General features: G+C 46.9%; 46 protein-coding genes, 1 other RNA gene and 1 riboswitch (1 of these 48 running past the window's edge). Of the genes, 22 read left to right on the top strand and 25 right to left on the bottom strand.

Going from position 1 to position 57,671, the window contains the following annotated elements:
• The 5 genes from QUB68_RS04730 to QUB68_RS04710 form a co-directional block, all read left to right on the top strand.
• Window positions 1-3,536 carry the 3' portion of a PAS domain S-box protein gene (locus tag QUB68_RS04730; RefSeq protein ID WP_332989849.1) on the top strand. It extends 697 nt beyond the left edge of the window, so 3,536 of the gene's 4,233 nt are visible here — the last part of the coding sequence; the start codon falls outside the window, past its left edge; the stop codon is at window positions 3,534-3,536.
• A gap of 125 nt (window positions 3,537-3,661) precedes the next feature.
• Window positions 3,662-4,831, top strand: a complete 1,170-nt coding sequence (corA, locus tag QUB68_RS04725; protein ID WP_332989847.1) for a magnesium/cobalt transporter CorA — start codon at window positions 3,662-3,664, stop codon at window positions 4,829-4,831.
• Between the two features lie 333 nt (window positions 4,832-5,164).
• Window positions 5,165-5,595, top strand: an RNA gene (gene rnpB / locus QUB68_RS04720) — RNase P RNA component class A.
• A 238-nt stretch (window positions 5,596-5,833) separates the two neighbouring features.
• Window positions 5,834-6,541 carry a ribonuclease III gene (gene rnc / locus QUB68_RS04715; RefSeq protein WP_332989845.1) on the top strand — a complete coding sequence of 236 codons (708 nt, stop codon included), beginning with the start codon at window positions 5,834-5,836 and terminating at the stop codon, window positions 6,539-6,541.
• Window positions 6,542-6,751: 210 nt separating this feature from the next.
• Window positions 6,752-7,855, top strand: coding sequence for a Gfo/Idh/MocA family protein (locus tag QUB68_RS04710; RefSeq protein WP_332989842.1), 1,104 nt, complete (start codon window positions 6,752-6,754; stop codon window positions 7,853-7,855).
• 31 nt (window positions 7,856-7,886) lie between these two features.
• Here the strand turns inward: QUB68_RS04710 and QUB68_RS04705 are convergent, their stop codons facing one another.
• Both QUB68_RS04705 and QUB68_RS04700 read right to left on the bottom strand, forming a co-directional pair.
• Window positions 7,887-9,941, bottom strand: a complete 2,055-nt coding sequence (locus QUB68_RS04705) for an ATP-binding protein (protein ID WP_332989840.1) — start codon at window positions 9,939-9,941, stop codon at window positions 7,887-7,889.
• A 208-nt stretch (window positions 9,942-10,149) separates the two neighbouring features.
• A complete protein-coding gene (locus tag QUB68_RS04700; RefSeq protein ID WP_332989838.1) occupies window positions 10,150-11,316 on the bottom strand; it encodes an RNA-guided endonuclease InsQ/TnpB family protein in 1,167 nt (388 codons plus the stop codon).
• A 102-nt stretch (window positions 11,317-11,418) separates the two neighbouring features.
• Between QUB68_RS04700 and QUB68_RS04695 the strand changes: the two genes are divergently transcribed.
• The 5 genes from QUB68_RS04695 to hemG all read left to right on the top strand — a co-directional run bounded on the left by QUB68_RS04695 (window position 11,419) and on the right by hemG (window position 16,648).
• Window positions 11,419-11,610, top strand: coding sequence for a hypothetical protein (locus tag QUB68_RS04695; RefSeq protein WP_332989836.1), 192 nt, complete (start codon window positions 11,419-11,421; stop codon window positions 11,608-11,610).
• A gap of 148 nt (window positions 11,611-11,758) precedes the next feature.
• Window positions 11,759-12,418: a class I SAM-dependent methyltransferase gene (locus QUB68_RS04690; protein WP_332989834.1), complete on the top strand. Its 660-nt coding sequence runs from the start codon at window positions 11,759-11,761 to the stop codon at window positions 12,416-12,418.
• Window positions 12,419-12,513: 95 nt separating this feature from the next.
• On the top strand, window positions 12,514-14,010 hold the full coding sequence (locus tag QUB68_RS04685; protein WP_332989832.1) for a cryptochrome/photolyase family protein: 1,497 nt from the start codon (window positions 12,514-12,516) through the stop codon (window positions 14,008-14,010).
• Window positions 14,011-14,664: 654 nt separating this feature from the next.
• A complete protein-coding gene (locus tag QUB68_RS04680; RefSeq protein WP_332990161.1) occupies window positions 14,665-14,922 on the top strand; it encodes a DUF2811 domain-containing protein in 258 nt (85 codons plus the stop codon).
• Window positions 14,923-15,178: 256 nt separating this feature from the next.
• On the top strand, window positions 15,179-16,648 hold the full coding sequence (gene hemG, locus QUB68_RS04675) for a protoporphyrinogen oxidase (protein ID WP_332989831.1): 1,470 nt from the start codon (window positions 15,179-15,181) through the stop codon (window positions 16,646-16,648).
• A gap of 143 nt (window positions 16,649-16,791) precedes the next feature.
• On the opposite strand, the gene QUB68_RS04670 is transcribed toward hemG, so the two are convergent.
• From QUB68_RS04670 to QUB68_RS04650, 5 genes are all read right to left on the bottom strand, one after another.
• Window positions 16,792-17,484, bottom strand: coding sequence for a response regulator transcription factor (locus QUB68_RS04670; protein WP_332989830.1), 693 nt, complete (start codon window positions 17,482-17,484; stop codon window positions 16,792-16,794).
• A 106-nt stretch (window positions 17,485-17,590) separates the two neighbouring features.
• A complete protein-coding gene (locus QUB68_RS04665) occupies window positions 17,591-19,795 on the bottom strand; it encodes a hypothetical protein (protein ID WP_332989829.1) in 2,205 nt (734 codons plus the stop codon).
• Between the two features lie 423 nt (window positions 19,796-20,218).
• On the bottom strand, window positions 20,219-20,386 hold the full coding sequence (gene psb34, locus QUB68_RS04660; RefSeq protein WP_332989827.1) for a photosystem II assembly protein Psb34: 168 nt from the start codon (window positions 20,384-20,386) through the stop codon (window positions 20,219-20,221).
• A gap of 79 nt (window positions 20,387-20,465) precedes the next feature.
• Window positions 20,466-21,497, bottom strand: a complete 1,032-nt coding sequence (locus tag QUB68_RS04655; RefSeq protein ID WP_332989825.1) for a thiazole synthase — start codon at window positions 21,495-21,497, stop codon at window positions 20,466-20,468.
• Window positions 21,481-21,990, bottom strand: coding sequence for a hypothetical protein (locus QUB68_RS04650; protein ID WP_332989823.1), 510 nt, complete (start codon window positions 21,988-21,990; stop codon window positions 21,481-21,483). Before QUB68_RS04650 ends, QUB68_RS04655 begins: the two co-directional genes overlap by 17 nt.
• 45 nt (window positions 21,991-22,035) lie before the next feature.
• On the opposite strand from QUB68_RS04650, the gene QUB68_RS04645 reads away from it, so the two are divergent.
• A complete protein-coding gene (locus tag QUB68_RS04645; protein ID WP_332989821.1) occupies window positions 22,036-22,737 on the top strand; it encodes a Crp/Fnr family transcriptional regulator in 702 nt (233 codons plus the stop codon).
• A gap of 257 nt (window positions 22,738-22,994) precedes the next feature.
• Here QUB68_RS04645 and QUB68_RS04640 read toward each other — a convergent pair whose 3' ends face one another.
• The 7 genes from QUB68_RS04640 to QUB68_RS04610 form a co-directional block, all read right to left on the bottom strand.
• Complete coding sequence (locus QUB68_RS04640) at window positions 22,995-23,324, bottom strand: cupin domain-containing protein (RefSeq protein ID WP_332989819.1); 330 nt, start codon at window positions 23,322-23,324, stop codon at window positions 22,995-22,997.
• A 14-nt stretch (window positions 23,325-23,338) separates the two neighbouring features.
• Complete coding sequence (locus tag QUB68_RS04635; RefSeq protein WP_332989817.1) at window positions 23,339-24,118, bottom strand: SAM-dependent methyltransferase; 780 nt, start codon at window positions 24,116-24,118, stop codon at window positions 23,339-23,341.
• A 283-nt stretch (window positions 24,119-24,401) separates the two neighbouring features.
• Window positions 24,402-25,394 carry a methyltransferase domain-containing protein gene (locus tag QUB68_RS04630; protein ID WP_332989816.1) on the bottom strand — a complete coding sequence of 331 codons (993 nt, stop codon included), beginning with the start codon at window positions 25,392-25,394 and terminating at the stop codon, window positions 24,402-24,404.
• A gap of 180 nt (window positions 25,395-25,574) precedes the next feature.
• On the bottom strand, window positions 25,575-26,726 hold the full coding sequence (locus QUB68_RS04625; RefSeq protein WP_332989814.1) for a fatty acid desaturase: 1,152 nt from the start codon (window positions 26,724-26,726) through the stop codon (window positions 25,575-25,577).
• A gap of 130 nt (window positions 26,727-26,856) precedes the next feature.
• On the bottom strand, window positions 26,857-27,312 hold the full coding sequence (locus tag QUB68_RS04620; protein WP_332989812.1) for a hypothetical protein: 456 nt from the start codon (window positions 27,310-27,312) through the stop codon (window positions 26,857-26,859).
• Window positions 27,302-27,484 carry a hypothetical protein gene (locus tag QUB68_RS04615; RefSeq protein WP_332989810.1) on the bottom strand — a complete coding sequence of 61 codons (183 nt, stop codon included), beginning with the start codon at window positions 27,482-27,484 and terminating at the stop codon, window positions 27,302-27,304. Before QUB68_RS04615 ends, QUB68_RS04620 begins: the two co-directional genes overlap by 11 nt.
• Before the next feature lie 302 nt (window positions 27,485-27,786).
• Window positions 27,787-27,930, bottom strand: a riboswitch (cobalamin riboswitch).
• 73 nt (window positions 27,931-28,003) lie between these two features.
• Window positions 28,004-28,144, bottom strand: coding sequence for a hypothetical protein (locus QUB68_RS04610; protein ID WP_332989808.1), 141 nt, complete (start codon window positions 28,142-28,144; stop codon window positions 28,004-28,006).
• A 105-nt stretch (window positions 28,145-28,249) separates the two neighbouring features.
• On the opposite strand from QUB68_RS04610, the gene QUB68_RS04605 reads away from it, so the two are divergent.
• A complete protein-coding gene (locus QUB68_RS04605) occupies window positions 28,250-28,717 on the top strand; it encodes a hypothetical protein (protein WP_332989806.1) in 468 nt (155 codons plus the stop codon).
• Window positions 28,718-28,867: 150 nt separating this feature from the next.
• Here the strand turns inward: QUB68_RS04605 and thiO are convergent, their stop codons facing one another.
• Complete coding sequence (gene thiO / locus QUB68_RS04600; RefSeq protein WP_332989804.1) at window positions 28,868-29,956, bottom strand: glycine oxidase ThiO; 1,089 nt, start codon at window positions 29,954-29,956, stop codon at window positions 28,868-28,870.
• Between the two features lie 191 nt (window positions 29,957-30,147).
• Window positions 30,148-30,486: a 2Fe-2S iron-sulfur cluster-binding protein gene (locus tag QUB68_RS04595; RefSeq protein WP_332989802.1), complete on the bottom strand. Its 339-nt coding sequence runs from the start codon at window positions 30,484-30,486 to the stop codon at window positions 30,148-30,150.
• A 116-nt stretch (window positions 30,487-30,602) separates the two neighbouring features.
• On the opposite strand from QUB68_RS04595, the gene cimA reads away from it, so the two are divergent.
• Window positions 30,603-32,213: a citramalate synthase gene (gene cimA, locus QUB68_RS04590; RefSeq protein ID WP_332989800.1), complete on the top strand. Its 1,611-nt coding sequence runs from the start codon at window positions 30,603-30,605 to the stop codon at window positions 32,211-32,213.
• A gap of 194 nt (window positions 32,214-32,407) precedes the next feature.
• On the opposite strand, the gene QUB68_RS04585 is transcribed toward cimA, so the two are convergent.
• From QUB68_RS04585 to QUB68_RS04575, 3 genes are all read right to left on the bottom strand, one after another.
• Window positions 32,408-34,618, bottom strand: a complete 2,211-nt coding sequence (locus QUB68_RS04585; protein WP_332989798.1) for a peptidase domain-containing ABC transporter — start codon at window positions 34,616-34,618, stop codon at window positions 32,408-32,410.
• Between the two features lie 134 nt (window positions 34,619-34,752).
• Window positions 34,753-34,926, bottom strand: a complete 174-nt coding sequence (locus QUB68_RS04580; protein WP_332989796.1) for a hypothetical protein — start codon at window positions 34,924-34,926, stop codon at window positions 34,753-34,755.
• A gap of 171 nt (window positions 34,927-35,097) precedes the next feature.
• Entirely contained in the window at window positions 35,098-35,325 is a 228-nt protein-coding gene (locus QUB68_RS04575; RefSeq protein WP_332989794.1) for a secretion protein HlyD, read from the bottom strand.
• A 470-nt stretch (window positions 35,326-35,795) separates the two neighbouring features.
• Between QUB68_RS04575 and QUB68_RS04570 the strand changes: the two genes are divergently transcribed.
• The 6 genes from QUB68_RS04570 (at window position 35,796) to QUB68_RS04545 (ending at window position 42,186) form a co-directional block, all read left to right on the top strand.
• Complete coding sequence (locus QUB68_RS04570) at window positions 35,796-36,911, top strand: HlyD family secretion protein (protein ID WP_332989792.1); 1,116 nt, start codon at window positions 35,796-35,798, stop codon at window positions 36,909-36,911.
• 255 nt (window positions 36,912-37,166) lie between these two features.
• Window positions 37,167-38,177, top strand: coding sequence for a tryptophan--tRNA ligase (gene trpS, locus QUB68_RS04565; protein WP_332989791.1), 1,011 nt, complete (start codon window positions 37,167-37,169; stop codon window positions 38,175-38,177).
• Window positions 38,178-38,329: 152 nt separating this feature from the next.
• Window positions 38,330-39,220 carry a methylenetetrahydrofolate reductase gene (locus tag QUB68_RS04560; protein WP_332989789.1) on the top strand — a complete coding sequence of 297 codons (891 nt, stop codon included), beginning with the start codon at window positions 38,330-38,332 and terminating at the stop codon, window positions 39,218-39,220.
• A 41-nt stretch (window positions 39,221-39,261) separates the two neighbouring features.
• Window positions 39,262-39,861 carry a Uma2 family endonuclease gene (locus QUB68_RS04555; protein ID WP_332989788.1) on the top strand — a complete coding sequence of 200 codons (600 nt, stop codon included), beginning with the start codon at window positions 39,262-39,264 and terminating at the stop codon, window positions 39,859-39,861.
• An 80-nt stretch (window positions 39,862-39,941) separates the two neighbouring features.
• Entirely contained in the window at window positions 39,942-40,538 is a 597-nt protein-coding gene (locus tag QUB68_RS04550) for a Uma2 family endonuclease (protein ID WP_332989786.1), read from the top strand.
• Window positions 40,531-42,186 carry a mucoidy inhibitor MuiA family protein gene (locus QUB68_RS04545; RefSeq protein ID WP_332989784.1) on the top strand — a complete coding sequence of 552 codons (1,656 nt, stop codon included), beginning with the start codon at window positions 40,531-40,533 and terminating at the stop codon, window positions 42,184-42,186. The genes QUB68_RS04550 and QUB68_RS04545 overlap by 8 nt, the downstream gene beginning before the upstream one ends.
• Before the next feature lie 205 nt (window positions 42,187-42,391).
• On the opposite strand, the gene QUB68_RS04540 is transcribed toward QUB68_RS04545, so the two are convergent.
• The 6 genes from QUB68_RS04540 to ebsA form a co-directional block, all read right to left on the bottom strand.
• A complete protein-coding gene (locus QUB68_RS04540) occupies window positions 42,392-42,883 on the bottom strand; it encodes a YajQ family cyclic di-GMP-binding protein (RefSeq protein ID WP_332989782.1) in 492 nt (163 codons plus the stop codon).
• A 150-nt stretch (window positions 42,884-43,033) separates the two neighbouring features.
• Window positions 43,034-43,450 carry an MAPEG family protein gene (locus tag QUB68_RS04535; RefSeq protein WP_332990159.1) on the bottom strand — a complete coding sequence of 139 codons (417 nt, stop codon included), beginning with the start codon at window positions 43,448-43,450 and terminating at the stop codon, window positions 43,034-43,036.
• Between the two features lie 15 nt (window positions 43,451-43,465).
• Entirely contained in the window at window positions 43,466-43,969 is a 504-nt protein-coding gene (locus QUB68_RS04530; protein WP_332944888.1) for a DNA recombination-mediator protein A, read from the bottom strand.
• Window positions 43,970-44,236: 267 nt separating this feature from the next.
• Window positions 44,237-45,334 carry a phosphotransacetylase family protein gene (locus QUB68_RS04525; RefSeq protein WP_332989780.1) on the bottom strand — a complete coding sequence of 366 codons (1,098 nt, stop codon included), beginning with the start codon at window positions 45,332-45,334 and terminating at the stop codon, window positions 44,237-44,239.
• A 458-nt stretch (window positions 45,335-45,792) separates the two neighbouring features.
• Window positions 45,793-51,759, bottom strand: a complete 5,967-nt coding sequence (locus QUB68_RS04520; RefSeq protein WP_332989778.1) for a DUF4347 domain-containing protein — start codon at window positions 51,757-51,759, stop codon at window positions 45,793-45,795.
• Window positions 51,760-52,791: 1,032 nt separating this feature from the next.
• Window positions 52,792-53,166 carry a type IV pilus biogenesis protein EbsA gene (ebsA, locus tag QUB68_RS04515; protein ID WP_332989776.1) on the bottom strand — a complete coding sequence of 125 codons (375 nt, stop codon included), beginning with the start codon at window positions 53,164-53,166 and terminating at the stop codon, window positions 52,792-52,794.
• Window positions 53,167-53,416: 250 nt separating this feature from the next.
• Here ebsA and QUB68_RS04510 point away from each other — a divergent pair, with 250 nt between their 5' ends.
• The 3 genes from QUB68_RS04510 (at window position 53,417) to QUB68_RS04500 (ending at window position 57,634) form a co-directional block, all read left to right on the top strand.
• The gene (locus tag QUB68_RS04510) at window positions 53,417-54,940 is read left to right on the top strand and encodes a glycosyltransferase (RefSeq protein WP_332989774.1); all 1,524 of its coding nucleotides are present in this window, start codon (window positions 53,417-53,419) and stop codon (window positions 54,938-54,940) included.
• A gap of 483 nt (window positions 54,941-55,423) precedes the next feature.
• Window positions 55,424-56,653, top strand: coding sequence for a succinate--CoA ligase subunit beta (locus tag QUB68_RS04505; protein WP_332989772.1), 1,230 nt, complete (start codon window positions 55,424-55,426; stop codon window positions 56,651-56,653).
• An 84-nt stretch (window positions 56,654-56,737) separates the two neighbouring features.
• On the top strand, window positions 56,738-57,634 hold the full coding sequence (locus QUB68_RS04500) for a succinate--CoA ligase subunit alpha (RefSeq protein ID WP_332989770.1): 897 nt from the start codon (window positions 56,738-56,740) through the stop codon (window positions 57,632-57,634).
• The last annotated feature ends 37 nt before the right edge of the window (window positions 57,635-57,671 follow it).

The raw sequence follows: 57,671 nt of genomic DNA, 5'->3' as shown, positions 1-57,671 counted from the left end.
GCTGGTTCAACTCGATTATTCGCAGCGGCGATACTTTTACCGTGCTTTCTTTGGTGGAAGATATCACCGATCGCAAACGGTTGGAAGCAGAAAAAGCCCAAGCTTCTCGCCTCACAGCAATGGTAGCGGATGTCGGTATTGCCCTCACCAAACACCCTCAAGATATCCTGCTGCCCTGCTGCGAGGCAATGGTGCGAAATCTCGATGTCGCCTCTGCTGAAATTTGGACTTTCAACTCTCAACACAATGTCTGGGAATTGCAAGCAGTTGCGGGAATTTACAGCCGTACAGCAGAGAGGGCTAGCTTTATTCAAAATAAGGTTAACTCGATCGCCCAACAGCAACAACCGCAATTTGACTGCGGATTTGAACTGAATAATTTTGGACTCCCAGAGGCAGAATCGCCAGCAACAGCAGCAGAAAGTTCTAAACTAGCAATTATCAACAGCCGTCAAAATCCGGTAAATTGCCAAATTCCCAAGCAAATTCTCACCTTCGCCGGCTACCCTTTAATTGTCGAAGAAAGACTGGTGGGAGTCATGGTAATTATCAGCCGCCAGCCGCTGACAGCACCCTTTGAGGAAACTTTAGCATCCGTTGCCGATGTCATCGCTTTAGGCATCGAACGCAAGCGCGCAGAAGCTGAATTAAAATCAGCGAGAAGCTTCCTCAATTCTGTAGTAGAAAATCTGCCGGTGGGAGTTTTTGCTAAAGATGCTTCTTCGCTGAAATTTGTGCTATGGAATAAAGCGGGAGAAACGATCGCAGGTGTTACCTCTCAAGAGGCGATCGGCAAAAATGACTATGATATTTACTCCAAAGAACAAGCTGATGTTTTCACCGCTCAAGATAGGGAAATATTGACCGCTCATCACAACCACTCTACTGTTAAAGAAATAGCCGAAGAGCCGATCCAAACTCGCCACAAAGGCATGAGAATACTGCACACCCGCAAAGTGCCAATTCTCGACGCTCAGGGGCATCCTCAGTACGTTTTGGGGATTACTGAAGATATTACCGAACGCAGGCAGGTAGACGAAAGCGTGCGCCTCTACGACCAAATTGTCGAAAATATGCAAATTGGTTTGTACGTCTACCATTGGGAAAATCTAGACGATGATAGCACCTTGAGGGCGATCGCCTCGAATCCCGCTGCTACCAGGTTTACCGGGTTAGAAATGGCCGACGTTTTGGGCATGACAATCGACGAGATTTTTCCCAATTGGCGATCGAAAAACATTCCCCAAGCATTTGCTGCGGTAATTCGCACCCAAAAAGCCCTAGAAGTTGAAGATATTGACTGCGATGAATTCGGCAAAATAACTCGCGCTTTTTCTATTAAAGCTTTTCCCTTACCGAACAACTCCGTCGGCGTTGCTTTTGAAAATATTACAAAGCGCAAGTGCCTCGAAGTAGAATTGCAAGTAGCTTTGGCACAAACCGAAAGTTCCGAACAACTGCTGCGCACGGTAATCGACAAAACTAGCGACTGGATTTTTGCCAAAAATAAAGATTTTCGCTATATTTTGGCAAACAAGAGTTTAGCTGAAGCGATCGGCAAAACAGTCGAAGAAATCCTTGGTAAAACAGATCTAGAATTAGGATTTACAGAAGAGCTCATATTTGGGAATTCCGCCAAGAATATCCGAGGATTCCGCAACGATGACTCTGCTGTACTTGCCGGAGAAACCATCCACAATCCCTGCGATGCGGCAACTGTTGCTGACGGTTCAGTACATATTTTAGACACCCAAAAACTCCCTCTGCGCGATGCTGAAGGCAATATATTTGCAGTGCTAGCTTTCACTCACGATATTACAGAACGCCATGAATCGGAAGCAGCTTTGCGGAGAAGCGAAGCCCGATTCAGGTCTTTGGTAGCTAATATTCCCGGAGTGGTTTATCGCTGGCGGTGCGATTTTTCGACAAGTTTTATTAGCGAGGCAATTTACTTACTAGCGGGCTACCCGGCTGGGGAGTTTATTTCGCGTTTGGACAGCGGAAGCCGGACTTTTGCTAGCATTATTTACCCGGAAGATTTGGCAAAAGTAGAAGCAAAAATTCGGCAAGGAATAGAAAATAAACAGTCTTATAACTTGGAATACCGTTTGCTAGCAGCAGACGGCACGGTTAAATGGGTTTGGGATAAAGGTTCTCCCGTGTTCGACGCAGATGGGAGTGTTTCCTGTTTGGATGGGGTGATTTTGGATATTAGCGATCGCTACTACGCCCAAGAAGCACTGCGCCAAAAAACTTCGGAGTTGGAAGCTGTTTTTCTGGCATTGCCCGATTTGTATTTCCGCCTCAATGCTGACGGCATTATTTTGGATTACTTGTCAGGAGATTCATCGGATTTGTACTTAATTTCCGAGTGTTTTCTGGGCAAACGAATAACCGATATATTGCCGGCAACGGCCGCCAGTTTATTAGATTTGGCTATTCTTGAAGTTTCTGAAAACAGAACTCCAGTTAACATAGAGTATTCCCTACTCATGCCGTCAGGAGAAGAAACTTATGAAGCGAGATTGCTGCCTTTGAACTCGAATCAAGCGATCGTGATCGCCCGCAATATTACTAAGCGCAAACAGGCAGAATCTCAATTAAAACATAAAAATTACGAGCTAGAGCAAACATTGCAACAATTAGGAAGGACTCAAGCTCAACTAATTCAAGCCGAAAAAATGTCTAGTCTGGGACAGCTAGTCGCCGGAATTGCTCACGAAATTAATAATCCTGTCAGTTTTATCTACGGTAATATCATTTACGCTAGCGAGTATGCCAAAAACTTGCTGCAACTGTACAGTTTGTATCAAGAACATTACCCGGAACCTGTTTCTGCGATCTCGGAGTTTGCTGATAAGATAGAAGTGGAATTTATGAAAGACGATTTTCCGCACCTGCTGAATTCAATTCAAACAGGAGCCGATCGGATTCGAGAAATTGTTCTGTCTCTGCGCAACTTTTCCCGCCTGGAAGAATCAGATATTAAGCGTGTTGATATTCATGAAGGAATTGATAGCGCTTTGTTGATTTTGCAGCACCGACTTAAAGAAAACGGTAGAAATCGCCAGATTGAAATAGTAAAAGAATATGGTACACTGCCACCTGTACAGTGCTACGTCGGACAGTTAAATCAAGTGTTTATGAATATACTAAGTAATGCCATTGATGCTTTGGGAAGTGTTAGAAATAGAAAGTTAGAATTGGCGAGTGCAACGGATGGGGAACGACCAAATTTTCCGAGTTTACCTTTGGCTGGTGACGCATTACCTTCGATTCGGATTCGCACGGAGGTGTTGGATAACAATCGGGTGGCGATCGCAATTTCCGATAATGGGTCAGGAATGGCAGAGTCTGTTAAATCTCGGATATTTGACCCGTTTTTTACTACTAAACCAGTCGGTAAAGGTACTGGTTTGGGACTGTCTATCTCCTATCAGATTGTGGTGGAAAGACACAAAGGCGGGCTGCGCTGCATGGACGCACCTGGTGGGGGAACTGAATTCGCGATCGAGATTCCAATTCGGCAAAGGTAATGGGTAATGGGTAATTGGTAATTGGTAATTAGTAATTGGTAATTGGTAATTAGTAATTGGTAATTGGTAATTGTACGAGAAAAATGATAACCTAATTAAAGATACTAAAAGTCAGGAAGATCAACATGGTATACAAAGGCATAAATACTTCTAGTGCAGTTGCGAAACCAATTAAAGACGATGATGATGATTCCTACGTTGACTATTTTTATGACGCTCCGGGGGCGTTGCCGGGAACTCTCGACTTAGAACCCGATGCGCCGCCTCCAGACATTGTATTAATTGACTATTGCGAGACAGGAGCTACTCGCCCCAAAAAAATGGTAAATCCTCGAGAAGCTGCTGCCTATTTAGATACAGAATCTGTTTCTTGGGTTGATATGTTGGGATTGGGAAACAAAGAAACTTGGCGACAAATGGGCGAAGTGTTTGATTTGCATCTTATGGCTCAAGAGGATGTGGTTAATGTACCACAGCGCCCTAAAGTTGTAGATTACGAAAATCACATTTTAATCATTGCTTGGATGGTGATGGTACACCCAAAATTAGAGACTTTTCATAAAGAACAAGTAAGTTTTATTTTGGGCAAGCATTACCTGTTAACAGTTCAGGAAGAACCGGACTATGATTGTTTTGACCCCGTGCGCGATCGCATTCGCAAAGGACAAGGAAGTATTCGCAAGCACGGAGCCGATTATCTGGCTTATACTCTGTTAGATTCGATTATAGATGGATTTTTTCCTGTATTAGAAGTGTACGGAGAGCGCATTGAAGAACTAGAGGATGAAGTGGTGGTGAACCCCACCCGCAAAACTCTTGAAAAGATTTATAAAATCCGGCGAGAATTGCTGACGCTGCGCCGCGCAATTTGGCCGCAGCGGGATGCAATTAACACGCTAATTCGAGATGGCAGTGATTTGATTAGTCCAGAGGTGCGAATTTATCTGCGCGACTGTTACGATCACACGGTGCAGGTGATGGATATGGTGGAAACTTACCGGGAACTTTCTTCGGGTTTGATGGATGTTTACTTGTCTTCGGTTGGCAACAAAATGAATGAAATCATGAAACTGCTGACTGTGATTTCTAGTATCTTTATTCCTCTCACTTTTGTGGCGGGAGTATACGGGATGAATTTCAATACAGAGAAATCGCCTTTGAATATGCCAGAACTGAACTGGTATTTTGGCTATCCGCTTTGTTGGGGGCTGATGCTAGCGATCGCCTCTAGTTTAATTTACTTCTTCTGGCGGCGCGGCTGGTTTGAAAACTTTTCTACTCTTAAGGATGACTGAGCCTAGGAATTAGATAAAATGCGATCGCCCCACACGACATTTTTCAGGACACGGCGTTGATATGTTTGTTATACCAGTTAAAAAAAAATGCAATTGTGGGACTTACGCGCGCTGACCTCAAAAACCCGGTTTCTACGAGATTTTGTGTTTAGTAATGAGAAATATAGGAAGAAACCGGGTTTCTAGCCCCTGGTTGCAGCCTTGTCATAAATCCTGGTATCATCAGCCAAAAATCCTTAAGATCTCAGATTCAATACGAGAGTAAATCAAAAATCAAAAATCAAAAATCAAAAATCAAAAATCCCTCGATTCCTGTACAATAAATCTGGGGAAAAAGTAGGCGCAGGCGGTTGCGGATTAGCGAAAGCTGGTCTGAGGAAAGTCCGGGCTCCCGAAAAACCAAACTTGCTGGGTAACGCCCAGTGCGAGCGATCGTGAGGATAGTGCCACAGAAAGATACCGCCCCCAATTTGAGATTTGAGATTTGAGATTTGAGATTGCATCAAAAATCGAACATCTAACTTCAAAAAATTTTAGGGTAAGGGTGCAAAGGTGCGGTAAGAGCGCACCAGCAGCATCGAGAGGTGCTGGCTCGGTAAACCCCGGTTGGGAGCAAGGTCGGAGGAACTATGGTTGGTTTTTTACCAGTTCCGTTTTTTGGTACCGCTTGAGGCGTCTGGTAACAGGCGTCCCAGATAGATAACTGCCGTCGAAAACTGCTTGCAGTTGAGATAACAGAACCCGGCTTATGTCCGACTTTTTCCCCTCCAATTTTTCGATAAGGTTCGCTCATCAGCATCCGCAGAAATAGTTTGGCAACGAAACAATTAGTTTTTCAATCAAAAGCTTTTTATAAAAATAAATTTGATATTTACTTCAACAAATTATGCTAGTTTAGATAACATTCAAATTCAGAGAATCATCAGTCATCAAATTCGTAATTATTAAGTTATAAATCTTAACTCTCAAATCTTAAACCTCAAATCTCAAATCTCAAATCGTATGATTTATCCTGGTCGGCAAAAGCAACTTGAAACATTAATTCAAAAATTGGGACTGCCGAAGGATGCTGCGATAAAATGGCATCTTGTCGATTTAGCTTTGACTCATGCGAGTGCTTCTGCTAAGGCAAATTACGAGCAATTAGAGTTTGTGGGCGATGCCGTGGTGCGGCTGGCGGCGTCGGAATTGTTGTTTGAGATTTATCCTGACTGTACGGTGGGAGAATTTGCTGCTATTCGATCGATCTTGGTGAGCGATCGCATTCTTGCTAAAATCGCTGACAGTTACGGGTTCGATCGCTATTTAATCGTTTCCAGCAGCGCCGCCGCAGACAAAACAGGCGCTGTACCCCGGCTGGCGGATGCTTTGGAAGCCTTACTCGCCGCCCTTTATTTGAGCGCCCAGACGTTAGAATTAATTCGCCCTTGGCTCGATGGTCACTTTCAACGTTTAGCGGCGGAAATTCGCAGCGATCCGGCCCGCCAAAACTACAAAGCTGCTCTCCAAGAGTTGACTCAAGGCAAATACAAAACTTTACCCAAATATAGCGTGCGAGAAACCGGGACAGTACAGGGCGGCGAGGATCGTTTTACAGCCGAGGTTCACATTCAGGGAGATTTGGTAGCAGAGGGAAAAGGTCGATCGATCAAAGCAGCGGAACAAGCAGCGGCTCAGGCAGCTTTTAGTCAGTTGACAGTTGACAGTTGACAGTTGGCAGTTGGCAGTTGGCAGTTGGCAGTTGGCAGTTGACAGTTGGCAGTTGACAGTTGGCAGTTGGCAGTTGACAGTTGACAGTTGGCAGTAGTTATTAGTCATTGGGAATTGGGAATTGGGAATTGGGAATTTTTAGTATTAAAAGAAACCTAAAAATTACCAATTATGTTATAATTAGTGTGCGATTTTTGAAATTTATAATCAATGAAAATCGGAATAGCTGTATTGGGTGCGGGCCGCTGGGGAGTTAACCTAATTCGCAACTTTCTCGAACATCCCAACAGCGAAGTTTTAGCGGTAGTAGACCCCAATCGAGATGCGTTGATGGCTGTCCAAAAACAGTTTAATCTGCATCCCTCTGTGATTCTAGCTGCCGATTTGTCACAAGTGCAAGAATTGCCGGGACTGGATGCTGTGGCGATCGCCACTCCAGCTTCCACACACTACACCCTCGCAGCAACAGCCCTGCAACAAGCCTACCACGTTTTAGTAGAAAAACCCCTCGCCCTCAACCTCTGTGAAGCAATAGAACTCTGCGAATTAGCCCAAAAACATCAGCGTCAACTCTTCGTTGACCACACTTATTTATTCCATCCAGCAGTCGATCGCGGCCAAAGGATTATTCAGCAGCATCAACTCGGAAAATTGCGCTACGGTTACGCCCAGCGCACTCATTTTGAACCGGTACGACACGACGTTGATGCCCTTTGGGACTTGGCAGTTCACGATATCGCTATTTTCAATACTTGGCTGGAACAAAGCCCAATTCAAGTCAGCGCTACGGGGACTGTATTTCCCAAGTCAGAAGTCACAAGTCAGAGTGAAGAAGGAATAAATCAAGAACCAGGATTAGCAGATTTAGTTTGGGTAACGCTGACTTATCCCGACGGATTTCAAGCATTCATTCACCTGTGCTGGCTAAATCCCGACAAACAAAGGCGCTTAACTGTTGTCGGTAGTTTGGGAACTTTGATTTTTGATGAAATGTTGCCGGAAACTCCCCTGATTTTGCAGCGCGGTAGTTCAATTCGGGGGGGCGAAGAGCAGAATTTTTGGGAAAGTGCGATTCCCTACGGGATAGCTTCGCAGCGCGTACCGCAGCCAAATACTAGCATCGCAAGTCGCGACATATTAAGTTTAGAACAAGTAGAACCGCTGCGCCGAGTGTGCGATCGCTTCCTTAACTGCGTGCAAACAAATACCCCTTGTCCTACCTCTTCCGGCTGGGGCTCCGTAGAATTAATCCGCATTCTCAGCGCTTTGAGCAAATCCCTCGAACTCGGCGGACAGCCTCTCATGCTATTTTAGATTTGAGATTTGAGATTTTCCCAGGGAAAAATCACTCAAAACTTTTGAAATTTCCCTTTTCCGTCACCAAGTCCTGGCTGTGAAAATAAAAACTGGACTGCTGATTGACAGGTAAAGAAATCATTACCGAAGTACCTAGATTCACACCAGCGCTGTGCAGGGTAATGCTTCCGATCATAGATTCCATAATCCTGCGCGAGATAGCCAAGCCCAAACCGTTACCGCCAAACCTGCGAGTTGTAGAACCGTCAGCCATCACAAAAGGTTGAAACAATTTCTGCTGATGAGCCGGATCGATACCAATTCCCGTATCTTTAATCGTCACCACCACCCAATCGCTTTGAGCGTTCTGAGCGATCGCACTTTCCGGCCCACTGCCGTTAAAACCAGCAGAATTAGTCCTTGATTCTAGCCGCACGGATATACTAATGCTGCCCGACTCGGTAAACTTAACGGCATTGCTCAACACGTTCAAAAATACTTGTTTTAGCTTCTCTGGATCGGCATGAACAATAATCGGATCGTGAGGAGCTGGCAAGCTTAATTTCAAACCTTTTTCCTGAATTTGAGATGCTTGCAAATCAATCGCGTCTTCAAGTACCTGGGTAATATCAACTATTTCTAACATCAGCGAGAAGGTGCCGGATTCTATTTTAGCAATATCCAAAATATCATTAATAATATTCAGCAATTGCATTGCTGAGTCGTGAGCCCGCTGCAAGAACTCCATCTCTTCATCTCGGTCATCGCAGTAGCCGTCCCGCACAATTTGAATAAAACCAATAATCCCGTTGAGCGGCGTTCTCAATTCGTGAGAAATATTGCCCAAAAATTCATTTTTTAACTGATTTGCAACTTGCGCTTCCTTGGTTGCCAATTCCAATTCTGTCGCCCAGGATCTGAGGCGTTGCACCATGCTATTGAGTGCTTCTGATAGTTGATTGAATTCCCTGATTTGGAAATTTTGCGGCACTGCTTGGGGCGCTTCTGTGTCAACTTTCAGCGCGTAGTCTCTCAGTTTTTCCAAAGGACGCGCCAAGTCGCGAGACAGATATAAAGTCGCGATGATACTAGCAGCAACCAAACCGACAATTAAATTAAATAAAACTTGCTGAATTTCTTCCAAACCGGACAGAGCGTTATCTAAACGAGAGACAGCTAAAATAATCCACTTGCTGTTTTCCTGTTTAGTAGAAGGACTGGGGATAGCAGCGTATCCTGCGAGCAACTCTACACCATTTTTGTCAAAGGAAAACAAGTGGAGAAAAGCTTGTCCGCCAGCCATCGCCCTTCTGACAATACTTTTTAGTCGATCGGCATCTGCCTCGGCGTCGATATTGCGGCCGACGCGGTTGATATTCGGGTGCGCCAAAATCGTCCCATCTTGGTCGATCGCCACCGTGTAGCCGGCTAGAGAACCCTTGGGAGCGCTCGTTTGCACCGGCAGGGCAGACTGCAAACTCAAAGCATAACTCAACTGTCGGCTGTTGCCGCGACGAATGTAAACAGGAGCGCTCAACACCAAACTCACTTGGCTGTCGTGGCCTTCTTTACCAGCCTCTGGAAAATTCTCAGCACCCAAAGCCAGCTTTTTGTTGTTTGCTTTCCCCTGTCGCTGCATCGGCCACGACAGACTGATGTAAACGCTCTTGTCATCCAGCAGCGTTTGCTGCTGCTGCACTCGCGGCCAAAAATTGGGAGGCAGCGACTGAATCGGCTGCTGCCCGCAAGTGCTGGCTATCACTTGATTTGTCTGTAAATTAGTCAATTGCAAGCAATCAACCTGCGCTGGCAACCGCTGCCCTAATTGCGCGATAAACTTTTGATAATCCTTCGGCTCTACAGACTGCAACATCGAGTTTTCCGAAGCACCGATCAGATTCGACTTCAGGGATTTGGCCCACTGTTCAATAGTTTCTGCTTTTCTGACGGCACTTTCTGTCAAGTTTTGACGAGCAGTTTCCAGAAGCGTCGAGCGTGCCTTGCGATAGGTAACATACTCCCCCACCAGTAGAACAGGTACGCTGAGCAACAAAATCCGCGACAGTAAAATACGGCGAAAGGAGGATTGACCTAACTTAACCATAGGAAATATCTAAATTAAGGTGCAACACCCAACAGCGACCATAGTGTAATAAACCAAGCGAAAGCGGGAACCTGTCTGGGGCGCTCTGCTGACGGGACAACACAGCTTCTGAACCACAGTTAAACACAATTATAGAAGCCAGTTTGACAAACCTCTGCCGTTCATGCGAGAGGATTCTTGCTTCACAGGGATTCCGACGAATTTACCCTCAGCAAGCATCACAGGCGGTATGCCCTACGGCTGCAAGTCCTCTAATTAGAACTACTTGAGCGGCTGCAACATCTCTATCGGTTGTGTTACCGCAATTTGAGCAAGTATGAGTACGTTCATCAAGCTCTTTTTTGCCTGTTTCGACACCGCAATTTGGACAAATCTGACTGGTTTTCTTAGCATCCACTTTTTGGAAGTACACCCCGCGCTTCAAACAGGTTTGTTCCAAAATAGTGAAAAATTGACCCCATCCAGCGTCTAAGCAGTGCTTACCCAGCATCCCTCTGGATAGTCCAACTAAATTTAAGTCCTCAACGAATACCATCCCCACATCGTTGCAAATTAGATGAGAGATTTTGCGATGCCAATCTTTTCGACAATTAGCAACGTATTCATGCAAAAGAGCCACTTTCTTCTGAGCTTGGCGCCAATTATTTGAGCCAAGGCGCTTTTTACTCACACGTTTTTGCAGCAATTTAAGCTTGCGTTCTGCGTCAATAAAAAACCTTTGGCGCTTGACTTGAAGACTATTAGAAGTTGCTATGAAATTAGTTAGTCCGACATCGATTCCTAGGGGATTTCCGTGTGGCATTACGTCGGGAATTTTTACGTCCCATTGAACGGTCAGCATTACATACCAGCCGGATGCGCGATTTACTACCCGTGCCTGCTTAATAATTCCGCCATCGGGAATGGATCGGGATTGCCAAAATCTTACCCAGCCAATTACAGGCAGTTTGACACTACTATTTTGAATTGCGTTTAAGCCCAATTGTGGAAACACAAAAGACCTCATGGTTCCCCTTTTTTTGAACCGGGGAAATCCGTGGTTTTGTTCCCACATACTGACAAAAGCTTTTTCTAACCTTCGCAATACTTGTTGTAAGGCTTGAGCGTTAATGAGCTGCAATACAGGACTGGTTTTCCTGTATGCGGTTAGCGCTTGACACTGACTTGAATAAGTGGGTCTAGGCGTGTCAGCACTGATGATAAATTCTGACCGGAGTGAACAAGCGTCAATCCGACATTTTCGCGAATTATACCAATCTTTACGTTCTCGCAGGGCATAATTATAGACCTTGCGACATTGTTCCAACCAATCCTCAAATATTGCTACTTGTGTTTTTGTCGGTTTCAACTTGAATTCATAAGTCAGATTGAACACTTGCATCACCTCCTTGTTTGATCTTACCAAATTTCTACAAAATGCCAAGAGGATTTCTAGAATCAAGTCGTCCTAGAAGGACGAGGCTCTAACCCCCTAATTTTGGTAGAATCGCAGGGGTGCACGGTTGTCGCTGAAGGTCTGAGGCAAACAGTTCTGTCTCCGGCTAGCGATCGAAAGATAATTCCTGCTCTAGCGGATTTTTTCTTTGCGAATGCCTTCGCGATCGGCCCGATCGAATGGGCGATTAGAGATTTTGCACCCTGTGAAAAATTTCTTTTCACATCCGATTGATTCGGTGACCACAATTCACTGTCAAACAATGAGAGGTTCGAGTCGCCGATCGACTCTCACAACCCGTCAGGTGGCGAACATTGACCCAAACTCTGTACCCACTTTCCCTAAATTTGCGGTCTCGGCAATAGTCTTCATAGCTTAATTGATGAAAAAAAACTTTACCAATTATACGTATTATTACACAAACAACCGTCCCAGATATCATCACGGTTATTTGATATCTCCCCTTTTAGAAATGCTGGCGACACTTCAGGATGCCAGCCCCACAAAACTGCGAGTTTTAGATCTCGGCTGCGGCAATGGCAGCCTCAGTCACGTCATAGCAGAGCACGGCTGCGAAGTTGTGGGCGTTGACACTTCTGCACCCGGAATTACCATCTCCCGTCAAAGTTTCCCCGAGTGTCAGTTTCTCCAAGCAGATATTTACGAACTCCCCGATACGGATATGGTGCACTCATTTGATGTTGTCTTAGCCGTTGAAGTAATCGAACACTTACTTTATCCGAAAGAGCTGGCAAAAGCTGCAAAAAAATGCCTCAAGCCGGGAGGGAGGCTAATTATTTCCACACCCTATCACGGCTATTTAAAAAACCTGGCTTTAGCTCTTACTGGCAAACTGGACAAACATTTTACCGTACTTTGGGATAACGGTCACATTAAATTTTTTTCAGTAGAGACGCTGACCAAATTATTGAAACTCGAAGGATATACCGACATTAATTTTAAATTTGCTGGTCGGTGTCCCTATCTTTGGAAATCAATGTTATGCTCTAGCAAGTCCTCGGAAGCACCTCAAAAAACATGAGTTTTGAGTTGTGAATTTTCAGCAAATAAAGTTTCCTGAAGTGACAACCAACCATCAGCAAAAGCAAAAGTGAAATTTCAGAGTAAAAAAATAAAATGAGTATTGGTATTTGGATCTTAGGCGATCAACTTTGGCAGAACCAAGCTGCTCTCAACCACACAGATAATAAATCTTCCCTACCTATAATTTTAATTGAATCTTGGCAGCACATTCAACAGCGACCCTACCACCAACAAAAATTAGTCTTAATTTGGTCAGCAATGCGGCACTTTGCTGAAGAATTGCGCGGCAGCGGCTGCCAAGTCACTTACACAAGATCGGGCGACTTTGAAACACCTCTCAAAGCTTGGATTCAAGCTCACAATATCACCGAATTGCGGGTGATGATGCCAAACGATCGCCCTTTTTTACAGCTCGTTCAAAACTTGCAACTTCCCTGCAACATAACTTTAATTCCCAACAATCAATTTTTGTGGACAGCAACAGAGTTCAAAGATTGGGCATCAAACCGCAAACGTTTGTTAATGGAAGACTTTTATCGAGTCAGCCGCCAGCGTTTCCAAGTTTTAATGGATGGCAAGAAACCAGTCGGAGGCAAGTGGAATTTTGATAAAGAAAATCGCCAGCCGCCAAAAGGCAAACTGAATACACCGAAAGCTCTCTGGTTTGAACCGGATGCCATAACTCAAGAGGTTATCGCACAAGTTAAAGCTCTATCTTTCCCAACATACGGAAATATTGAGCCTTTTCGCTGGGGGGTGACGCGAGAGCAAGCATTGCAAGTATTAGATAATTTCATCGAACAGTGTCTCCCCACTTTTGGCCCTTATCAAGACGCGATGGTAACGGGGGAGGAAACAATGTGGCATTCCCTAATTTCTCCCTATCTCAATATTGGCTTACTACATCCTTTAGAAGTTATTCAAGCCGCCGAAACAGCCTACCTCGAAAAAAACTTAAATTTAAACGGTGTCGAAGGTTTTATTCGCCAAATTCTGGGCTGGCGAGAATACATTCGCGGTGTGTATTTTTACGTGGATGCTGATTATTTTCAGAAGAATTGGTTCAACCACACTCAGCCGCTGCCGGAGTTTTTTTGGGATGCTAGCAAAACTGATATGAACTGTTTGCGCCAAGTTTTAACTCAGGTTGAAGGCAGCGGTTACGCGCACCACATCCAGCGGTTGATGATTTTGAGCAATTTTGGTCTAATTGCGGGAATCTCGCCCCAGGAGCTAGAAAATTGGTTCCACAGCGCATTTATTGATGCCTATGACTGGGTAATGCAGACTAATGTGCTGGGCATGGGTTTGTTTGCTGACGGCGGTGTGTTGGCGTCGAAACCCTATGCTGCGTCTGCGAATTACATCAATAAAATGAGCGATTATTGTGGTGGGTGCAAGTTCGATCGCCAAGTGCGATCGGGCGACAACGCCTGTCCGTTCAATTTTTTCTATTGGGACTTCCTGGCGCGCCACCGGGACAAGCTTCAGTCGATCGGTCGCATGAGCTTTATCCTAGCCAACCTCGACAAAATGCCGCCCCAAGAATTGGCAACCATCCGCCAAAAAGCCGCCGACTGGCACTCTTAGAAGGAAGTTCGGCAACGGATTGTGTAGCGGATTTAACGGATGTAGCGGATGGATGTTGAGGGCTGAAGGCAGAGGGCTGAAAACACCAATGACTAATGACCAATGACCAATGACCAATGACCAATCACCGATGACCAATGACCAATCACCGATGACCAATCACCGATGACCAATGACCAATGACCGATGACCAATCACCGATGACCAATGACCAATGACCGATGACCGATGAGCAATGACTCCCCTTTGCAATTCTTATTTTTTCTCTAACTTTTCCCTAAACATTCCACAGCGTTTCCACAGGCTAGTCTGAGGTTTTCCACAGAAGGGAGAAAGTTTTCCACAGAAATTAACGGCACGGTCGGCTCTTGCTGCGGAATTGGGGATTTCGTTAATCTGCTGTCCCATCCTTCATAAAAACTCCAAAATATAAAGTTATGTAACAAAAAATGTGCTTAAAGGCTGATTGTTTCGTAAATATTTTTTTGAGTTCAAGGAGTTTGTAATATTTCGCAACATTGACAAACTCACCTCCTGATACGCACAATGATGCGACCGACCTAAAAAAAAGCGCTCTGATTTCGGCTGTGCCTGCACCTGTATCCGGCCGAAGGGGGGTTCTGTTTTCAATTTATTAGCGAGACTAAAAAAATGATGAACCCGACAGTCAGTATTTTTGCCGAAATTCCCGAAACGCTGCACGATTCTCTCAAAACTTACCTGGAAACTCATCCTGAATGGGATCTAGACCGAGTGTTCTCCGCGTCCCTGTCGCTGTTTTTGTTGCAGAATGCCGACAGCGGTACGCCGGAAGCTTCGCGCAGCTACCGCCAAGCTGCAAGAGTTTATCTCGAAACTCTGTTTCAATCTCCTCAAGATGTGCACAGCAATAATGCAACTCCGTTCTCGTGAAGGATATGGGAGAGATGGGGAGACGGGGATACGGGGAGATGAGCAGATATTGAGCTACAAGCTTTGAGAAAAATGCTTGAGAAATACGGGAAAGTTTGCCGATTCCCGATTCCCAATTACCGATTCCCGATTCCCGATTCCCGATTCCCAATTCCCGATTCGGTAATCTGAAAGTGGTTTTGGAATAGGCTCAGCAAAGAACAGAAGCCACGCAAACCCATGTACAATAAAGATTGCGATATTTTTATATGTAACTATGGAAATTTTAGATACCTTGATTGTGGGTGCGGGGATTAGCGGTTTAAGTTTGGCGCACGCACTTCAAAAAGAAGCAACGAGTGCATCGCCTCGGGCAATTTTGGTCGCTGAGAGTCAGGGACGTGTGGGTGGCAATATCACAACTGTGACAGCGGGGGGGTTTCTCTGGGAGGAGGGCCCGAATAGTTTTTCGCCGACGCCGGAGTTGATGAAGTTGGCTGTTGATGTGGGACTTAAGCAGGAGTTGATTTTTGCCGATCGCAAATTGCCGCGTTATGTGTATTGGCAAAATAAGCTGCAACCGGTGCCGATGACTCCTGGGGCGATGATTCAGTCTCAGTTGCTGAGTTTTCCGGGGAAACTGCGGGCTTTGTTCGGGGCTTTGGGGTTTGTTGCGCCGGCAATGGGTTCTCAACTTTCGCAGCAGGGCGATCAGGAAACTGTTTCTCAATTTTTCCGCCGTCATCTCGGTACGGAAGTTATGCAGCGCTTGGTAGAACCTTTTGTTTCTGGGGTGTATGCGGGTGATCCGCAACAACTTAGCGCGGCGGCTGCTTTTGGCCGGGTAACAAAGATGGCTGATTTGGGTGGCGGGCTGGTGGCGGGGGCGCTGCTTTCTGCTAGGAAAAAAAAACCCCAATCCCCCCTTGGTAAGGGGGGGCTCAAGAATGTTGCAGACCCGAATGTGCCGAAGACTAAGCCGGGGGAGTTGGGCTCGTTTAAAGGGGGGTTGAAGGCTCTGCCAGAGGCGATCGCTGCGAATTTGGGCGATCGGCTGAAACTCAACTGGCATCTGACTCGGCTCGATCGCACACAACGCGAAACTTATATTGCTGTCTTTTCGACGCCCGAGGGACAGCAGGAAGTTGAGGCCCGGACTGTGGTTTTGACAACGCCTGCTTACGTTACAGCCGAGTTGTTGCAGCCTCTGGAACCGGAAATTAGCAGCGCTCTGCAAGCTTTTACTTATCCTACAGTTGCCTGCGTTGTCTTAGCATATCCGGTGTCGGATGTCAAGCAAAAATTAGTGGGTTTTGGGAATTTAATTCCGAGGGGGCAGGGAATTCGCACCCTCGGGACGATTTGGACATCGAGTTTATTTGCCGATCGCGCGCCTGCGGGTTGGCAAACTCTCAGCAGTTACATCGGCGGGGCTACTGATTCGGAAATTGGCAATCTCGACACAGAACAAATTGTTGGGGAGGTGCACCGCGATTTGTCTCGGATTTTGCTGAAGCCCTCAGCGGCTCCGCCGAAGGTGTTAGCCGTGAATCTGTGGAAGCGGGCGATCCCTCAGTACAATTTGGGTCATTTCGATCGCCTGCAACAGATCGATCGGGGTTTAAAATCTTTGCCAGGGCTGTATTTGTGCAGCAACTACGTTGGCGGCGTGGCTTTGGGAGATTGCGTCCGCAGGGGTTTTGAGCGGGCGCTAGAAGTGGGCGAGTATTTGCAGCAATCAGATTAGTTGGTCGTGCGGACTTCAGTCCGCTCCACAACGCGGACTGAAGTCCGCACTACGAACTGTTTTTATGACGAGTAATCGATCGAACACGATCGGAATTAGAACTCGGGCGTGCACCCGCCCCTAGAGCTTTGTACGTTATGCTGCTAGGTTGTTGGCTCAAATTTGTAACCCACTCCCCGGACGGTTTGAATCATGGAAACTTGATTGGTATCTGGTTCAATTTTGCGGCGAATTTGACCGATATGGACATCCACCACGCGATCGGCTCCTACATACTCGTAGTCCCACACTTCATGCAGCAATTCCGATCGCCTCCACACGCGACCGGGTTTGCTGGCCAAACAGTAGAGCAGGTCAAATTCTAAAGCAGTCAAAGCAACTATTTGACTGCTGATAATCACCTCGCGGCGGACGGGATCTATTAGTAGCTGTCCAAAGGTAAGACTTTGTTGCTCAGTGGGAGTAACTATGCGTTTGCGCTTCAAGATGGCTGCAACGCGAGCTCCAATTTCTACAAGACTGAATGGTTTAGTAATGTAGTCGTCAGCGCCTTCGGCAAACCCTTTCATTTTGTCAGCTTCATCGGTTCGGCTGGTCAGCATCAACACAAACACGCCCGTGCGTCTTTGCATTTCTTGACAAAGTTTGTAGCCAGTCGTATCGGGTAAATTTACATCTAGAACTACTAAGTCAGGATTGAGTTGCTCAAATAATTCTAGACCAGTCTGACCGTCCTCGCCCGACTCAACTTGATAACCTTGCTGGCTCAAAAAACGATGAATTAAATTTCGGATTGCCGGGTCGTCATCAACCACAAGGATTTTTACAGGGGCCATGACCACAACTTTACTTGAAGAATTAGGCAAGAATATTCAGCCATAATAAGAGAAAACTGGATACAAATCTCGAAAAAATTGAGCTTTTATATAGTTATAGCCATATTTATAACCTACGCAAGATTTCAGGCAATAAATCTCCGGGAACTTTGGATAAGGCTAAATTTTGGCCTTGCAGCCCACATTCACTATAGAAAGCTCTAATCGTTTTGACAATATAGCTCAATGCTGTTTGCCGGGAATCAGCAGCTTGGGAGTTTGCTGGGGCTTGCAGGTTGAGTTTATCTCCATATGTTAACCCTTTGTGATTGAGATGTTGTCCGACACCGGCGCACACTTGCAACTGGTGGTGCAGTGCTGCTTCAAGATGGCTAGTCTGTGCGGCTTTGTTGGCGGCGAAATTTGGGTCTGTGGCTAGTTGATAGTGGGCTAGTCCGAGATTGTTGCGGGCGGCAAGAGTGTCAAAGGTGAGTTGAGTTCGATCGAGCTCGCTCGCAATATCCAAGGCGGCTTCGTAGGCGGTAATTGCTTGCTGTAATGATTCCGTCCGCGCTTGTTTTTGCTGAAACTGGTTCGCCAAATGCCAATAAGCGGTACCCAGATTGTTGTAAGTGGCTGCTGCGGCTGCGGGTACTAATTCTCGGGTGCGGTATTTCAACGCTTCGCGGTAGGCCCCAATCGCCTTGACTAATAGGAGTTCTGAGGGTTCGTGCTGGGCGAGGTTCCAGCAGGCTGTACCGAGATTGTTTTGGACTCCGGCATAGTTGAGGGGTTCTCGTTCGGGACTATAGCACCAGAGGGCTTCGGTATAAGCTGCGATCGCGCTTTTGAGATAGGCGATCGGCTCACCATCTTGGGCTAAATTCCAGTATGCTGTCGCCAAATTATTCTGAGCCGCAGCGTACTGCTGGGGCTCCGTCTCCGGATCGAGATCCAGCAGCGCTTGTTGGTAAGCTGCAACTGCTTGCTGCAAGTTCTCTGTCTTGTCTCGATAGCGGGCTAAATCAGCCGAAGCGATGCCCAAATTTTTGTTTAATCTAACGCGGGTTTGGGGTGCGCTCTCGGCATCTGTGCGGTTCAAACCTTCAAGATAGAGGGCGATGCTGCGTTCGAGGCAGGATTGCGGATCTGAGGCATTGGAGCCGTTGGTGCGATCGCGCGACAGCATCCAGTAGAAAGTGCCGAGATCGTTGAGCAGATCGTCCATGGGCGGTAGGCTGTGGGACTCCTGGGCGCCGTCAGTTAAATTTTGTGTCAATTGGGCAATCAGCCGCGCGCATTCGTCAGTTGGTGGTTGGTTGGACTGTAAGCTGGCGTCGAGTTCGAGGTACGCAATCACTTGCTCGATCGCGCCAATGGCGATTGTCAGGTTTTGTGGGGAAGCGTCGCCGCCCAGAATCCGATCGCGGTAGCAATTTCCCAAACTGTGATAAGCCAAAGCCAATGCTTCGGAACAGCATTGATGTTCTTGTAGCAGTTCAATGTATTGCAGGGTTTGCAGCGGCAGAAAATTGTCCTCCGATGCCGGATTATTTTCTGCTTCCAACTCCTCAGAAGCGGCTGCTAGCACCAAATCTGCCAGTTCGACGGATTTAGAATCTGTTGTGGCGGACGGGGAATCGGGAATTGGGACTTGTTCGTCGGGAAATGGGGATTGTCCAGACTCTGACAATCTTAAAAGTTTGGCACCCGAGTCTCCGTTGTCCCGCAAGTTTCCCAAGTTTTCAGAGTGCCCTCCGTCCTCGGAGTGCCCTCCGTCTTCCTTCGCTGGAGTCGGTTCGCCTTCAAACTCAAATACTCCGGTGCGCCATTGCCAAAATTCTGGGGCCGATTGCTCGATCGAACTTAGCCAAGGGCGCGACACCCACAGCAACAGAGTAGACTCGCACATTTGCAGGTTTGCTTCGATGTCCCTCAAATAGCTTAGGAACGACCACTGCACGGCTGCTGAATGCCTGGTCAGGTGTTCTGCCCCGAGAATTTGAAATCCTGGCAAACGGGTGTAGCCACCCCTGTTTTGATGGGGTGGGTGTTGTGTCAGCCATGCGGCGATCGAGTCCCAAGGATTTGGATCGCTCAAGTCGAGTTCCAAACTGACAAATCGGGGATAGTCGATCGGGGAGCGAGGAAAGGAGTCAGGGCTGTCTGCTGCTAATTCTGCCTGCAAGCGGGCTGCCAGACAGTCCCGCAAGTACAAGTCGTCGCAGGCGGCGATAAAAATTTGACGGCGTAAGTTGAGGTCGATCGCCTGTTTCAAGCGTTGATAGATCTGCTTGTTCGAGCTAGAAACTTTTTGGGAAGGAATAGACATCACGGTCTGGCGATTTTAGATTTTAGATTTTGGATTGTAGATTGTAGATTGTAGATTGTAGATTGTAGAGTTGAGAGTTGAAATCGCCGATAGCCGATCGCTCCCAACACCGACCCGTTCGGCAGTCAATCGCACCGTTAACACCACAGGATTGTAGATTTTCAATTAGCAATTTTTAATTTTTGACGCTGCCGTCCGATTAATTGCAACCCAAGTCCCTGAACCCCATCGCCCCAAGCAAACCACCAAATTTCTGCTAGTCATATTTAGTTTTTCAGCTCGCTCGGCACAGTTCAGGATTATCGCAACTACCTGCTTTTCATTGAAACACAAAAACCATGTTTCCACTGGTTGGAAAACATGGTTAGTTGAAGGATTATTTAAAATTTAGATTTGAAGCAGGTTTGAGTGTCAGCTCAGCTTTTAGACTGAAGCGGCCACATACACCAAGCCGGCCACCAACAGGGTTCCTGCAATACCCAGGATGATGTAGTTCCGCTGCTGGTTCTTGTTGGGATATTCAGCACCGTACATCTTCGGCTCTTTGGCAAAGTTGTTCAAGCGTCCATCTTCTTCGGTAGTATAAGGCATTGGCAACAATCCTCAATATTTTTGATTGCCATCACTTTACCAAAAAACGATCTCAAAGCGCCGTTAAAAGTTGGGGAATTTATTTTGAGTTGACAGTGCCTGTTTCGGGGGAAGAGGCGATCGCATAATCTTTGACCGGCATTCTTCCTGCTAAGTACGCTAAACGTCCCGCTTCTGCTGCCATTCCCATTGCTTTTGCCATTGCTGGGGAATTTTTGGCATTGGCGATCGCGGAATTAATCAACAGTGCATCGGCTCCCATTTCCATGGCTCGGGCAGCTTCGCTGGGAGTCCCAATCCCCGCATCCACCACCACAGGAATCTTCACCGTGTCAATGATTATTTGAATGTTGGCAGCATTGTTGATCCCTTGCCCGGAACCGATCGGCGAACCTAAAGGCATCACTGTTACGCAACCGACTTCTTCTAGGCGTTTTGCCAGCAGGGGATCGGCATTGATGTAAGGCAAAACGGCAAAACCTTCTTTGACTAATTGCTCTGCCGCTTCCAAAGTGCCGATCGGATCTGGCAGCAAATACTTAGCATCAGGAATCACTTCTAACTTGACAAAATTATTATCTTCCTGCCCCAAAAGTTTCGCCATTTCCCGGCCCAAACGAGCCACTCTAATCGCCTCATCCGCAGTTTGACAACCAGCAGTATTGGGCAGCATCCAAATTTTAGTCCAATCGAGAGCCTCTGCCAATCCTTCATGTCCGGGAGCATTTGTTTGCACTCGGCGCACAGCTACAGTCACAATTTCGCACCTACTAGCATTGACACTTTGCTGCATTTCGGCAATGCTGCGATATTTTCCCGTCCCCGTCATCAAGCGAGAATGAAAAGTTTTGCCAGCAATTACCAGAGGTTTGTCTAAAGATGGAGTTGCTGTATCTACTGGATAGCCAAAAATGCTATACTCAAGTGCCTCTTTCCATTGTTCTCTGCCTCCGAGCATTGCTTCTAGCTGCCAACCTTCTTCATTTGTCATTTCGTCGCGGGTAACTGCATATAAAATTTGGCCGAGTGTAATCAATTTGGCATCTCGCGGCATATGATTTTTTAAACCAGTTTGTATGGCTTCTTCAAAGTCATTAAAAACGTCTTCCATTTTCCCATTCCTCCCTAGCAATCTCTTGAACTTCTTCGGTGTTGAATACTAATATAATTGCTTGAATCAGTTGAGCTTCGTCCCAATAAAAAGCTTTCCTGATGCCATCGTTTATCTTCCAGAACTCGTAAGTCTCTCGATTTACATGAATAATAACGGCTGCTGCACCTTGATTTTTTGCCCTGCTGATTCCTTCCTGAACTCGGTATCTGATGTTTTTAGTAGATTTTGTCAACTCCTTAAATTCGCAAATCTGACCGTCTATCTCAGCATCTGGCGTTCTCACACCCTCTGCTGCTTGCTCGCTCAGCATTTTAACTCTCTTCCCTATTTTAGCCAAAACTTCAGCAATAAAGATTTCCGAATTATTAAGATTGTGTTGTTGGTGGATGAGGACAAATCCGCCAGCTATCTCATCAAAATAATATCGCTGATATTCGGGTGCTGCATTTTCGTAGATGGCTCTGCTGGTCTCGATATATTCTGAATTCACCGCTATTATACTCTGAATGAACTCCGATCGCCTAAAGTTAAATCTATGAAAGCAACCGTCGAGCAACTGGCCGAAATTGGGATATTTGCCAGCTTAAACCGAACTGAATTAGAGCGATTGCAAGAACACACAGCAATTCGGACTTACCGACAGGGAGAAGTTGTGATGTATGAGGGCGATCGCATCCCCGAAAAATTATACACGGTTTTGAGCGGTTCGCTGCGGGTGGCAAAAACAGCGGCGGCGGGCAAAGAAACAATTCTCCGCACCTTATTTCAGGGAGATATGTTTGCCGCACCTGCTTTGCTGGGTAACGGGATTGCCCCCGCAACGGTGACAGCAGAAACTGATGTCCAAGTTCTTACCACAGAACGGGAATTTTTGCTAGCAGCAATTCGGCAAAATCCTGAGATTGCTTTGCGAATATTGGCGGTTTTTAACCAGCGGTTGCAGCAACTGCACGACACAGTGCACGGTTTGGTGTCGGAAAGGGCGATCGTGCGGCTGGCCCGATTCATTCATTACTTTAGCATCGAGCAAGGCACGAAGATTGTGGATAATAGTGTATGTTTAGAAAAACGTTTTCCCTACTATCAAATTGCTCGCAGTATTGGCATTACCTACGAAGAATGCGTGCGGTTGTTTAAGAAACTGAAGCCGTTTGTATCCTACAGTCGAGGCGGAAAAATTACTGTATTGGATTGGCACAAATTGGAGAATCTCGCCTCTGGAGATGAAATAGATTAAAGCCTTCTCGAAGATAGGACGGTGGTTTAAATCGCGCCTACAACGAAGATAGGACGTACGGTTGAAACCGCGTCTACACAAACGAAGTCTGCCTCCGCAGACTGAAGATTAGATAATTTTATTTTAACCACTCATTCTTCAACCCGCGGAGGCGGGTTTTGTTTGTGTCGCCGCGAATTCCATTCGCCGGGTCTTATTCTCACGAATTCCATTCGCCGGGTCTTATTCTCACGAATTCCATTTGCCGGGTCTTATTTTCACTCCGAAAATGTTAAAACAAACGCCAAATTTTCTTCAGCCTTCAAAGCGTGGGGAGCGCGAGCAGGCATAAAAACAAACACCCCCGGTTCCAAGACAATATCGTTACCTTCCAGAGTCAAAATCCCCTTTCCTTCGACTACATTAACTGTGGCATTACGCGCCGAATTGTGTTCGGCAATTTCTGAACCTGCGGCTAAACAAAGTAAAGTATGCTGACAATTATTGTCTTTGACTAAAATTTTGCTCAGCACTCCGGCTGCGGGATATTCAATTGTATCTCTGAGTTGAATTGCTGAAGATTGTAGTGGTAAAAGAGTAGCAGTCATAAATTTTGACTCCGTTAAGATTGTTTAGTTGCACAGAGGATGATGTAGCCTAAATCCTGTTGGTAATGCTGGAAAACTCGACGCATTGCTAGGATACGATCGCGAATTTGCCCTTTACTTAAAACATTCCACAAAATCCGCACAGTGCCCACAAACCCTTCATCATCCAACATTCGCCGCAAGTTGAGGAGTCCCATCGCCCCGGTTTGGCACTTTTCTACCTGCAAACCGACGTTTTGACAAACAGCAATCCAGCCCGATTCAGACAAAGGCGTGGAATTAGCGCGAGTCACTTCTGATAAAGCTTTGTGAATTTCTGATTCTCGGTTTCGGGCTAAAAGTTCGTGAGACAAAAACTTGCCACCTGGTTTTAGCCGATCGCCAATTCCCGATAAAATTTTAGCTTTCCCCGACGGCGACTGCATCGTCAGAATAGCTTCAGCCAACACCCAATCAAACTGCTGGGAAATCCGATCCAAGTGAAAAATATCTCCTTCGACAATTTCCACTCGATCGCTCAAACCCGCTGCTGCAACGTTAGCACGGGCGCGCGCCACACTGTCGGGATTTTTCTCAACACCCACTACTTTAACGCCAAAACGCTCCGCAAGGGCGATCGAACTATATCCAAAACTAGCAGCCAACTCCAAAACAGTCTGGTTCGGTTGAAAATCCGCCCATTCAAACAACATTTCCGTAGCAACTTTTCCCCCCGGCCTCAGCATTTTCTTGCCAGCCGCCGCTAGGACTTCATGTCCCGGTGCAGTCTTAAAATTGAGAGTAGTATTGGTCATTGATTTGACCTCCTATTTAAGCTTACTCTCAGTTTGCCAAATTCTCCCAAAGCTTTCTATGATCTAGCTCATATTCAAATTCTCGTAGGGTGCGTCAGCCTCCTGATTTTTGAGAATTATCCCAAAGATTTAGAAATGCTGACGCACCCTACAATAGCTTTTGAGCATTAATTAAATCAACTGCATCAGGCTGTGGGATGGGCGTCTCGCCCGTCCAAAAGGGACGGGCGAGACGCCCATCCCACAAGAACCATGAAAATTGCAGTTTATTTAATTCTCATTCCTAAACACCAGTCATAATTTTAGTAGAACTTGTTGCTGTAAATTCTGCCAAGGAATTTGCTCGAATTACGCGGAACATTCCAAAGCGACAAAGCCCCGCACCAAATGCTAAACGCATTAGTAAAAGAGTCGGTACTTCTCGCAGAGACTTGATAAAACCCGATATACCAAAACGTACTAATCCGGCCGGTCTAGCTATACCTTGCCAGATAGAATCTATCCATGAAGGAAGGGTTTCTTTCGTCCAATCTGCGGTGGTTACAGCGCCCTCTACAAACCCCGTTTCCTCTAAAAGTTCTGAAAAGCCCTCGATGCTTGAAAAAGCCGGATGTGACCATTGATCCAGTAGTTGCTGCATTACAGGTTTCTCCCAGAAATTCAGAGGGATTTCGCGATCGTCTCTTTGATTCCAATCCGCCACAACTAGCACGCCACCGGGCTTTACGACTCTCATCAACTCTTTGGCAAACACGGCTTTATCTGGCATATGGGGCCCAGCTTCGATCGACCAAACCACATCAAAACTCGCATCGGGAAACGAAAGTGCCATAGCATCATCCACCCGAAACTGCAAATCAAGTTCTGGGGGAGTTAATTCTTGAGCGCGTTTAACTTGCTGCGGGCTGATAGTAATTCCAGTGACTGCGAAGCGGTAATCCTGTGCCAAAATGCGGCTGCTACCCCCAATTCCACAGCCCACATCTAAGACGGTAGTACCAGCAGGTAATTGATCCAAGCCGCCCCAGCGCACCATTTCATGCACAAAATCGGATTTGGCTGTGAGGAAATCTTTCTGTTGCGGCGGCGTACCGTAATGGCCCAAGTGGATATGTTCGCCCCAATAAAACTCCAGAATGCCGTCTTCCGTCCATTCGTCGTAGGAATTCGCCACAGAGTCGGATGATTGATAAGGGCGAGCCGTGATTAAATAGATCGTAAGGGCGATCGCCAGTAGTGCAAACACAACTCCAACTACAACAACAAATAAATTCATTTTTTACCTGAGCTCCAAAGCAGAATATAGGCTGAAATTGCCAAAAAAAATGGGGCGATTGAACGATTATAAGATAATACTGCGGTTTCAAGCGCCTCTACCCAAACTATCTCCGCCTTCACAGACTGAATAAGACAAAAGACCACACAATTTTAAGGACTCGTTCTTCAACCCGCTTTTCTAGGGTTTTGCTTGTACAAAAGCGGTTTCAACCGTCAGATCTTTTACCTTGACCAATTGACTTTGTACTTTTTCTTTAAATGATGCGATCGATTGCAAGCTATCAGAATCAGCATCCCAAAGAATGAACTTGAAACAATCAGGGATTTCGCCAATTGTCATAATTCTTGAATTACCAAGCAGGTGCAGATTAGCATTGTGACACGCCCGAAGATTGTAATTAGGGATTCGCTCAGAAAGATGATGAATATTGTGGTAAGCAATATCAGCCGAAAACCAATTAAGAATAGCTGGTAATTTGAGATAACTGCTACCTTCGATCGCACCAAGCAGATAGTCCCAGCCCTCTGTTTTGTGAGCGTAGGAACCCTCAAAATTATGCTGTACAAAGAAGATACAGATAAATATCGCCGCCGAGCAAGTCATCACAATTGAGTAAACACTCCAGAAAAAGCCAACCCCAAGTAAGTTGCTCAGATAAATCCAGCTACCCACAACACAAATATTGTTGAAGAGTAAATCCCAAAACTCAGCCGTCGTATACCAATGTTTGGATTTATAAGAGGCAATGATTGCAGATAAACCCATGCCAGAATCTTGATTTAGACAAGTGAAAATATGTTGAATAAAACCAACACTCCCCAAAACTAGCGCGAGTCTTGGCTTAATAATCAGGTAGAAAAAACCACCAGGAAACAGCATCAACGGGTGTCTGAGCAATTGATATATCTTTTGATTGAATGGACTTAGCGCCGCAAATTTTTCTGTAGAAATCAACGCCGAAGGGCCGCGGTACATATCCCAATTACCATTATGTTTGTGATGGTAAGCGTGTCCCCTAGACCAGGGGTACTGAGGAATTGCATTGATGATACCGAGCAGAAAGCCCACGGTGCGATTGACTTTTTTGGAGCTAAACAGAGAATAGTGTCCGCAATCGTGCATTAAGGAGAAACAGCGTCCTGAAAAGAGTGTCATTAACACGATTATCGGCGGTAGAAGGAATACAGAAATGGCAGCAGCTTTAAATGCTAAAAACCATAAAAATATATAGGGAATTACGGTATTGAGTATTTGGCAAGTAGCTTTGAAATTGTTGCTCTTCATATAAGGAGCTAGCACAAAATCTGACTTTTTGATCGCGCTTTTCATTCAGTATGTCTGTAGTGTGGATAAGTGCTAAGCTGAGAATGAGGATCTGGATATTTTTGCCATTGTAAAAATGGGTTAATTGCGGTTTAATTTTAACCCATGCTTGATAAACCTGCTGATAAGATTGAGTTCATTGTCTTCTCCTTTGGGTTGTATCGTGCAGTTGAAATTCATCCCAGCGCTGACGTACTTGGTCGTAACAATCAACCGGAGAAATTGCTAAACGTTGCAGCAAATCGATTTCAATTTGACCGTTACCTGTTAGCAAAATGATAATTTCTTGGGTGGGATTGTAGGTGGCAATAATTTGAAGTACATTGGAGAGAGTGGATGGCTCTAATTCGAGTCGTTGTAGATAATCTGTTACTGATAATTCAGTGATGAATTGTAAGTGATGCCCAACGGTATCACTCTGCCAATTTACAAGTTTGTTGACAGGTAGATCGACATCACAAACCACCATACCTCGACCAACTTTTAAAAATCCATTCCAAGCGGTGTATCCAATTGTCAGGATATTTTGGTGTATGAACAGATTCTGCCAATGGCGAAAGCTACCTTGCTGCTTGTTATTTTCAACTTGCATCGGCTTCCTCACGCAACACTTTAACATATTTCACGATATTTTTCAGCGCAGGAATCCCCTGCAATAAGGCATCTGTTTCTAATTTTTCACTCCCAAATGCTTCTCGGGCTTTCTTGAATTCCCGGTTTTTACCAATCCGAGGATAGCCAAATGTCTCAGTTAGAATCGTCATCACTCTAGTTAGTTAATTGAATTAGTGAAAATTGGCAGCAAAAATATACTGAGGCTGAGTTCAAATCAGTACAAAGTATGATGATTTGCTCATTGTAGGGACAGACGATAGCGAAAGATTTAGCGATTGGTGGACGATCGCCTCGTATTTACACTCACGAAGAAACTATTGCCTGACTCAAATCTATCAGGAATCAGTGAAATCCAATCTATATCGTTCTAAGTCAATAGATCGATCGCCAAAACACATAAATTTTGAGAATGCTGAATTAACCATCATCTATGCCTCGTAGACGAAAAAGAACAGGTTTGCGATATCGGCGGGCCTTCTGACTAAGAGACTCTATCATCTCATCACAGTTGCGGGACAGCGCCGGACTTACACCGGACTTTCCCCGTTTCTTCCAACAGTGATTTTTTGTTGGAACCGATTTTCGCACATCTATGAGGTTATCACAACTTTGGCTTGTTTGCATAAAAAACTGTGAAACGTCTCAGGAACCTCACCAATCGCTACTGTTTAGGGTTCAAGCCCCAACTCGATCGCACTTTCAAACATTCGGCGACTCCCAAATATTTTTATCTGCCGGGAGGGTGATACGGGCGATCGACTTTCCAGCCTGTATCGCGCCGCCTGAGTTTTTGGCAAACCGCTACTCATTTACCAAATTTCACCTCATCGAGACGGGAATTTGAGGAAGATCGTTCTTTGCGCTCGCAGCTCCGACTTGCTACAATCTAATCGCACCCGCAACTAGAATATATCATGAGCGAACTGTTAGATGAGACGCTTTCTATTGAAATCGCCACTCGCATCAAAAGCAACCGGAAAAACTGCTTTGATAACGCTTCCAAAGCAGCATTAACCACCGAAGGCGCAATCTACGTCCAAGGATTTTTAGCTGCACCCGGAGTACCTTACAAACCCATCGAGTATAGCTGGATTGAACTCGACGAGCGAATTGTTGACCCCACTTTTCCCCATCTCGGTTTCAGCGCTCAAGACATTCATTACTTTCCCGCCCAGCGATTGAGCATCAAGAAACTCAAAGCAATTCTAGATGAGTCAAAAGAAGATTATCCAGAAGATGACCCGCTGCCGGTTTACGGAAATCAACCCTATGAATATTACGGCGATGTGATGTTAGGCGGTAAAGATTACCAAAAGGCTTACGATTTGGCTGCGAGTAAATGCCGGGAATTGAACCAACCCCAAAAACAGGATCTTAACTAATTATGACTTACAAAAAAATGGTTCCCAGCATCGAACTTTAGTCCTCCTGCATTCAGCCGTTGACCAGAATCAAGTTCGTAGTAAGGACTTTAGTCCTTCTTCATTTATCTTTATAAAGAGAGGACTAAAGTCCTCACTACAAACCGAAGGTCATGAAAATGCAAACCTCGAATAATTAAACGCAGGCAATAACGGATCTAACTTTTGCTGCAACATCAAATCAGCTAACAACTTAGCCGTCACCGGAGCCAACAAAATGCCATTGCGATAATGCCCCGTCGCCAGCGTCAAATTCTCCCAAACACTAGCACCCAAAATCGGCAGCTCATCGGGAGTTGCCGGCCGAAATCCCCACCAAAACTCTAGAATCGGATAATTTTGCAATTCAGGATATAACTCGATCGCTCCTGCTAGCAAACTTTGGATTCCCGCAGGCGTATTTCCTGGGGTGAAATCCACATTTTCGCTAGTTGCGCCAATAATAATTCTGCCATCTTGACGCGGTACAATATAAATGCCTGTGCCGAATAAAACTGTTTGCAGTGGCTGAGTGACTCCACTATCTTCTGGTACGCATACTGACAGCATTTGCCCCTTTCTTGGAAAAACCGGAACATCCAATAACTGCTCAGACCAAGGCCCTGACGCCAAAACATAACTGTCGGCTTGCAATTTCCCTGCCGTTGTTTCCACGCCAAAAACTCGGTTTCCCTGCCGAATAATTTGCCCTGCACTGCCTTGAATAATCTCAATTTGCAATTCTTTAGTTGCGGCTTGAAGCGTCCGAAATAAAGCGCGGTTGTCAACTTGAGCGTCGTCGGGATACCACCAGCCACCAATTACTTCTTCACCCAATCCTAACTGCTGCTGGCGAACAGCGTCTGCATCTAACCATTGAGAATTAAGGTTTGACAAATGTGGCTGTTCTTGAGGCTGATTTTGACAGACTGGTGCGAGAATGCCCGATCGCCAATAACCCGTTTTCAACCCCGTAATCTCTTCCAGTCGTTCCACCCAGGCAGCATACAGGGAGCGACTTTGCAAGCACAAATCCAGCATCGGACTGGGGGGAATTCGTTCAGCTTGGGGGGCGAGCATTCCGGCGGCGGCCCGGGCCGTCGGTTGTGGAGAATCGGCGGTGAGAACTGCGACAGAAGCCCCTCGCAACTTCAGTTCAACTGCTAGCGAAAGACCGATAATTCCGCCGCCAATAATCAGAATATCTTCAGATGAATTCATTGACTTTTCTATGGACTTTCTGGCTTTTTTACCTCTCTGACTTCTTGAGAGTAAGGTGCTAGTGCTCGCACCTTACAATTAGAATTCTTGGGCAATTCCTACATATTCTCTTGTGGGGCGATGCTCTGAGCATCACCCAAAATATGCAATCTAAATGCAATACAGCTTATCAGCCTTCCTGCACAAAAAATCTATCCTTGAGGTTTCCATACAGTTTCCGAACCCTGGCCCCAGAAACCGTCATATTTTGTCACCTTAATATCGCCTAAAACCTTAGTTTGGCAGGACAAACGGCGGTTCGATGCGGGAGAATGGGGAGGAAGCGAAAGTCGCGCTTTTTCGCGCCACTCGGGCTCGGAAACTGCGCCCTCGACGGTGACGGCGCAGGTGCCGCAAGTACCCAAACCGTGACAGTTGATGACTTTGGCGTTGCCATTGTAGAGATCGATGCCGTTTTTCAGCAAAACTTCACGGAGATTCGATCCGCGATCGCACTCAAATGTTTTTCCTTGCGCTTGTACCTTGACCACAGCAATTCACCCCAATTAGATTTATGTTAACTTTCCTATATATTATCGCATTTATTTCAAATAAATTCATCTAATATGATAAGTCATATATTACCAATTTCTAATTGAGAATTCCCATGACAAATCGGCTCTGGATCTACGATACCACGCTGCGAGACGGTGCTCAGTGCGAGGGACTCTGCTTATCTCTCGAAGATAAACTGCGCATAGCTCGGCAGTTAGATAGTTTAGGAATTCCCTTTATTGAAGGCGGCTGGCCGGGGGCGAATCCTAAAGATGTACAATTTTTTTGGCGGCTCAAAGAACAGCCACTAACTCAAGCAGAAGTTGTCGCTTTTTGTTCGACTAGGCGACCGGGAAGAACAGCAGCCAATGATGAAATGTTGCAGCCTATCTTGTCCGCTGGTACTCGCTGGGTAACACTGTTTGGCAAGTCGTGGGATTTGCACGTAATTGAAAGTTTGAAGACGACGCTAGAAGAAAATCTGGCGATGATTCGAGATACTATTGAATATTTACGGAGTCAGGGAAGGCGCGTTATTTATGATGCCGAACACTGGTTTGATGGATACAAACACAATCCCGATTATGCCATTAAAACTTTAGCAGCGGCGGCGGATGCCGGTGCAGAATGGCTGGTGCTTTGCGATACTAACGGCGGTACTTTGCCTCACGAAGTCAGTCAGGTTGTTCGCGATGTTTTAGCAGCTTTAGGAACCCGCGCAAATTCCTTACAGTTAGGAATTCACACTCACAATGACTCGGGAGTTGCGGTTGCTAATGCTTTGGCTGCTGTGCGGGAAGGGGTGAAAATGGTACAGGGAACTATTAACGGTTACGGAGAACGCTGCGGCAATGCCGACTTGTGTTCTTTGATTCCTAATTTTCAACTGAAGTTGGGTTATGATTGCATTCAAAACGAACAATTAGTTAAATTAACTCAAGTCAGCCGATCGATTAGCGAAATTGTCAATCTTGCTCCCGATGATCATGCTCCTTTTGTCGGCCTTTCGGCTTTTGCTCACAAGGGCGGAATTCATGTATCGGCGGTTGAAAAAAATCCGTTAACTTACGAACATTTGGAACCGCAAAAAGTCGGGAACATCCGGCGAATTGTGATTTCGGATCAATCGGGTTTGAGTAATGTTTTGGCGAAGGCTAAGACTTTTGGCATTGAGCTCGATCGCCAAAATCCTGCTTGTCGCCAAATTCTGCAAAAATTGAAAGATTTGGAAAGTCAAGGATATCAATTTGAGGGCGCTGAGGCGTCTTTTGAATTGTTGATGCGGGAGGCTTTGTCGCAGCGACAGCGCTGGTTTGAAATTACGGGATTTCAAGTCCACTGCGATAAGGTTGGCGAAGATTGTACGGCTTTAGCCACGGTGAAATTGTCGGTAAACGGTACTAATATTCTGGAATGTGCGGAAGGAAACGGCCCGGTTTCGGCTTTGGATGCGGCTTTGCGGAAAGCTTTGATGAATTTTTATCCGGCGATAGCCCATTTTTATCTGACAGATTACAAGGTGCGAATTCTGGATTCTGGTGCGGGTACTTCTGCTAAAACTCGCGTTTTATTGGAATCGAGCAACCGCCAGCAGCGCTGGACTACTGTGGGGGTTTCTACTAATATTTTGGATGCTTCTTGTCAGGCGGTGGTTGAGGGTTTGGAGTACGGTTTGGTGTTGGAAAATCAGGAGGCGATTCCCCTGGTTTGTCGGGTGCATTAGACTTCTTACAGCAATAGCTTGGACGGGCAAGATGCCCGTTCCACAGCAATAGCTTGGACGGGCAAGATGCCCGTTCCACAGCAATAGCTTGGACGGGCAAGATGCCCGTTCCACAAAAAACTTTTTCTTGTGGGATGGCTTTGAGCATCGTCCGAAAATTTGATCGAAAAGACTTTTGCAATCTTGTCTAATTTTTAAGGATGCAAAAACTCTAAATGGTCTCCGGGAATCGATCGCAATTTTGCAGCAGATCCTTGTAATTTCAACCTGCCGCGTTCTAACATGATAATCCAATCGGCGCGATCGATCACTCGCGGCCTGTGACTGATAAAAATCGTAGTTTTCCCCTGCCGCTGCATCAACAAATTCTCCAACACTTCCGCCTCGCTGGCGGGGTCTAGCCCTGCGGTAGATTCGTCTAGAATCAATACGGGCGGGTTGTTGAGAATGGCGCGGGCGATCGCCAATCTCTGTCTTTGTCCCCCAGAAATATTCGCTCCAAACTCCCCTAAAACAGTTTGATATTTATCCGGCAATTGGCTGATAAATTCATCCGCCCCCGCAATTTTACACGCTTTCACAATCTGTTCAAAGCTGACATCGGGACTGCCCAAATGAAAATTATCGAGAATCGAACGGCTCCAGAAATGCGCTTCTTGGGGAACAAGAACCACCTGCTGTCTGAGACAATCGAGAGACAAATCCTGCAAATTGTAACCGCCAATTCTCACATTACCAGATTGCAGCGGATACAGACCAGCAATTACCTTAGCTAGCGTACTTTTTCCGCAACCAGAATAACCGATTAAAGCAATTGCGTGACCGCCCGGAAACGTCACAGAAAAATTTTCCAGCAAGTCAAGTCTGCCTGGGTAGTGAAAATTAACACTCTTGCAAACAATTTCGTCACGATCTTGAAGCGTTACCACAGGTTTATTAATATCGCTTTTACTTTCCGGCTCAGCGTCTATAACTTCCGAAAGCCGTTGAGTTGCTGTCTGGACGCGAGCCATTTCATCAGTACATTCGACCAAGGAAGTCACCCAAGTAGTAACGTTTTGATTCATGCTAATAAATGCTAGCAACTGACCAATACTCAATACCTTGTCAATCACCAAACCGCTGCCCAACCACAGCAGGGTAATGCTGCCCGCTGAAGCAATAAAACCAGAAAAAATATTATTGAGAATGCCAATTTGTGTAGTGCGAAAAGTAAGACTCGCTAAGCGACCGAAGCGGCTTTGAAATTCTTCCCAAAGTTGCTGGGCGCTGCTAGTCGTCTTGACAGTCAGCGCGCCTTTAAAGGTTTCTACTAAAACGCCTTGAGTTTCTGCTTCCAGTACAAATAAATTCCGCGTTTTTTGCTGTAATACGGGCAGAAAAACTACTGTAGAGGCAGTCATGAACAGAGCAATTACTGTAGCTGCTAGCGTCAGTTCCTTGCTGTAAAATAACATTAAAATAAAAGAAACTACAGCTATAAAGAATTGACTTGGTAAGCTGATTGCAAATTGAGAAACTAATTTATTGATTTCTTGGATATCTTGTAATCTACTGACGATTTCGCCGCTGCGTCTGGTTTCGTAAAAGCTTAAAGGCAATCGCAGGAATTTACGCCCGAATTCCATCACCAATCCCAACTCTAAACGCTGGGAAAATTGAGCAATCAAGTTTGATTGTACTAATCCTAAACTGCTGCTAAATAGGTTCATAACTATAACTGCGATCGCCACACTTGCCAAAAGTTGCGTGTCGCCCCGCACCAAAATGTCGTCGGTGAGCAGTTGTACGAGAAAAGGCGAAGAAATTGACAGCAAACCCAACACCATATTCAGCAACAGTGCTTCCATTAAAAGCTGGCGGTAAATCCAAACCCGGCGCATCCATTTTTGTACGGAATTAGCGGGCGGTTGGCCGTCTGCTTCGGCAAAAAACCGCTCTGGATCTGGGTCTACCAGCAAGCACAGCCAATCTGTCCAACCTGCTGCTAATTCTTCTTTGGAAATATAGCGCATACCGACAGCCGGATCGCCGATCGCATATTTGTCGCCCTGTTTTCCGTACAAAACAACCCAGTGATACCCGCTCCAGTGAATAATTGCTGGTAAAGGTGCTTCATCAATTTTGTCTAAAATAGCAGCCGCTGCTCGCACGGATCGAGCATTAAAGCCGATCGCCTCAGCCCCCTGTTTCAAGCCTAGTAAAGTCGTCCCCTTTTGACCAGTGCCCGCACATTCTCGCAAGCGACTAATAGTAAAATTCTGTCCGTAAAATTTCGCGATCGAAGCCAAACAAGCCGCCCCGCAATCTTCTTCGCTCTGCTGGAGAACAACCTGATACTTCTTAAACCGGTTGACTTGTCCGAATAATGGCATTTTGCCGATAAAAGGGATGTTCTTTAACATTTTGCAAAATGAATAATGGGTAGAGCATAATGAAGATTACTCATCACCCACTACCCAATCAGCAAAAAGCACCCATAAAGTTATGGGTGCTTTTTTGCTCCACAGTTATAGAGCTCAATTGAGAGCAGTAAACTTTAGTAGTAGGCGTAGCGGACTACTCTTCTGAAGGAACCGTCGCAATTGCGGCGGTACACGACCCAACTGCGCCGGCGACAGCGATCGTAATCATAGTAGTGACCGCCGTTGACGCTAGCTGATTCTTCCGGGGTGAGTTCAGCAAACAGTGAATTGTCCTTTGTTTCTTGCATGATGATTTGACTCCTTTAAGTTGATAAGATTGAACGAGAACTAGAAATTTGATAAAATTTATATAGTCTCGTGTAATTACTAACTAATAGTTCTTCAAGTCCTGGGCGACTTCCGGAATATTACTGAGATTTTTTCAAGTTTTCTCAGATCGCACTACCTGACTCACCTCTCTAGACTACTAGGGTTTTGTAAGGGCGATCGCGCATCGGATCGTACAGGTAAAGCTGGCTCGGCTGTGGTACGAAAAACAGCATATTGAGGCGATCGCTGGTGCTGTTTTCCGTGGCGCTGTCGGTGTTACCAATGCTGAAACCGCTGGTAATGCTGCCGCCGCTAACAGTAGCAGATTCTCGATCGTTTAGTTCGGTGAAGAATGACTCTTGTTGATTGTCCGACATCAGGAACTCCTATTAATACATATGTACTTACTTACGTACACATCCCAGAAAAACCGGGTAACAGGGCCAAAAATCCTGGCTGAAACCCTCTATTTTCATGACTTCTGCCCGCTAGCTCCGCCATTTTTGATGTTTGGGCCAATTTGCTGCTGGGAACGGCCAAGTTGTGCGGATTTTGACTTTGAGCCTGTGAATTTTGATTGAGACTTCTAAACCTATGCTTGGTGTCCGGAAAGCGGAAAATTAATGTGACAAAAGAAATAAGAGAGCGCTCTCTCCCTCGGCCAACTCATACCATTTGATATGTGAGATTTGAGATTAGGGAATGACTGATTATGTATGGGTTTGGAGCTTCTGCGCGAGTTGCATTCTTTTTTTGAACTGGTATTAAAACTCAAAACTATCTTGCTCCCCCAACTCAACTCAAAAATCAAAACTCAAAACGATTCCCATTACCCCCAGTAGCCGCCATGTCTCGCACTACCGAACCCACCCCCGCTGAAATTTTTGATAACGACCAGTTTTTGCCCCCTGTCAGCCGCTGGACGACTTTGGGGGGAATTTTGATGGTGGCGACCTTTGGCGGGGCGATCGCCCTTGCTAGCGTCACCAAATACAGCGCTACAGTCAAAGCAGACGCGATCGTCCGTCCAGCCGGAGAAGTGCGCCTCGTACAAGCAGCAACCGAAGGAACCGTCGAAAGCATTGCTGTCAGCGAGAATCAGACAGTAAAAGCAGGAGATGCGATCGCAGTTATTAATGCCTCACTCTTGGGCAATCAAAAAAAGCAGTTTCAAGAAACTGTCACTCAGTCTCAGACAGCAACAGATCAAATCAATCGCCAACTGCGCGACTTGGAAAATCAAATTTTGGCCAGCGCGCAATTTCAGAGTATTCAAAGTGCAAATTCCGCCGCACAGGAATTAGTCGAGTCCGCTATCGTAAAAATCGCCACATCGCAGCCGGATGTCGCCGAGAGACTCGGTAGAAGTCGGCGGGTTTTGCTCGTCAAGCGATCGTCCATTCAACAACAATTAATTCAAGCTAAAAAAGAACTAAATCAAATCGAGTCAAAACTCGAAAATAGCGCGATCCGCGCCCCCGCTGATGGTACAATTCTCAAATTGGAAGTACGCAATATCGGTCAAACCGTACAAGCCGGCAGCGCGATCGCCCAAATCGTCCCCAGCGACGTACCCCTGGTAATCAAAGCCAAGGTGACATCCCAAGACATCGCCCGCATCCAAATCGGCCAACCCGTGCAGATCAGGATTTCCGCTTTACCCTTCCCCGACTACGGCACACTCAAAGGAACAGTCAGCGAAATCGCCCCAGATGCGATCGCCCCTCAAAATCCCGGTAACAATTTAGGTACAGCTTATTACGAAGTAGCAATTAAACCGCAACAAACCTATTTAACAAAACTCAACTCCACCAGCGGCCAATTCTTCGGAAAACCCCAGACAAATGTCCCCCGCCAGTATTCAATTCAATCGGGAATGGAAGGCAGAGCAGATATTATTACCGGCCAAGAAACAGTTCTGACATTTATGTTGCGCAAAGCCAGGTTGCTGACAGATTGGTAACTTTTTTCAAGCTAAGGACACGGCAATGCCGTGTCCCTACAGATGTCTTAAAAAGTAAAGACACGGCAATGCCGTGTCCCTACAGAGGTTTAAAAGTGAAACAGCCTTCTAGCCTGTTCCTGACTTAAAACCTAGGGACACGGCAATGCCGTGTCCGCACAGATGCCCATGCAAAATGTAAATTTTAACCAAAACTATCTTAAATTAAAATAACGTGTCAATATAGAAATGTGACTTCAATTCAATTCTTTCCTCATGGGCAAACAGCGCGTTCTTTCAGGAGTTCAGCCAACAGGCAATCTTCACCTCGGTAACTATCTCGGTGCCATTCGCAACTGGGTAGAAGGTCAAAGCCAGTACGAAAATTACTTTTGCGTAGTCGATTTGCACGCAATTACCGCACCGCACAATCCAGCAACTCTAGCATCCGACACTTACACCATCGCCGCTCTCTATTTAGCTTGCGGCATCGATTTAGAACATTCTACTATTTTCGTGCAATCCCACGTCTCGGCGCACACAGAACTAGCATGGCTGCTCAACTGCATTACGCCGATTAACTGGCTCGAAGACATGATTCAGTTTAAAGAAAAAGCAGTTAAACAAGGCGAAAACGTCAACGCAGGCTTGCTAAATTATCCCGTATTGATGGCAGCCGACATCTTGCTTTACGATGCCGACAAAGTGCCCGTAGGAGAAGATCAAAAACAGCATTTGGAACTCACCCGCGATATCGTCATCAGATTAAACCACCAATTCGGCACACCCGAAAAGCCCGTCTTGAAACTCCCCGAACCCTTAATTAGGACTGACGGCGCGAGAGTGATGAGTTTGACTGACGGCACGCGCAAAATGTCGAAATCTGACCCTTCCGAACTGAGTCGAATTAATTTGTTAGATTCGCCAGATACGATCGCCAAAAAAATCAAGCGCTGCAAAACAGATGCCGTGCGGGGCTTGACTTTTGACGACCCAGAACGCCCGGAAGCGAGAAATTTGCTAACACTGTATCTCCTGCTTTCCGGCAAATCCAAGGAAGAAGTCGCAGCAGAATGTGAAAACATGGGTTGGGGAGATTTCAAACCATTGTTGACAGAGACAACAATTAATGCACTCAAACCTATTCAGGATAAGTACAAAGAAATAATGGACGATCCGGGATATTTAGCATCTGTACTGCGTCGCGGCAGAGAACAAGCAGAAACCATTGCCAACCAAACTTTAACTAAGGTTAAAACCGCTTTCGGTTATTCTCTACCTAATTAGTCATTAGTCATTAGTCATTAGTCATTAGTCATTAGTCATTAGTAGTAACTGTCAACTGTCAACTGCCAACTGCCAACTGCCCACTGTCAACTGCCCACTGTCAACTGCCCACTGCCCACTGCCCACTGCCCACTGTCAACTGTCAACTAACTATGAACCGTTTTCGCACAGCCTGCACCACCCCCGGAGAATTTATAATTACTGCCGAAGTTGCCCCACCAAAAGGTGGCGACATGACTCATACGATCGCAATGGCGGAAATTCTCAAAAACAGAGTGCACGCAATTAACATCACAGACGGAAGCCGCGCAGTGCTGCGAATGTGTCCGCTAGCAGTTTCCGCAATTCTATTGCAGCGCGGAATAGAGCCGATTTGTCAAGTTGCTTGTCGCGATCGCAATCAAATAGGCCTGCAAGCCGATCTCATGGGAGCCCACGCTTTAGGCATCCATAATATCTTGGCACTCACAGGCGATCCAGTCAAAGCCGGCGACCATCCAAAAGCCAAAAGTGTATTCGATTTGGAATCAGTGCGGCTGCTGCAAGTCATTCAAAAAATGAACGGCGGCCAAGACTGGAACGACAAAGCTTTAACAGACGGAGTTACCGATTTATTTGTCGGTGCTGCTGTCGATCCGCAATGCCCCAGTTGGTCGGGTTTGCAAAGCCGATTCGAGAAAAAAGTAGAAGCTGGAGCACAGTTTTTTCAGAGTCAATTAATTACAGATTTTGACGTTTTCGATAAGTTTATGCACCACATTGCTGCTGGCTGCAACAAACCAATTTTAGCAGGAATCTTTTTGTTTAAATCAGCTAAAAATGCTGAATTTATCAAAAAATACGTACCGGGAGTTAACATACCGCAAGAGACGATCGACCGTTTGGAAAAATCCCCAGAACCTTTGCAGGAAGGCATAAAAATTGCGGCAGAACAAGTTAAGCTAGCACGGGATTTGTGTCAAGGAGTACACATGATGGCCGTCAAGCGAGAAGACTTGATTCCGCAAATATTGGATTTGGCGGGAATTGAGCCGCTGAGCTAAAATTGAGTTATTGCTAACGTTTTGAAATTAACAGGACAGTCATGGTTCAAACTATAGACAATCCCACAGTTTCTCCCGCAGCAGAGCAGCATTTCACTTGGCGCGGCTTAACATGGCAGCAGTTTAAGGCAATTCAAGCTAGTTTTGAAAATGTGCCGGGAGTGCGGTTATTTTATTGTCAAGGAGTTTTAGAAATTGTGGGTACTGGAAGGTTGCACGAAGAGATTCGGTGTCTGCTTGGCTTGCTAATGGGACAGTATTTTATCCAAAGAAGAATTGTATTTTTCCTCAGCGGTGCTTACAGCCAGATTGTTGAGGGTCAAGTCGAGTATCAGGCAGATTTATCTTACTGTTTCGGGACTAAAAAAGATGTTCCCGATCTATGTACTGAGGTGGTTGTTACTAGCGGTAGTCCGATTAAACTTCAAAAGTATCGGGTGATGGGTGTGCCGGAAGTTTGGTTCTGGGAAGACGGAACGCTAAAGCTTTATGCTTTGCGAGAACAAGGTTATGAGCAAATTACCAACAGCGAATTGCTGCCTGAGTTAGACTTGTCTTTGCTCAAACGCTGCATTTTATTTGCTTCGCCTTTGGATGCGCTGGAAGAGTTTTCTAGAGAAATGGCCGATCGCAAAACTTGACAAATTTTGGATTTGGCGGGAATCGAGCCGCTGAGCTAAAATTGAATTACTGCTAGCATTTTTAAATAAACAGGACAGTCATGGTTCAAACTATAGACAATCCCACAGTTTCTCCCGCAGCCGAGCAGCATTTCACTTGCCGCGGCTTAACATGGCATCAATTCAAAGCAATTCAAGCTAGTTTTGAGAATGTGCCTGGAGTGCGGTTATTTTATTGTCAAGGAGTTTTAGAAATTGTGGGCATTAGTAAACCTCATGAAGCGTTTCAATGGATAATTGGTCTATTGCTTGGGATCTACTTTGAAGTTAAGGAAATTGAATTTTTCCCTAGCGGTGCTTACAGTCAGATTGTTGAAGATAAAGTCGAGTATCAGGCAGATTTGTCTTATTGTTTCGGGACAGATAAGGATGTTCCTGACTTATGCGTTGAGGTAGTTATTACTAGCGGTAGTCCGATTAAACTTCAGAAATATCGGCTCATGGGTGTGCCGGAAGTTTGGTTCTGGGAAGACGGAACGCTAGAGCTTTACCATTTGCGAGAACAGGGTTATGAGCGAATTACAAACAGCGAATTTCTGCCAGAGTTAGACTTATCTTTGTTGAAGCGGTGCATTTTGTTTGCTTCGCCTTTGGAAGCACTAAAAGAGTTTCGTAGAGGGATTAGTAGCAATGACTGATTCAAATTCACTCGATCGCGATAATATCAAAATAGTAGAATCGCAAATTTCAGAAGTTACCGTGTACACCGATCGCGCCCTGATCGCACGACGCGGCACAGTCTCGCTGACGGGAAACGAGCGCGAATTGGCGATCGCCTCCCTCCCCACAACCCTCGAAACAGAGTCAGTCAGGGCCACGGGCGCGGGTACAGTCGCCGTGCGATTGCTGGGAGTACACACCGAAACCGTGTTTCACAGCGAACCTACGGGCGATCGCATCGCCGAATTAACCCAACAAATCCAAGAGTTAGAAACCCAAAAACGCGCCATAAAAGACCAAATCGCCTCGCGAAAAATTCAACTCAACTTTGTCGAGAATTTGAGCGAAAAAAGTGTCGCTTCCTTTGCTAGTGGCATCGCCAAACAGCAGATTGGTTTGAACGAAACTGGGGAATTGCTCAATTTTTTAGGCACTAATTATAAAAAGTACGTAAGTGCGATCGCCCAACACGAAAGACAGCAGCGCGAATTAGACAAGCAAATAGAAGCTTTGCGCCAGCAGTTGCGCCAAGTACAAACTCCCCATTCCCAGCAAAGTTTTAACATCATTGTTGCGATCGAACCAAGCGGCAGCGGCAATTTTGAACTAGAAGTTTCCTATGTAGTCATGCGAGCCAGTTGGACTCCCCTTTACGACTTGCGAGTAAATACTACCAACAACCAAATCAATCTCAATTACCTAGCCAAAGTCAATCAAAATACAGGCGAAGATTGGACGGGAGTAGCGCTGACTTTATCTACAGCGAAACCCGGATTAGGAAGTTTGCCGCCAAAACTCCAACCCTGGTTTATCGATATTGTTCACCCAAAATCTGCTCAAACCCGAGAATTTATGAGAGCACGCAGGGGACTAACTGCGGAAGCCGAAATGGAGGGAGACTATGTAGATGATTTTGCAGATTTTGAATTGCAAGAAGAGGCGCTATATGCCGCTGCCGCACCCGAACCCATAGCAGCTCAAACCGCCACAGCAACAGTATCCAGAGAAGGCAGCACCGTCTCATTTCAAGTAGGAGGAAATACCAATATTCCCAGCGACGGCACGCCGCACAAAGTCACTATTTTCAGCGAAAATTATCCCTCTAAACTTGAATATACCGCCGTTCCGCGTTTAGTCAGCTTTGCTTATTTGCAAACAATTGTCACCAATCCGATGACAGGTGCAACTCTGCTTCCGGGTAAAGCAAATATCTTTCGCGACAACACTTTCGTCGGTACTATGCAGTTAGAAAATGTTTCTCCCGGTGAACAATTCAAGCTGAATTTAGGAATTGATGAAAGATTAAAAATTGAGCGGGAATTAGTGGAAAGACAAGTCGATAAAAAACTAATCGGCAATCAGCGGCGCACGAGTTACGCTTATCGGTTAATTGTGACAAACTTGCAACAAGTACCTGCTAAGTTGACATTAAAAGAGCAACTTCCAGTCAGTCGCAAGGAGCAAATAAAAGTGCGGTTGACTCAGACTAATCCGAAGATCGTAGCAGGTGAAATGGGACTGCTAGAATGGATAATCTCTCTGCCGCCCCAAGCCAAGCAAGAGTTATATTACCAGTTTGTTGTTGAACATCCTCCAGATTTAACAGTCATCGGTTTAGATATTTAATATCACAGGAATTACGCATTAGTACCAAAGAAACCGGGTTTTTTACCTAATCTGTGACGAGAGAGAGGATTTTCGTAAAAAAACCCGGTTTCTGAGTCCCCGTGCGTAGGTTTTATATCAAGTAGGTACAAAGTTGTTTGCAGTCAGGACTTTTGTTTTTATTCACCACAACTTTGATGGCTGAAGTCCTGAGAAACTCTCAAATCTAGCGGTAATTGTTAAACTGCAAAGCCACCGGATAATCTTCTTGCTTCAAGCGTTGAATTACCAACTGCAAATCATCTTTGTCTTTAGCAGACACGCGCACTGAATCGCCTTGAATCGAACCTTGAATTTTTTTGAACTCATCGCGGATTAACTTAGTAATCTGTTTGGCGATTTCCTGAGTCAGTCCTTTTTTAAGTTTAATTTCTTGACGGACACGACTGCCGCTAGCAGGATCGATTTTGCCGTAGTCAAAAATTTTCAGAGATAAATTCCGCTTGGCGGCTTTTGTTTGCAAAACAGTGTGAATCGCATCTAGCGTAAATTCGCTGTCTGTATTGACAGTGATTGATTCTTCGCCCAATTCTACGGTAGTTTTGGTATCTTTCAAGTCGTAGCGGTTTTGAATTTCCCGCACTGTTTGGTCAACAGCGTTAACTAATTCTTGCCGATCGAACTCGCTGACAATATCAAAGGAATAACTAGCAGCCATAAATTATTAATTGGTAATAGGACATTGGGCATTGGGCATTGGGCATTGGGCATTGGGCATTGGGCATTGGGCATTGGGCATTAACAAGTAACCAATAACCAATAACCAATAACCAATAACCAATAACCAATAACCAATGACAACTGACAATTAGCCATTAACAGCCATCAAACTGAAATAGAATAAAGAAACAGTGCAAGAAGAACTAATCGCAAACATGAGCGATCGCCCCAGCGGCACATTCAGAATATAGAAAACCGAAAACAACAACCGGGCTACAGGAAAAGCGATCGCAGCCAAACCCGCCGCCTCCGAATCAACCCCCGTCACAAAAGCCATCAAAGCCGCCGCTGAAAACAGCATAAACGTCTCAAACGAATTTTGGTGTGCCCAAGTTGCCCGCTGAGCGTAAGCAGGCAACCTCTCAAACATCGCGCGAGGTGCTGCTTGATCGTAACCTAGCTGCAAGCGGGCGAGGGCAACCACCAAAAACGGTGCGTAAACCAGCGCCGCCGCCGCTGCAATACAATCAAGCAAAATAACCGACACAGGCAATCCCAACAGCATCATCCGCCTCGCATTTCAATCAAAATAGAACAGAGTAACCACTTTGCGCTGTTCCTCGGCATCCTGGCAAGTTTTCAGCAAAGTGTGGCTTTCGTGAAAAGCAAAACAGATCAGTTGCTGACAGCGAGAAATAATCTCCTGATTGCACATGGCGCTTGCTTCCGGGAGAGACAAGCTGTCATTTTTGGGATTTTCTACCAAATGTATCACTTGTTCGAGTTGGTCGCGGGACTCCCGAGGCTGGCGGCTCATGCTTTGTGGCAAAATCACCGTCAGCAGATTAGGATCTGCTCGCATTGCCCCCCGAATCGCGGCTGAATTGGTGCCTGTAGCCCCCGATGTGATGAGCTGGTTGCCTCCCAGAACTAAGGCGTAGCTCAGCATCTCAATTAGCTGCTGGTGGGTAATAGGAACGTGGCGAGAACCCAAAAGAGCAACTCGCTTGGAGCTGGTTTGCTGGATTGCCGCAAGTTCTTGTAAAAAATCATCAACTCTGGGTAGCTCAATTGATTGACTCAAAGAATTTATTAAATTAAATAAAACTACGTTGTGGATTCTAGCAGACTGAATAGCAATTGCCACCAAAAAGAAGTTAAGAATTGCTGATTTACGAGATCTGACCAGAAATGGGGAGATTTGAGGAAGCCAGAAGGCAGAATGTCTGAAGGTATAATTCCAGAAAAATTGAGAATTTAAGATTTTTTTATTTTTATTTATAAAATAAAAAAATCTCTTTGCCTTCTTCGCTCTGCCGAATAGCTTCTTCGCTGAGTTCCGGCTGTCTGCTTAATGGACTCGATCGCCCATGCCCAAGGATACCATCATGCCCTTGAGGTCAAAGTGTTCTGCCATTAGCTGAGTAACGCATTCCACTTTTATCGGTTCGTGCAGGCGCACGCTACCAAAGGTGCTGTCGATAATTTCCACCGTGGTTAAGGTATCCAAATCCACAGACAAAACTGGAATTTCCATTTCTTCCGCCCTGCCGATCACCAGGGGAGAAGGAGGCAAGTGGCCTGTGAGAATTAAGCACTGAGTCGAGCTTTCCAGAGCCGCTAGCTGAATGTCCGTGCGATCGCCCCCGGTGACTACCGCCATATTTCTGGCTTTGCGGAAATACTTCATAGCTGAGCTAACATTCATCGCACCAATTGTCAAGGTTTCCACCATCAAGTCCAAACGGTCTCGACGGCAGAGGACATCAGCTTTCAATTGGTGCACCAATTCTTTGACACTGACGCTACGCAGCAAAGCGCTTCTCGGCAGCATTCCCAAAACCGGAATACCCTGTGCCTCCAGAAAAGGCCGCACAGTCGCCGTGATGGATTCGAGTTTGTCCGAGGGAACGTCGTTGAGTACAACGCCAGCCAAGCGCGAACCCAAACGCCGCTTAGCCGACAGCAAATCGTCTACATAAAGATCGATCGGGCGCACTACCAGCAGCACAGAGGCATCAACCGCCTCAGCGACTTGAGCCAAAGACAAGTCAAACAGACTGCCTTCCTCCAAATTAGCGGGGCCTTCTAATAGCACCAAGTCTCCGCAGTCCGCTTGCAAATATTGCGCCAGAGACTGGCGGTAATCTGTCTTGTCTTCTCCCCGCAAACGCTTGTGAACAGTTTCTTCGTCCAAAGACAGCAGAGTTGACGGTATCTGACTTTCTGAGAGCTTCAGCGTCTCTACCGCGAACCGCACGTCTTCCTCCTCGGCTCCAGCTCCGGGCGAGCTGAAACAGGTTCCCAGAGGTTTGCCGTAGGCGACGGCGAGTCCTTGTTCCCGGAGTGCGAGTGCCATCCCGAGGGCGATCGCGGACTTGCCGCTGTAAGCTTTTGTGGAACCGATCAGCAAATATTTAGTCAATTTGGGTACGCCTTCTCTCCTCAATTTGCACCTGTCTATTTAAATAAATTTAGTTTCTTCAACCGTATTTCTGCACCGCGACTCAATTTCGCAATCCGATTATACTCGATTTGGTCACTGTTGCACCGAGCGATTTTTTGCTTGAAATTTTTATTGACCTGTTCGCCACCTTTTTGTTCGCATTTTTTTCACATCTTTTTTTAAAGCCGTTTTTTCAGAGTGTTTTTTTAGCGGCGTTTTTTGACAACTATTTATCGCTCCTAATTTATTTGAAAGGTGTTTTTTATTAGAACAATTATCCGCCAATTCTGTTGCGCAAATTAGACAACAACATTGTTACTGAGCCTGAGAAAATCAAAAACACATAAATCGTCTGGTGGGGTGGCATTTCGACCGCCCAAAGGCTGATTGCGATGCCAGCCCGATCGCAGTTCAAGAGCAGTAGATTGATTTTGATTAGCTCAACCTACTGCGTTTTCGGCTCAGCTACCGAGCCGCAAAAGTTGAACGAAATCCGACGGGGCGATCGTACTTGCTTGCACCCCATTCAAAACTGCCAAGAGTTGCCCAGAATTCCCAATGTTGATTAAGGTTGCGCCATTGCCTTGGCTAATGCTCAGTTGAGAAAAGGTCAAACCACCCGCTAAACTCAGCAAATCTTCTCCTTTCCTAAAGTCAGATACAATATCACTTCCTTGCCCGGATGTCAAGACAAATAAATCGCGTCCGCTGCCGCCGACCAAAGTATCGCTGCCCTCATCACCAATCAACACGTCATCCCCAGCACCGCCGAGCAAGCTGTCATTGTCTTTACCGCCCAAAATCGTATCGTTGCCAGCATCGCCGTTGATCGTATCGCTGCCTTCATTACCGAACAACAGGTCATTGCCAGCACCGCCACACACTTGGTCTTGACCGCCAGCAACACCAACAGGCAACGGGCTGCCAATATCCCCATACACCGTGTCATCCCCGTCACCGCCACAGATAGAGTCATTGCCTTGGTCTCCCAACAGCAAGTCGTTGCCCGAGTCGCCTAAAATTACGTCGTTGCCCTTGCCGCCACGGGCAGTATCGTTGCCATCACCGCCAGAAAGCGTATCAGAGCCATCCTGACCGCTGAGGTAGTCATTGCCCTTGGCACCGAATAACAAGTCGTTGCCACCGCGATCGCGATCGGATTCACTGTTAGTACCGCCGTAGAGACTGTCATTTCCCTCTTCGCCCACAAGGGTGTCAGAACCGAGTCCACCCCAGATTAGGTCGTCATCTTTGCCACCAAAAGCAGCGTCGTTGCCCTCACCGCCAAAGAGGGTGTCGTAGCCAGCTTGACCGTTGAGGTAGTCGTCGCCGGGGCCGCCCAACAGCAAGTCGCGATCGACAGAAGGGCCAACGGGAGTGTTGCTGATCAATCCGCCAAATAGGTTGTCGTTCCCCGCCAAACCGACAAGCACGTCGTCTCCGCCCAAACCGTTGATGCCGTCGCCACCACTGCCGCCAGTCAGGCTGTCGTTGCTACCGGTACCAACCAGGTTGTTTTGAACCGGATTGAAACCTTGAAGAGGACTGATTCGGGGTAAGGTAATTTGCGCGCAAATGCAATCTGGATCGTCAGGTTGCTGCGGAGTTGGAGTTGGTGTCGGAGTTGGTGTCGGAGTTGGTGTCGGAGTTGGTGTGGGTGTCTGCCCTAATATCGGCTCAAGTGTCGGCGAAAAGTTGATGATTGGTGCAGGTGTCGGCCCAGGTGTCGGTGCAGGTGTCGGCCCTGGTGTCGGCGTCGAGACGATAATTGTCGGCGAAAAGTTGATGATTGGTGCAGGTGTCGGCGCAGGTGTCGGCGTCGAAACGATAATTGTCGGCGAAAAATTGATGATTGGTGCAGGTGTCGTCGGCGTCGGGGCGATGTCGTTGTCGGCGATGGTGACGGTGACAGGTGCGATCGCCACGGGCAAGTATTCGCCAGCGCTGCCGGGGGCGACGCTGGAAAAAATCAATCCGGTATGGCTTCCTTCGACAAGAGTGTCGTCGGTAGCTTTGACAGTGACAGTTTGCGCTGCATTCCAGTTAGCGGGGGTGAAAACGATCGGTGCGATCGCATCTATTTGACTGCCCGCAGCGAAATTGACGGTAACTTTAGCCGTCGGCGCTTTAGTGAGGACAACGCTGTAGCTGCCATTGGCACCGCCTTCTGTGGCATCGGTGCTCGTGGGAATAACGGCGATGCCGGGACTGTCGTTGTCGAGAATCAAGACATCGACTTTGGGGATGCCGATATTGTTGTAAGCGAGATCGGTACTGCTAGCGCTAGATGCGATCGTACTCAGGTGCGTTCCTTCAACAACGGAGTCGTCCACTGCTTTGACAGTGGCGGTTTGAGGCAGGTTCCAGTTAGCGCTGGTGAAGGTGAAGGAGGCGATCGCTTCTATTTGACTGTCTGTGGCGAAGCTAACTTTAACATCATTTTTGGGCTGGCTGTTAAGCGCTACTTGATAGGTGTCCGTAGCACCGCCTTCAACGACAATCGTGTTGCCGCCGCTTTGGGTAACAGTCACGCCAGCAGCAGTAGTAGCTGTGTCGTTGTCGGCGATGGTGACGGTGACTGGTGCGATCGCCACTGGCAAGTATTCGGCCGCGCTGCCTGCTGCGACGCTGTGGCTAATTGTACCGTTGTGGGTTCCTTCGACAACAGTGTCGTCGGTGGCTGTCACCGTTACTGTTTGCGCCGTATTCCAGTTAGCGGGGGTAAAAGTGATGGGTGCGATCGCATTTATTTGACTGCCCGCGGCAAAGTTGACGGTGACAGGCGCTGTCGGCGATTTGGTAAGGACAATACTGTAGCTGCCAGTTGCACCGCCTTCTGCTGCATTGGTGGTGTTAGGAGTGACGGCGATGCCGGGGGAATCGTTGTCAATAATCAACACATCGACTTTGGAAATGCCGATATTGTTGTAAGCGAGATCGGTGCTGCTAGCACTGGCAGTGATGATGCTAAGCTGCGTTCCTTCAACGGCGGAGTCGTCTACTGCTTTGACAGTGGCGGTTTGAGGTACGTTCCAGTTAGCACTCGTGAAGGTGAAGGGCGCGATCGCTTCTATTTCACTGTCAACAGCGAAGCTAACTTTAACGTCACTTTTTGGCTGGGAAGTTAATACCGCGCTGTAACTGCCATTGGCACCGCCTTCTGCTGCTGAAGTATTTGTGGGAGAGATTTTTACCGCTGCGGTCGAGGTGGCTGTGTCGTTGTCGGTGATGCTGACGGTGACTGGTGCGATCGCCACTGGCAAGTATTCGGCAGCACTGCCTGCTGCGACGCTGTGATTGATTGTGCCACTGTGGGTTCCTTCGACCACAGTGTCGTCGGTGGCTGTCACTGTTACTGTTTGTGGCACATTCCAGTTAACCGGAGTGAAAACGATCGGTGCGATCGCATTTATTTGACTGCCCGCAGCGACATTGACGGTAACGTTAGCAGTCGGTTTAGTGTTGAGGGAGACTTTGTAACTACCTGTCGCGCCGCCTTCGGCTGCATTTGTGCTTGCAGGTGCGATCGTGACGCTGGGCGTACTGGCATTAGCGACATCGTTATCGGTGATGCTGACGGTGACGGGGGCGATCGCCACTGGCAGATATTCCGTCGCACTGCCAGCGGCGATGCTGTGGTTAATCGTGCCTGTGTGCAGCCCTTCGACTAAACTGTCGTCGGTGGCTTTCACCGTGACTGTTTGCGGTACGTCCCAGTTGTTCGAGGTGAAAGTGAATGTGGAAATCGAGTCGATTTGAAAACCGGTATTGAAGTTGACCTTAACTGGCGCAGTCGGTTTGCTAGTCAGCGCTAGCTTGTAACTGCCTGTAGCCCCGCCTTCGGTAGCTGTGGTGTTTGGAGGAGTAATTGTGACTCCGGCGGTATCGTTGTCGGTAATTTGGGCAATGACCGAGGCAGTAGCAATCAGGTTGTATTTCGCGTCTGTACTGGTGACTTTGTGGGCGATCGTACTGGAGTGCGTGCCTTGGTCTACAGCATCGTCCACGGCTTGAACAGTCACCAGTTGAGGCACGTTCCAGTTGGCGGGAGTAAATTTCAGAGCGATCGGGTTTCCGCCTCCAGCCCCCACGTCGCTTTGGATGTCTGGGGAGGCTGTGACAGTAACATCGGCCGCGGGCTGGCTGCTTAACACCGCTGTATAGTTATCTGTAGCCCCGCCTTCGCCGATTTTGGTGGTGCCGCCAGTCTCGATAATTTTTACCTGTGGCGTGTCGTTGTCGGTAATTGGCAAAATAAGATTGGCAACAGCAGTGCCGTCGAGGGTCACTGGTACACCGCCGTCGTAGTTAGCGTCGGCACTGGTGACACTACCGGTAATGATGCTGCTGTGAGGGCCTTCGGCTACGGCATCGTCTACGGCTCGGACAGTGATACTTTGAGTGACGTTCCAGTTGCTGGGAGTAAAGTTGAAGGTGACGGGGTTTCCAGCACCGGCCCCCAAGTCTGTCTGGGTGTCTGGTTTAAGAGTGAAGATTACCAGTTCGGTGGGTTGGCTTCTGAGCGCTACTCTGTAAGTATTGGGGCTGCCGCCTTCTGCCAGACCGGGGTTTGTAGGCTCTGAGGTGACAACAATGCCTCTGGTATCATTGTCCGCGATCGTCAGGCTGGCTATATTTGGGGAGCCGAGAAGGTAGTTGGTGCTCGGAGCGAGGGTGAATGTGACATTTTCATTGGGGTCAAAAATATTATCATCGATCGGAGTAATTGTCAGATCGACGCTTGTCTGCCCATCGGGAATAATCACTGTGCCGCTAGTTGGGGTGAAGTTGGTATTAGTACCCGTTGCAGTATAGTCAGTGGTAAAGGTGGCAGACCCCGCTACATTGAAATTAACAGAGAGCTGTCCGTTGGGGTTGGCGGTGCGGGTGATTCTAAAGGTGCCTGGAATCGAACCAGCTTCGGCCGGACTGCCCAGTGGGGCAATGCTGAGGACGGGGAGATTTAGTTCATTTGGCGGTAGCGTCCCAAATATGGTGGTTGTGGCGTAGCTAGTAGACTGATTACCTTCAAGCGAAAATCTATTTCGTAGGGCAAGGGCCAGGTCGTAGGGGCCTGAGCCGATTGGCAGGGGGTCGATGAATTGATCTGCATCCAGGCCGTCGCCGTATACTGAGTCGTCTAGCGCACCGCCTACGGTAATTTTGTCGCGCAACGGTAAGTATTGGTCAATTTCGTAGCGGCCCGGTAAGGCATTTGACCCCCCTATACCCGTAATCCCCACAAATGTCGTTGGTAGTGCAGGGTTGTCTCCGCTGTCCGTTTCAAATAGAATTTCCTCCGTACCTGAAACACGACGACCGCCAGTGTCTTGAATAGAGCCATCAAATTGCAAGTCGCCGTCAACATAACGCATTAACTCAAAGTCTACTCTTGTAGCTCCAGGGTTTGTAATCCTGTAGGTTTGAGTTAAAAGACTCCCTTTCCTTACCCCATTTACTACTAGGTCTGTGACTGTCTGAGTCAGTGCAAAGTTAAGACCGCTAAAGTTGAAGGTGCTTTGAGCACTTGTTGAAGTTGAGTTAGTAATGCTTGGATTGAGTCCGCCTGTATTGCCGATGGAGCCGGTAGTCAGAAAAGTATATCCTCCTGTACCGCCCACCCTCATGGCTACCCCAGACTGAAAAGTGGTGCTGTTCGCTGGTAGGAGACCGATCGGGTCATAAAACGCATCAGTGGTTCCACTGCCAAAAACAGCCCTGCCAAAAGACCCAAAGGCATCTACTCCGACTGTAACGCCTCCATCCCCTGGTACTGTATTCAAGGTAGGTAAGGTAAAGGCATAATTGTTCAGTGTCTCGGCTTGAATTGCCGCATTTATTTCAATTTCGCCTGTGCTTGCCTGAAGCTGCCAATCTCCTCCTAAATCTGCACTCCCTGTCAGGCTTGTAGAAGCTGCGATTTTTGCTTTGGTCAGGCTGCTGATTTGCTGAATGAATGCTTGACCGCGATCGCCTGCTGCCACACTGCAACCGTAAAGCAAAATCTCTGCTTTTGCACTCAGCGATGCGGCCCATTTTTGCAGTTGGCTGGCGTAAGCATTCAGTGTCTCTAAACTTAATTGAGCTGTGCCTAATTGCAAGCTGCCGGGACTGCCGTGGCTGATGATGTGCAGTGCAGATACCTGCTGACAATTGGCTAGATACTCGCTAATCTGGGCAACACCGTCTTGCTTCGAGTCGAGGATAACTGTGATGATTCCGGGTTTGACTCCGGCAACTAAGCTGTCGTAATCTGCAACGGCTGTGTCAATAAACACAATCTCTGAAATTTGTTTGCCCGCAGCCTGCTGAGCATCCGCAGGTTTTGCACTATTTGCTGCGGCTGTTGTGGCGCGTTCAATGGTAAATTTTGTTGGGCGATCGGTAATTAAACAATCTGTAGACAGTTCCTTGGTTAGCTGAGTCATAATACACCTCTTGCAAAAATTGGTAGGTTTTTATCTGTAGCTGCAATACCTGATATGTAGCCTTCTATGAGTTATGCACTTACTCAAAATCACCTAGGAGTAATTACAATAACTGATGTTTGCTCTTTGGTTACTTAAGTTGCTAGATAGTGGCTCAAAGGAATTGGTATAATTTAATTCGGTTTTTGCCGCTTATCTGCCAAATTTGAGCATGAAAATTAGACCCCCAAAATGACGGTTTATAAATTATCTCAGAGTCCTCCGAGCCAAAAATCAGGACTTAGATTAAATCCCTGCGATCGCCAGATTAGTAAAAATTACTTGCTGAAGACAGGTTTAATAATTTAAAGGGCTTTCTGAGAAATTAACTAATTTTAGTTTTGCTCTCATCCTAAAAGGCCTCGGTGATATTACTGAGAATGTTTACAAATATTAATACCTAGATAAACTTAGGATTTCGGCGGAAATGTGCTTTACCTCAAATCAAACACCAATTCCCTGGTATTGGAGCATGGAGCATTGAAGATTAAAGAATTGGGAACGATATCATGTCCGGTGGATTACCATCACAAAAACGGATCGCACGCGCGATCCGTTCGCGTCGCGCGTGCGGTTAATCGATCGGATACGATATGACTGCTAAGAACAACTAGGGTTACGATATTCCTTTCTGTTGCACGATTTTTACGAAGAGGTCTCAGTAACAGGATTTGACGCTTGTTGCACAACAAATACAGCAGTTTTCAATTGCCTAAAATACAGGTAGGGACTCAGGCAAAGCCTGAGTCCCTACGCGAAATCTGTATCGCAATCAACGGAAAACTGCTGTAGATTTGCTTGAGGAGCGAGTATAGGCGATCGCGCCCAAAGCGATTGGGAATTATCCCAGAACTTAGTTAGTATTTGGACTTAAACAATAGGACAGGCGCACCGATCGTGTAATATCGCCGTTTGTAGCGGCCGCAGACAGTTAGTGCGCCCCAGAACGCGCCAAGGATTGGCGCAATTTCCCAAGCGCGGGTGCAGTGAAAGTTACTCATCCATGCGCATCAGCTTGCGATAAAACATTTTGGAAAAATCGACGGTACGAGTCCGTTGCAAAGTTAAAAGTACCTCAATTAAGCAACTGACAAACTCAGAGCTTTGCATAGTTACTTCATAGCTGAGTTCAGCATTGCCGTCAAACAGCACCCGACAGCGGGTTAAATCGATCGGCAGCGACGAGATATTCCAACTAGCGACAAAGGGTATATCTTCGCCGCCGTCAATTTTTCTTGCCCCCTCCAAGCTTTTGAGCTTGTAGAGACCGATAGCGTGCGGCAAAAACTTGCGCCGGGGCTCCTGACAGAAAGGCGCGTAGACTTTCACTTCTTTGTCGTCGGCGGGCTTCAGTTGAGGAAGAGACATATTTCCACATCCTGACAATTACTACTAGCAGTTTAGTTGAGCTGCTCTGCAAAAATTAGCAGATATTCCAGGGTAAGCGCAAGCAAAAGTCAAGCCGAATAGTCTGTGCCATGCCAGTTTACCCTTGCCGTACTCTTCAGCGGGCCCACTGAAGAGTCCTGCCGTCTGCTTTCGACAAAATCCCAGAAGCTGGTACAGTAGATACTTATCTTTAAAATCAAAAACTATTGGTGGTTGAATCAAGTAACCTATGCAGGAGAGTTCTTGGCCAGAAAACGACGATCGCAGCGAGCTTAACTTGGACATCCCTGATTTAGCTAAAGAAGAGCTCAAGAGTTTGACCTCGAACTCGAAGGTAAGCAAAATATTTGCCCTACCAGACATGGGCGACAGGGTATTCGGGGCAGAAACCTCATCAGAGCGAACGGTGGCGGTGTCTGTGCCGGGAACTCCCTCTTTTCCTCAAAATCTGTACCGGGGACGGCGGGGAAAAGCTGCCGCGCTGCTGACTGCGATTTGGGGAGGGACGATCGCCCTGCACTTGATTTCTTGGGGTGCGTGGGTAGTCTGGGGGTTGACGGGGCTGCTGTGGATGCAAGCATTGCGAGTTTTGTTTGCCGAGCCGGGGCCCGTACTGCCTCCTCTTGCCGATGAAAGTCGAGAAGATTGGCCCTACGTCTCGCTGCTGGTGGCGGCGAAAAATGAGGAAGCGGTGATTGCCAGATTCGTACAATCAATCTGCAATTTAGATTATCCGATCGACCGTTACGAAGTTTGGGCGATCGACGATCACAGCAGCGACAGCACGCCCCTAGTGTTGGAAAAGCTCACCAAACAGTACCCGCAGCTCAAAGTATTTAGCAGAGGAGCAAATGCCAGCGGTGGCAAATCAGGAGCCCTGAATCAAGTTTTGCCGCTGACTCGCGGCGAATTTGTGGGCATATTTGACGCCGACGCGACGGTAACACCGGACTTGCTGCGCCGGGTGCTGCCGGTGTTCGATCGAGCACAGGTAGGGGCGGTACAAGTCAGAAAAGCCATCGCCAATGCTGCGGTAAATGTGTGGACTCGCGGCCAAGAAGCAGAAATGGCTCTCGATAGTTTTTTCCAACAGCAGCGAATTGCGATCGGCGGCATTGGAGAATTGCGCGGTAACGGCCAATTCATGCGCCGCACCGCCTTAGAACGCTGCGGTGGCTGGAACGAGGAAACCATTACCGACGACCTGGATTTGACCGTGAGGCTGCACCTAGACCAGTGGGACATTGAATTTCTGGCTTTCCCAGCCGTGTCTGAAGAAGGAGTCACTAACGCTCGCGCCCTGTGGCACCAGCGCAATCGCTGGGCAGAAGGCGGCTATCAGCGCTATCTAGACTACTGGCGCCTAATTTTGCGCAACCGGATGGGAACTGGGAAAACTTGGGATTTATTTGGATTTTGGGTATCTCAATATTTCTTACCGACAGTAGCGCTGCCGGATTTTTTAATGTCAATTACGCTGCGCCGGATGCCTCTAGCCAGTCCCATAACTTTTATGACCCTTACTTTGTCGCTGGTGGGAATGTTTGTCGGTTTGCGCCGCACTCGCAAAGAGACCAAATTTGACATTAAAAGAGTTTTTGTCACCTTGCTGCAAACGCTGCGGGGTACTGTGTATATGTTGCACTGGCTGCTGGTAGGGATTGTGACGGCTCGGATTTCGGTGCGTCCCAAGCGACTGAAATGGGTTAAAACCGTCCATCAAGGCACTGCTAAGTTGACAGTTGACAGTTGACAGTTGACAGTTGTTGGGTTGACAGTTGACCGAAGGAAGATGGAAGAGGCAAGAAGTCATTAGTCATCAGGAAGAAGGGAGAAGACATACACGGCAAGCTTGAACGCGAGCCGTATTTGAGGTTTAATTAGGTGATTTACTTAGCATCAATTGATAATTAGCTGGCAAATATCTCGGAACAGTATCGTCAAAAATCGGAAGATAAAAGAACTACCAAGCATCTCCCTAGAGTGTTCCAACCCGATTCAACAGTCAAAGTTTAAGAATTTCTATCGCCCAAAAAAAAATGAAACAGCTTAGGTGATCGGCGATCGGCGAGCGGTAATAGCGAATAAGTAATCGGCAATACAAAAGTCGAAAATTAAAAGAGAAAAGCCATAACTTTTCAATTTTAACTTGACAAAAAGCCAATTAGTATCTATTAATTATGAATTGCCAATTACGAATTGCTTGTTGCCAACTACCCGTCACCCGTTATTAAAAATGGATTTGTTAGAGTACCAAGCTAAATCTTTATTTCGCCAGATGGCAATTCCGATTTTGCCGTCGCAGCGGATTGACAAACCCGCTGACCTCAAAGGGCTGAAAATTCCCTACCCAGTTGTACTTAAGTCGCAAGTGCGGGCTGGGGGACGAGGCCGGGCGGGTGGCATTAAATTTGTGGAAAATACGATCGATGCCGTAGCTGCTGCTCAAACAATTTTTAATTTGCCGATCGAAAACGAATATCCCCAAGTGCTGCTGGCAGAAGCAAAGTACAATGCTGACCAAGAATTGTACTTAGCTGTACTCCTAGACCCCATAGCCCGCCGCCCGGTACTTCTGGGTTCGAGACAAGGAGGTATGGATGTCGAAGGGTCGATCGACAAAATGCAGCAAGTTGCCGTAGACCAGGAATTTTCGCCATTCTACGCCAGGCGTCTGATGCTGAAAATGGGATTGCAGGGAGACTTGATTCAATCGGTGAGCACCATTGTCGAGAAAATGTACCGGCTGTTTGTCGAAAAAGATTTAGATTTAGTAGAAATCAATCCTCTCGGCATCAGTCCAACGGGAGAACTCATGGCTTTAGACGGTAAAGTCACCGCCAACGATGATGCCTTGGGGCGGCATCCAGACTTGGCCGCACTTTCGGGTAAGAGGCAAAGCAGCGACTTGGTAGGGGACAGGAGAAATCCCTATGCGGGCGATCGCCGGAATTCTAACTCGAAGCTGCTGTACTCGCCGCCGGAGTTTGACCCCAAACCTCAATCCGCAATCTCGGATGAAAAATCCCTGCAATTAGTCGAACTAGATGGGAATATCGGGATTTTGTGCAACGGAGTGGGCCTGACAATGGCAACTCTGGATGCTGTAGCCCACCAAGGAGGAAAACCAGCTAATTTTGTGAATATGGGTTCCCTAGACCGCTACGACGGGGCAAATGCTCTGCGCGATCGCACGGAGTTGGGTCTGGAGTTAGTCGCTCAAGATAAAAGCGTTAAGGTGATACTGGTAAATATTTTGGGCAGCGCCTCCAAGACGGAGGAAATCACCGCCGCAGTAGCAGGCTATTTGGAACGGAAAGCCCGCGCCAACCGCCACATCCAAGTTGTGCTGCGCCTGGTAGGGGTCGATGCTGATGCTGTTAAAAAGCGTTTGGGACAGTTGCCGGTGCGGCTAGCTAGCACTTTGGATGAGGCCGCGGCTCAAGCTGTCTCCGGGGCCAAGTAGCGACAGTCGATCGGCAAAACGAGAGCTCTGGACAACAGATGAAAGCCTTCTGCTTTTTAAAGATCGATTGTTAATTTGGAAAACATGAATTTAACTCCTGAAAGCAAAGTCCTAGTACAGGGCATTACAGAATCTCCCGCCTCAACCCGTGTCGCCCTGATGATGAAAGCATACGGCACTAATGTAGTCGCTGGTGTCAGTCCCGGTCGGGGGGGGCGGGAGTTGGAGGGAATTCCGATTTTTGATTTGGTAGAACAAGCAGTGGCGGCAGTGGGTCACATCGATTCTGCGGTAATTTTGGTAGACCCTTACTCGGTGCTGGATGCGGCTCAAGAAGCGATCGCGGCAGGAATTCGGCAAATTGCGATCGTCACAGAGGGAGTGCCTCCTCTGGATATGGTGCGCTTAGTCAGAAAAGCAGAAGCCACCGAAACGTTGGTAATCGGGCCCAACACTCCGGGGATAATCATCCCAGACAAACTGCTGCTGGGAACTCACCCCAAGGAATTTTACACTCCCGGCCCGATCGGAGTGATCAGCCGCAGCAGCACTTTGACTTACGAAGTTGCTCTAGAACTGACTCAGGCGGGGTTGGGACAGTCGATGGCGGTTTGTATTGGCTGCGACGCGATTGTTGGTTCTTCTTTTATGCAGTGGCTGCAAATTTTGGACGAAGACGACTGTACGGAGGCGATAGTTTTGATCGGGGAAGTTGGCGGTTGGAGCGAACAAGCTGCTGCTTCTTACATCGCTTCGGCGATCGACAAACCTGTGGTTGCTTATCTGGCTGGCCGCTACGCTCCCAAGGGCCCGTCTTTGGGCCACGCCGGCATCCTGATCAGTTCTCGGGCTGCTGCCCAGAAAGCCTTTGGAGTTACGGCCCAAAACAAAATGGCTGCCTTTGAAGAGGCGGAAATACCCGTAGCCACTCGGCCTTCGGAGGTTCCTAAGTTACTCAAAAAATTGCTCAAGAAAAATTGATTGCTTCGGGAGAATTAGGGCGGGGGCGGGTTTGGTC

This window comes from Microcoleus sp. A006_D1 (assembly GCF_036702805.1).
In the GTDB taxonomy this organism is placed as follows: domain Bacteria; phylum Cyanobacteriota; class Cyanobacteriia; order Cyanobacteriales; family Microcoleaceae; genus Microcoleus.
This window is presented reverse-complemented; position numbering and strand designations above follow the sequence as displayed.

Bases quoted from the DNA above. Each gene is read 5' to 3' on its own strand.
- corA (WP_332989847.1), top strand. From the start codon at position 3,662: ATGGTATACAAAGGCATAAATACTTCTAGTGCAGTTGCGAAACCAATT.
- rnc (WP_332989845.1), top strand. From the start codon at position 5,834: ATGATTTATCCTGGTCGGCAAAAGCAACTTGAAACATTAATTCAAAAA.
- QUB68_RS04710 (WP_332989842.1), top strand. From the start codon at position 6,752: ATGAAAATCGGAATAGCTGTATTGGGTGCGGGCCGCTGGGGAGTTAAC.
- QUB68_RS04705 (WP_332989840.1), bottom strand. From the start codon at position 9,941: ATGGTTAAGTTAGGTCAATCCTCCTTTCGCCGTATTTTACTGTCGCGG.
- QUB68_RS04690 (WP_332989834.1), top strand. From the start codon at position 11,759: ATGAAAAAAAACTTTACCAATTATACGTATTATTACACAAACAACCGT.
- QUB68_RS04685 (WP_332989832.1), top strand. From the start codon at position 12,514: ATGAGTATTGGTATTTGGATCTTAGGCGATCAACTTTGGCAGAACCAA.
- QUB68_RS04680 (WP_332990161.1), top strand. From the start codon at position 14,665: ATGAACCCGACAGTCAGTATTTTTGCCGAAATTCCCGAAACGCTGCAC.
- hemG (WP_332989831.1), top strand. From the start codon at position 15,179: ATGGAAATTTTAGATACCTTGATTGTGGGTGCGGGGATTAGCGGTTTA.
- QUB68_RS04670 (WP_332989830.1), bottom strand. From the start codon at position 17,484: ATGGCCCCTGTAAAAATCCTTGTGGTTGATGACGACCCGGCAATCCGA.
- QUB68_RS04665 (WP_332989829.1), bottom strand. From the start codon at position 19,795: ATGTCTATTCCTTCCCAAAAAGTTTCTAGCTCGAACAAGCAGATCTAT.
- psb34 (WP_332989827.1), bottom strand. From the start codon at position 20,386: ATGCCTTATACTACCGAAGAAGATGGACGCTTGAACAACTTTGCCAAA.
- QUB68_RS04655 (WP_332989825.1), bottom strand. From the start codon at position 21,497: ATGGAAGACGTTTTTAATGACTTTGAAGAAGCCATACAAACTGGTTTA.
- QUB68_RS04645 (WP_332989821.1), top strand. From the start codon at position 22,036: ATGAAAGCAACCGTCGAGCAACTGGCCGAAATTGGGATATTTGCCAGC.
- QUB68_RS04640 (WP_332989819.1), bottom strand. From the start codon at position 23,324: ATGACTGCTACTCTTTTACCACTACAATCTTCAGCAATTCAACTCAGA.
- QUB68_RS04635 (WP_332989817.1), bottom strand. From the start codon at position 24,118: ATGACCAATACTACTCTCAATTTTAAGACTGCACCGGGACATGAAGTC.
- QUB68_RS04630 (WP_332989816.1), bottom strand. From the start codon at position 25,394: ATGAATTTATTTGTTGTTGTAGTTGGAGTTGTGTTTGCACTACTGGCG.
- QUB68_RS04625 (WP_332989814.1), bottom strand. From the start codon at position 26,726: ATGAAAAGCGCGATCAAAAAGTCAGATTTTGTGCTAGCTCCTTATATG.
- QUB68_RS04620 (WP_332989812.1), bottom strand. From the start codon at position 27,312: ATGCAAGTTGAAAATAACAAGCAGCAAGGTAGCTTTCGCCATTGGCAG.
- QUB68_RS04615 (WP_332989810.1), bottom strand. From the start codon at position 27,484: ATGACGATTCTAACTGAGACATTTGGCTATCCTCGGATTGGTAAAAAC.
- QUB68_RS04610 (WP_332989808.1), bottom strand. From the start codon at position 28,144: ATGAGTAGCGGTTTGCCAAAAACTCAGGCGGCGCGATACAGGCTGGAA.
- QUB68_RS04605 (WP_332989806.1), top strand. From the start codon at position 28,250: ATGAGCGAACTGTTAGATGAGACGCTTTCTATTGAAATCGCCACTCGC.
- thiO (WP_332989804.1), bottom strand. From the start codon at position 29,956: ATGAATTCATCTGAAGATATTCTGATTATTGGCGGCGGAATTATCGGT.
- cimA (WP_332989800.1), top strand. From the start codon at position 30,603: ATGACAAATCGGCTCTGGATCTACGATACCACGCTGCGAGACGGTGCT.
- QUB68_RS04585 (WP_332989798.1), bottom strand. From the start codon at position 34,618: ATGTTAAAGAACATCCCTTTTATCGGCAAAATGCCATTATTCGGACAA.
- QUB68_RS04580 (WP_332989796.1), bottom strand. From the start codon at position 34,926: ATGCAAGAAACAAAGGACAATTCACTGTTTGCTGAACTCACCCCGGAA.
- QUB68_RS04575 (WP_332989794.1), bottom strand. From the start codon at position 35,325: ATGTCGGACAATCAACAAGAGTCATTCTTCACCGAACTAAACGATCGA.
- QUB68_RS04570 (WP_332989792.1), top strand. From the start codon at position 35,796: ATGTCTCGCACTACCGAACCCACCCCCGCTGAAATTTTTGATAACGAC.
- trpS (WP_332989791.1), top strand. From the start codon at position 37,167: ATGGGCAAACAGCGCGTTCTTTCAGGAGTTCAGCCAACAGGCAATCTT.
- QUB68_RS04560 (WP_332989789.1), top strand. From the start codon at position 38,330: ATGAACCGTTTTCGCACAGCCTGCACCACCCCCGGAGAATTTATAATT.
- QUB68_RS04555 (WP_332989788.1), top strand. From the start codon at position 39,262: ATGGTTCAAACTATAGACAATCCCACAGTTTCTCCCGCAGCAGAGCAG.
- QUB68_RS04550 (WP_332989786.1), top strand. From the start codon at position 39,942: ATGGTTCAAACTATAGACAATCCCACAGTTTCTCCCGCAGCCGAGCAG.
- QUB68_RS04545 (WP_332989784.1), top strand. From the start codon at position 40,531: ATGACTGATTCAAATTCACTCGATCGCGATAATATCAAAATAGTAGAA.
- QUB68_RS04540 (WP_332989782.1), bottom strand. From the start codon at position 42,883: ATGGCTGCTAGTTATTCCTTTGATATTGTCAGCGAGTTCGATCGGCAA.
- QUB68_RS04535 (WP_332990159.1), bottom strand. From the start codon at position 43,450: ATGCTGTTGGGATTGCCTGTGTCGGTTATTTTGCTTGATTGTATTGCA.
- QUB68_RS04520 (WP_332989778.1), bottom strand. From the start codon at position 51,759: ATGACTCAGCTAACCAAGGAACTGTCTACAGATTGTTTAATTACCGAT.
- ebsA (WP_332989776.1), bottom strand. From the start codon at position 53,166: ATGTCTCTTCCTCAACTGAAGCCCGCCGACGACAAAGAAGTGAAAGTC.
- QUB68_RS04510 (WP_332989774.1), top strand. From the start codon at position 53,417: ATGCAGGAGAGTTCTTGGCCAGAAAACGACGATCGCAGCGAGCTTAAC.
- QUB68_RS04505 (WP_332989772.1), top strand. From the start codon at position 55,424: ATGGATTTGTTAGAGTACCAAGCTAAATCTTTATTTCGCCAGATGGCA.
- QUB68_RS04500 (WP_332989770.1), top strand. From the start codon at position 56,738: ATGAATTTAACTCCTGAAAGCAAAGTCCTAGTACAGGGCATTACAGAA.